A 56,392-nucleotide genomic window follows, 5' to 3' on the forward strand; every position below is an offset into this window, starting at 1 on the left:
ACCCGGCCGGCCGCAGAGTGGACCCAACGGCCGGACATCTGCCCCGGAACACGGACATGCCGGCCAGACTGCGAAACATGGAGATCCTCATGGGTTTGCAACACGACGACATCGACGGACCGGCCCGCGTGACCGGATCAGCCCGGGCGCAAGGCCCCGGGACGGCGCCGGACACGACGGCGCGGCCGCCTGCCCCGGCGCCGCGGGGCTTCACCGGCACCGGGCGCTACCTGTGGCAGGCCAGCGTGATCTCGGTGCGCTATGGCGGCGAGGCCCTCGGGCCGATGGCCCTGCCCGGGCCCGATGTCCCGGCGCCCTTCGGCCATCCCTTCCCCGGGCTGGCGATCTTCGGGCGTGGGCGGCTGGACCCCTGGGCGCCCTGCGGGCTGGGCCCAAGCGGGGCGCAGGTCGGGCCTTTCGGGCTGGTCTTTCGGCGCAAGCCCAGGATGGCGGGCCGGCCGACACCCCGGGCGGTCAAGGTCAGGGCCGCCGGCTAGGTCGGGGCGGGTCGGGCACGCGGGTTGATCCTGTCCCGATCGCTGCGCCCCGTGTGAGCGGCCCGACCCCGGCGGGACGGGCGCCCGATGTCCCCGGGCGCCCGTTCCTCTTTCCGCATGTCAGGCCGCGATCAGCGCTTGGCCTTCGGCGTCCAGGCGAATTTCTGCATCACCGCGTCGACGGGCGTCTGGGCCACGTGGTTGGTGTAGTTGCTCATGACCTTCTGGGCCAGGCCCAGGATGATGTCGAGCACCTGACGCTCGCCGTAGCCGGCGGCATAAAAGGCCTCGAACGCCGCATCCGACGGGTTGCCCCGGGTGTCGAGCATGGCCAGGGTGAAGGTGCGCAGCGCCTCCAGCTTGTCCGACGGCAGCGGGGTTTCGTCGCGCAGGGCGTCCGAGATCTCGTCGCTGACCCCCATCATCTTGGCGATGCCGGTATGGGCGGGCACGCAGTAATGGCATTCGTGGTAGACGTTGATCGTCTGCCAGACGACGGTCTTTTCATCGGCGTCAAAGGCGGTGTCCTCGGCAAAGAGCCGGTGCAGCACCTGGTAGCCTTCCAGCAACGCCGGCGAGCCGGCCATCACCGCATGCAGGCCGGGCAGGCGGCCAAAGGCCTTCTTGGATTTCTCGATCAGCGGAACGGCGGCTTCGGGCGCGGTGGTTTCGTCGAAGGTCTCGAACTTGGACATGGGAGCTTCCTTTCTTGAGTGATCGCTCAAGCCCCATCTAGTCATGTTGAACGATTGCTCAAGTGATATTTGAGTGATCGCTCCATTTTCTCTTCCGGGGCCTTTCGCAGCCCTGTCCGGCGGTCTATGGTCAGGCATGGCACGAACGGCTTCATACGACCGGGACGCGGCGCTGGACGCCGCGATGGCGCTCTTCTGGGTCAAGGGCTATCACGCGACATCGCTGAAGGATCTCGAAGAGGCGCTGAAGATGCGGCCCGGCTCGATCTATGCGGCGTTCCAGAGCAAGGAGGCCCTGTTCCGCGCGACGCTGGATCGGTATGCCGGGCGCATGGCCGAGGACCTCGACACGCTGGTCGCCGAGGCGCCCTCGCCGCTGTCGGCCCTGCAACGGCACCTGGCCAACATTGCCGACCTGACCCCCTGCGACCGGCCGTCGACGGCCTGCATGCTGGTGAAATCATTGCTGGAGGTGCCCCAGGACACCGACCTGCGGGCGCTGGTTCTGGGCCACCTGGACAGCATCCAGGCGCGGCTGGCCGGGGTCATCCGAGCGGCCATCGCGGCGGGCGAATTGCCCGGCGATTGTGATGCCGACCGGCTGGCCCGGCGCATCCAGACCTATATCTTCGGGCTCAAGGTCCAGGCGCAGCGCGAGACCGACCCCGAGCGGATGCGCGCGCTTTGTGCCGACCTGGCCGAAGAGATCGGGCGGCTGCGGCAGGCCGCCTGACCTGCCGCAGGGCCTGTGATCACGGCTTGGTCGCCGGGTCGTCGGCGGGTGTGTCCGACGGAGCCGTCTCGGCGGGTGCGTCGGCGCCGGTGTCGGCCGGGGCATCGCTGACCGCATCGGCGGGGGTGATACGGTTCTTGCCGGCCGGGGCAACGGGGATCTGGTCCGCATCGCGCTTGGGCGCGGACGTGTCGGGGCCATCTTTCGCCGTGTTGGCTGACGTCTTGGGGCCGGTCGCCTTGTCCGGGTCGGCTGGCTTGTCCGGATCAGCGGCCTTGGCCAAGCCGGCCGCTTTCTCCGCTTCGGCCGACTTGGCCACCTTGGTTGTCTTGTCCGGGGCGGGCACTTCGGCCGACTTGTCCGGGGCGATTGCCTTGCCGGGATCAACGACCTTGCCGGGGTCAGCAGCCTTGCATGTGACGCCCGACGTGCCATCACCCTTCTTGCCGTCACGCGCCTCGTCCACCTGGCCGGTCGTCGCCTTCGCCGGGCTATCGCCCTTGTCCGCAGCGCTCTTGTCGGCCCCGGCCTTTGCGGCCGCTTCCTCGGCTTTGCGGGCCGCCGATTTCCGCCCCAGCGACAGCGCCGCGGGCAGGCGGGGCATGTCGACCTGCTGGTCGTCCAGGCTGATCCGCACGGCCTCGCGCAGGGCCTCGCTGCGGTCCAGCAGCTTGCGGAACTGGGCCTCTTTCAGCTCCAGCAGGACCGACGGCGCAATAGCCCGGGCCTGCGCCGGCCGCGCCCCGGCGTTCAGCAGCACCACATGCCCGAACATGTCCCCCCGGCCCAGCCGGTTGACCCGTCCCGCGCGCTTGACCTCCAGCGCGCCGGAGGCAATGAAATGCACGCTGCGCCCGGTGCTTGTCGCCGCCGGGACCAGATCGCCGGCATTGACATAGACCGATTTCAGGCCGCGCTGCAGCCGCCGCCGGCTGCGCTTGTCGAGCGCGTCATAGAACGGCAGCTGGGTGATCAGGTCGGCCCGCTGGATCGCCACGTCCAGCGCCGGGCGGCTTTCCTGGCTGCCCCGCCGGTCGGTCAGTTCCTGCAACAGGGCGGTCAGCACCTCGGCCCCGATCAGCCCGTCCTCGTGCAGCCCGCGATATTCGCGTTCTTCGAGCCGCAGGGCCGCGCGGCGGATGAACAGGCGTTCGAGCTCTTCGGCATAGCCCGGATATTGCAGGCGCATACCTTCCAGCGCGGCTTCCAGCGCCTCGTTCCGCCGGGCCATCATCTCGTGCAGCAGCTGGGCCACGCGCTTGCCGTGAATGCGCCGGATGCGGTTGTCGATGAAGGCGTCGAGCTCTTCCAGGATCACCCGCTGGGCCAGCATGAATTCGAACCGATCCGCCGTCAGCCGGCCCAGCGGGGCCGACAGGCGCAACCGGTTGTGCAGGGTCAGGGCCATGCGGAAGGCCCGGCCATAGGCCAGCATGTCGCGCGCCGCATGCAGGTACCCGGCCCGGCCCTTCAGGCGCACCGCCTCGATCAGCGTGTCGGCGCTGGTGTTCAACCGTTCGGCCACCCGGGCCGAGATCAGACGTTCGCGCATCTGGTCCAGCGCGGCTTCGCGCTCGGCCGCGGCCAGCGAGATCAGGCCCAGCTTGACCCGGTCCTTGTCGAGAATGCCGGTGGTTTCCTCGGCATCGCGCACGGCGTCTTCCAGCCGGGCGCCGAATTGCTTGGCCTCGGACCGGACGGTGTCGCGGTTGAGGCGATAGTTCTGGGTGACCTCGGCAACCTCTTCGCGCACGGTCTGCAGGGCCACGGCCACGGCCTGCTGCAACAACGCGGCATCGAAGGGCGACAGCCGGTCCAGCCCCAGCCGGGTGATGACCCAGCGCAGGGTCGTGCCCTGGACAACCAGGGTGAACAGCGTGAAACCGGTGGCAAGAATGCCGACCAGGCGCTTGATTTCATGGGGGATCATCGGGTTCTCGGTGACCGCCAGGGCCAGCGCGAGGGTCAGCGCCCCGCGCAGCCCGCCCCAGAGGATCGCCGCCCGGTACGACAACTCGACCGCCGGCGACAGGCGCAGGGCGGTGAGCGCGGGCATCAGCACGAAGACGATCAGCGCCCGGGCCACGACAGCCGCCGCCACGACCACCAGGATCAGGCCGAAATCGCTCAGCCGCACTTCCTGCAAGAGGCGCGGGATGAACAGCGCGGCCAGCACGAAGATCATCGCCCCGGCCCAATGGGCCAGCAGGTCCCAGACCTCGCGCAGCTTGGTCCAGGCCTGCGGGGACAGGCGCAGAGGGGCGGTCAGGTGCAGGGTCAGCCCCGACACGACCACGGCGATCACGCCCGAGGCGCCCAGCAGCTGTTCGGCGGTGATGTAGGCCAGGTAGGGCAGCGCGACCGAGACCGACAGCTGGGCCAGCATGAAATCCCCCAGCAGGCTCATGACGCGCACGGCGATCTGGCTGGCCAGCCAGCCGGTCAGCACCCCGCCAAAGATCAGCACGGGGAATTCGGCCATGGCCTCGCCCATCGACGGGTCGGGAATGCCGACCATGACAAAGCCCAGGAACAGGCTGAACAGGGCGATGGCCGCGGCATCGTTCAGCAGGCTTTCACCTTCGATGATGCGGGTCAGGCGCTGGGGCGCGGCGATGGACCGGAAGATGCTGACCACGGCCGAGGGATCGGTCGTCGAGACGATCGAGCCGATCAGCAGGCAGGCCGTGAGGGGCAGCGCGCTGGTCCAGCTGAGCGCCAGGCCGACCAGCCCGGTGGCCGCAACCACGGCGATGACGGCCAGGACGATGATGGGCACGCCATCGCCGATCATCTGGCGCAGGTCCATGCCGATCGTGGCCTGGAACAGCAGGGTCGGCAGGAAGACATAGATGAAGACATCGGCCTCGATGGGCAGGCCGAGAATGGCTTCGGCCACCGGGTTCAGGGCATCGGTCAGGTCGGTGCGCAGGAAAAAGCTGGCACCCAGCCCGACGAGGATGCCGATCAGCGCGATGATGGCGCTGTAGGGCAGGCGCAGCTTGGCGGCCAGGGGCTCGGCCAGGCCGATCAGGAAGAACAGCGCTGCGATGAAGGAGATGAAGAACCAGGTTTCCATAATGCAGTGATAGCAACTTTCGGCTGAAAGAAGGGTTGAACAATGGTGGGACGCGGCGCGCTGCGGGCCGCAGCGCAACATGCCGGTTTCCCGATAGAATATGTGGCGGGGCCTTGTCTAACCAAGGTTGTGCGAAATGCGGCGGCATGTCCCGGCCGAAGGGCCGTTTTCGGCCATGGGATGGGCGGGAAATGGGCGGGACACGGCGGCTTGCCGCCTGTTGGGGCAGCGCCTGGGCGGTGTGATGGGGGCAACACGGGAGCGGCACGGGGGCAGAGCCAGGGGATGCTGGGATCATCCGGGGCGATGGCGGGCCGACAACAGGGCGCCGCGGCGCGCAGATGGGGCGGCCAGGGCGGGAACATGCGGCGGCCCGGGCGGAAGCGACGGGCGGACTTGCCTGCGGGATCGACGGGCAGGGCTGATTGGCAGGATTGACGGACAGGATTGACGGGGCGCCGCGCGCGAATTCTAACACGGCCATGCCCGACCGTCGCGAGGATGTCAGCACCTGGATTGCCGCCGAACTGGCCCGCCTGTCTCCGGGCGACCGGCTGCCGACGATGCGCGAGATGATGCGCCGGTTCGGCACTGCCCAGCGGGTGATCGAGGCCGCCCTGGCCCCGCATGTCAAGGCCGGCCGGCTGGTCTCGCGCCGGGGGCTGGGCATCGTCGTGACCGAACCGCCCGACCCGGCCCGGATCTGGGAGGCCGATGTCCTGGTACTGTATCGCCTGTCGGCCAGCCGCCTGGCGCGCAACCTGCTGATGGAACTGGAACAGCGGATCAAGGCCCGGGGCCACCGCATCCTCATCCTGGGCTTTTCCGACGAGGGCCAGGCCCTGTCGATCCTGTCGCGACTGGGCCGGTTCCGGGTCTGCATGGTGCAGGTCCATTTCGAGCCGATCACCCTGCCCTTCCTCGCCGGCCTGTCCGACCATGCCGACCAGGTCGTGGTTGACGGCATCTCGACCACCGGGGTCGGGGTCGATGCCATCGGCACCAACTGGCGCGAGGCCCTGTCGGTGGCCATGCGCCACCTGCGACAGGCCGGGCACCGGCGGATCGGGTTCCTGACCTCGAACCACCCGGCCCGGCCGATTGCCATGGCCCGCCAGGAATACCTGCGCCAGGCCGAACAGATGCCCGGCGGCGGCTGGCTCATCGCGCTGGATGCCCTGCCCGGCGATTATACCTCGCGCGACATGGCCGGGGCGCTGGACGGGCTGAGCGATGGCACCGGCGCCCTGCCCTTCACCGCGCTGATCACCTGGGGCGTGGTCGATGGCCACCTGGTCGACCGGGCGCTCAGCGCGCTGCGGCTGGCCCCCGGGGCGGACCTGTCGGTGATGATCCTGGGCAGCGTCGATTTCCCCTCGGAACATCTCGACCGGTTCGACGTGGTGGGCAATTCCAACGCCGAAAAGATCGACACGTTCGAACAGGTGCTGCTGTCGCGGCTGGACCCCGAAGGCCCGGCCCCGGCCACCCATTACCTGCCCATCCGCCACCTGGCCCAGGGCAGCGTGCGGCCCTGCGAGGAGTGAGTATAACTCCCATTCTCAGGTTAATTATACTCACATACCGTGCTCCCGAATCGCCTGAGCAGGAGCATTCATGCCCGCAACCACGCCAGCACCGACGCCCGGAGCCACCATCACCCCGGACCAGGACCACGCCCGCGCCCCGACCCACGGGGCCGGCACGGGTACGGGACCCAACACCGGGCTGGATGCTGGGACGACGGCCGGAGCGACTACAGGGCCGAACACCCGGCAGGGAATTGGAACGGCGACTGGGACAGTTGCGGGGGCGGACACTGAACCGGGCGCTGGCACGACAGCCGCGACGACCACCGGGCTGAACACCCAGCCGGGCGCTGGCACGTCGGCCAGGACGACCACAGGGCCAGGCAGCGAGCTGGGCATCGGTGCGACGACCGGGGCGGCCATCGGGACAAATACCGCGTCGAACACTCCCACAACGACCGGGGCAACCACCGGCCCCGACAACGGGCCGCGCACGGGACGGGACACCGGCACGGGCACGACGACCGGGCAGGGCACGGAAACGGACCAGGCTCCGATCGGCGTGGCGATCATCGGGGCGGGCGAACGCGGGGTCTATTACGTCGGCAGCCGCATGGCCGAGCTGGCCGCCGAAACCGGCTTTCGCATCGTGTCGGTCCATGACCGGCTGCCCGAACGGGCCCGGCTGGCCGCGGCCCACCTGGATGCGCTTTATGCCGGGGCCGGGGTCGGCCACACCGTCGGTGTGGCTCCCGACCTGACGGCGGCCGTCACCGATCCGGCGGTGCAGATGGTGCTGGTCACCACACATACCAACGCCCATCTCGAACCGGTCCGCGCCGCGGTGCGGGCCGGCAAGCGGGTCTACCTGGACAAGCCGATCTCGGTCAGCCTGGCGGATGCCCGGGCCATCGTCGCCGCCGAGGCCGAGGGCGGCGCGCCGATCATGATGGGCTTTACCCGGCGCTATGAACGGCCCTGGATCGACGCCATCGCCCTGTCCCGCACAGGGGCCACGGGCACGCCGCGCATGGTGCTCTTGCGCTCGGTCATACCCTATACCCGCTACCTGCAGCTGTGGCACCGGACCAATGCCGCTTCGGGCGGGGCGATCAACGACAAGGGATCACATCATTTCGACGTGCTGAACTGGGTCGCCGGGCCCGGCGCGCGGGCGGTGTCGGTCACGGCCATGGGCGGGCGATCGTCGATCTTCGCGCCCGATCCCGACGCTCCGGCGCGGTGCAGCGAATGCGACCGGGCCTGCCCCTATCGCCGCCACGAGACCCTGATCGACGTGGCCGAAGGGGTCGGCCGGGTGCCCAACGACAGCTGGCTCGACGCCACCGACCCGGCCGACCGCAACGACAATTGCGTCTACCTGCCCGGCTCGGACATCGACGACCATGCCGTGGTCACCGTGCAATATGACAGCGGGTTGGTGGCCTGCCTGTTCTTCACCATCTTCGGCCCCTATGCCGAAGACCAGGAAACGCTTGAAATCATAGGCGAGTCCGGCCGGCTGCGGATGGAACGCCATTCCGGCGAGATCGACCTGGTCAGCGGCCACGGGGCCGAGCGCCGGGTGATCCCGGCCGGGGCCGACAACCGCGACTCGTCGCATTTCGGCGCCGACCTCGAACTGGTACGCACCATGCGCCGGTTCATCGCGGGCGAGGCCCCGCCCGCCGGGGTGCGCGACGGGCTGGCCTCTCTCGAACTGGTCGAGGCCGCGCGCCGATCCATGGCCGCCAACGGCCGCGCGGTCGATCCGCGCAACCAGGAGTTCCTATGACCGCCAGATTGCCTTCCCGGATGACCCCGCTGGCCCGCAGGCTGGGTGTTCAGCCGTTCTACGGCGACATCCACAACCATTGCGACCTGTCCTATGGCCACGGCCGGTTTGCCGATGCGCTGGCCCGGGCCGCGCTGCAGCTGGATTTCGTGTCGATCACCGGCCATGCCCATTGGCCCGACATGCCCGTGGACCTGCCCGAGGTCGCCCATATCGTCGATTTCCACGTCAAGGGCTTTGCCCGGCTGCGCGATGGCTGGGCCGGCCATTACGACGCGCTGGCCGCGGCCGAGGGCCCGGGGTTCACGGTGTTCCCGGGCTATGAAATCCATTCCTGCGAACATGGCGATTACACCATCGTCTACCGCGACATCGACGGCGCGCCGCTGCACCTGGCCGACAGCCCGGCCGAGCTGAAAGCCGTGCTGGACGCGCAGATGCCCGGCCGGGCGCTGGCCTTCCCGCATCACATCGGCTACCGGCAGGGCGCGCGGGGCATCAACTGGGACACGTTCGATGCCGGGCTGTCGCCCTTCATCGAGATGAACTCGATGCATGGCTGCGCCGAGACCTCGGAAAGCGCCCGGGGCTACCTGCATTCGATGGGCCCGGTCGATGGCCATTCGGCGATGGATCACGGGCTGGCCCGGGGCCATGTCTTTGGCATCGTGGGCAATACCGACCACCATTCGGCCTTTCCCGGATCATACGGCCACGGCCGGATGTGCGTCTATACGCCGTCGGCCAGCCGGGCGGCGATCTGGGACGCGATGATGGCCCGCCACACCAACGCGCTGACCGGGGCCAATATCCACCTGCTCTGCGCCCTGGGCGATGTCATCCAGGGCGGCATCGCGGCCCCCGCGCCCGAGGCCCGGCTGGACATCGAGGCCATCGCCGGCGGGGCCATCGAGATGATCGACGTCATCCGCAACGGCCGGCTGGCCGCGCGGATCTCGCCCGAGCTGACCCCCGCGCCGCTGAGCGATGCCGGCGAGACGATCCTGTTCCTGGAAATGGGCTGGGGCGCGCGCGGGTCGTCGCATGACTGGACCGGCGAGATCGCGATCGACGGCGGCGAGATCACGGCCATCGAACCGCGGTTCCGGGGCAGCGAGGTCGTCTCGCCGCTGGAAGGCCATGACACCGGCTTTGCCCTGCCCCGCGCGGCGTTGCAGGACGGCACGGCCCGGTTCGCCGTGACGGCCGAGGCCAATCCCAACAATTCCACCACCGCCACCCAGGGCATCGCCCTGCACCTGCGGCTGGATCCGGGGGCCACGATCCGCGCCCGGCTGGACGGCCGCGACCTGGCCATCCCCGCCGCCCGCCTGCGCGACGGCGCGCTGGCCGGCAACCTCGGGCCGATCGACAGCCCGGCCTACCTGTTCCACCCGCTGCCCGCCCCCGCGCGCTGGCAATGGCAGGGCCAGGTGCCGCTGGGCCCGCTGGCCCATGGCGATTCCGTTTACGTCCGCCTGCGCCAGGCGGACGGGCAGATGGCCTGGGCCTCGCCCATCTACTGCCGCAGTGGCGCAGAATAATGAAACAAGGACAGGGAGTCCCCAGATGACCACCAAGAAAGCCCTGGCTGCGGGTGCCGCAGCCCTCGCGCTCTCGGCAAGTGCCCTTGGCGCCACCGAGCTGAACATCGTGCATGGCGCCGTCGGCAAGGACCAGGAGGTGCTGCGTGCGGCGCTCGACCGGTTCGAGGCCGAGACGGGCCATACCGTCAACATCGTGTCGATGCCCGAACGGACCACCGACCAGTTCGCCCAGTTCAAGCTGTGGCTGAGCGCCGGGTCGACCGATATCGATGTCTACCGGCTGGATGTCATCTGGGCGCCCCAGCTGGCCGACCATTTCATCGACCTGACCGAGGCCACGGCCGACATCATCGACCAATATGTCCCCGCCGCCGTGGAAAGCCAGACCGTCGACGGCAAGCTGGTCGGCCTGCCGATGTTCCTGGGCGCCCCGGCTCTGTATTACCGGGCCGACCTGCTGGAGAAATACGGCAAGGAGGTTCCGACCACCTGGGCCGACCTAACGACCACCGCGCAGGAAATCATGGATGCCGAGCGCGCGGCCGGCAATGACGAGATGTGGGGCTATGTCTTTCAGGGCGCGGCCTATGAAGGGCTGACCTGCAATGCCATGGAATGGATCGCCTCGAACGGCGGCGGCCATGTCGTCGAGCCCGACGGGTCGATCTCGGTGATGAACGACAAGGCCGTCGAGGCCCTGGCCCTGGCCGGCAGCTGGCCCGACACGATCTCGCCCCCGGGCGTGCTGAACTATGCCGAGGAAGACGCCCGGGGCGTGTTCCAGTCGGGCGACGCGGTGTTCATGCGCAACTGGAACTATGCCTATGCGCTGGTCAACGGCGACGACAGCCCGATCAAGGACGTGGTCGAGGTCACCACCCTGCCCGCCGGCGACAGCGGCGCGGGCGCGTCGATCCTGGGCGGCTCGCACCTGGGCGTGGCAAAGTATTCCGAACACCAGGACGAGGCGATCGAGCTGATCCGCTTCCTCAACAATGCCGAAAGCCAGCGCGCCCGGGCCATCGAAAGCTCGCGCCCGCCGACGTTGACGGCGCTCTATGAAGATGCCGAGATCGGTGAGAAACAGCCTTTCATCCCGCTGTGGAAACCGGTGATCGACAATGCCATCGTGCGCCCGGCCGCGCCGACCAAGACCGATTACAACGAGGTCTCGTCGGAAGTCTGGACCGCCGCCCATTCGGTGATGGCCGGCGAGATGGAGCCCGAGGCCGCCGTGGCCCGGCTGAACGCCATGCTGACCCGCCTGAAGGGCGGCGGCTGGTAAGGCCCCGGCCACGCATCGCGCCACGCCCCGGCCCCGGGGCGCGGCAGGCTGCGGGGCGCCCGCGCGCGCGCCCCGTGACACACCCGCCCGAAACCTCGCCGCCCGTGTCATGCCCGGGCGGAGCATAACCTCAAACTGACCCACCCGCCCGTCAACACGCCTGCCACTCAAGGCACCCGCCATTCTACGCCCGCGCTCCTTGACGCACCCGCACGGACCGCCACCACTGGCAAGACGTTCATCCGTACCGCCGCCCGCATACGCCTTGCGCACCGCAACCACCCCGCTCTGCCGCGCCCCCGCCAAGCACCATCCTCAGCCCTGGACCCGGACCCGACCATGACCCACAAGACCGGCCTGACAGCACAACGCACCCGCGCGGCATGGGCCTTTGTCGCGCCCATGCTGCTGGTGCTGGCCGCCGTGGCCCTTTACCCCCTGGCCCGCACGGTCTGGTTCGGCTTTACCGATGCCTCGCTCAACGATCTCGACGGCGCCCGCTGGATCGGCATCCGCAACTACCTGGAATGGCTGGATTACGGCAACGGCCAGGGCGAATGGCTGGGCCTGCTGGCCGATGACCGCTGGTGGCGGGCGGTCTGGAACACGCTGAAATTCGCCTTTGTCTCGGTCTTCTTCGAAACCCTCTTCGGGCTGATCATCGCCCTGGTGCTGAACGCCCAGTTCCCCGGCCGGGCCATCGTGCGCACCGCCGTGCTGGTGCCCTGGGCGATCCCAACGGTCGTTTCGGCCAAGCTGTGGGGCTGGATGCTGCATGACCAGTTCGGCATCATCAACGACATGCTGATGACCATCGGCCTCATCTCGGCGCCGATCGCCTGGACCGCTTCGCCCGATACCGCCATGGCCGCCGTCATGATGGTCGACATCTGGAAGACCACGCCCTTCATGGCCCTGCTGATCCTGGCCGGCCTGCAGATGATCCCCAATGACATCTACGAGGCGGCCAAGCTGGACGGCATCGGCCCGGTCCGCGTCTTCCGCCGGGTGACCCTGCCGCTGGTCATGCCCGCCCTGCTGGTCGGCGTCGTGTTCCGCGCGCTCGATGCGCTGCGCGTCTTCGACATTGTCTACGTGCTGACGCCCAATACCGACACCACCCGCACCATGTCGCTTTATGCCCGGGAAAACCTCTTTGATTACGACAAGTTCGCCTATGGCTCGGCCGCGTCCACGCTGCTGTTCCTGATCGTCGCCCTGATCACCATCACCTTCATCTATGCCACCCGCATGGATCTCGAAGGCAAGGAGGACAGCTGACATGGCCATCCTGAAACGCATCGGCTTCTGGGCGCTGGTCACCGTGATCGTGGCCCAGGCCGTGTTCCCGTTCTACTACGCCATCCTGACCTCCTTCGAGAGCGGCCAGGCGATCTTTGACGTCAATTACCTGCCCAAGGTCATCGACTTCGTGAATTACCGCAAGGCCTTCGACAGTGGCGTCTTTGGCCGCCAGATCCTCAATTCGGTCCTTGTCGCCGCCGTGGTCGTGGCCCTGTCGCTGTTCCTGGCCGTCACGGCGTCCTTTGCGCTGGCCCGCATCCCGTTCCGCGGGCGGGGCAAGATCCTGCTCCTGATCCTGTCGGTGTCGATGTTCCCGCAGATCGCCGTCCTGTCGGGCCTGTTCGCCATGGTCCGGGCCATGGGGCTGTTCAATTCGCTCTGGAGCCTGGTCTTTTCCTACATGATCTTCACCCTGCCCTTCACGGTCTGGGTGCTGACCACTTTCATGCGCAAGCTGCCGACCGAGATCGAGGAAGCCGCCATCATGGACGGCGCGAAACCGATGACGATCATCCGCCGGGTGTTCCTGCCGCTGCTGTGGCCGGCCATGGTGACCACCGGCCTTCTGGCCTTCATCCATGCCTGGAACGAGTTCCTCTTTGCGCTGACCTTCCTGTCGACCGACACCCAGCGCACCGTGCCCGTGGCCATCGCGCTGATCTCGGGGGCGAGCGAGTTCGAAATTCCCTGGGGCAGCATCATGGCCGCATCGGTCATCGTCACTCTGCCCCTCGTGGCGCTGGTCCTCGTCTTCCAGCGCAAGATCATCTCCGGCCTGACCGCCGGGGCGGTGAAAGGATAAATCATGGCAACCGTCGAGCTGCGCAATGTCTGCAAGAAATTCGGCACGCACCAGGTCATTTCGGACGTGTCGCTGGCGCTGGAACAGGGCGAATTCGTCGTGTTTGTCGGGCCTTCGGGCTGTGGCAAATCCACCCTTCTGCGCATGATCGCGGGGCTCGAAGAGATCTCTTCGGGCGAGCTGCGCATCGGCGGGCAGGACGTGACCGACACGCTGCCGGCCGATCGCGGCGTGGCGATGGTGTTCCAGAGCTACGCGCTTTACCCGCATATGTCGGTCTTTGAAAACATGGCCTTCGGGCTGGAACAGGCCAAGCTCAAGAAGGACGCCATCCGCGAAAGGGTGATGGACGCCGCGCGGATGCTACAGATCGACGGGCTGCTTGATCGCAAACCCAAGGCCCTGTCGGGCGGCCAGCGCCAGCGCGTGGCCATCGGGCGGGCGATCACCCGCGATCCGCGGGTGTTTCTCTTCGACGAGCCGTTGTCGAACCTCGATGCCGCGCTGCGCGGGGAAACCCGGGTGGAAATCGCGCGCCTGCACGCCCGGCTGCATGACACGACGATGATCTACGTCACCCATGACCAGGTCGAGGCAATGACCCTGGCCGACCGGATCGTCGTGCTGAACGGCGGGGTGGTCGAACAGGTCGGCGCGCCGCTCGATCTCTATGAACGGCCGGCCTCGCAATTTGTGGCCGGGTTCATCGGCAGCCCGCGGATGAACTTCCTGACCGGCGAGATCGCCGCCCGTCACGGCGCCGCGACCTATGGCATCCGGCCCGAGGACCTGGCCATCGGCGACACCGGTGACTGGCCCGGCCGCGTCCTGCTGACCGAGGCCCTGGGCGCCGATACCTTCGTGCATGTCGAGACCGACCTGGCCCCGGCGCCCCTGGTGGCCCGGGCGCCCGGGCGCAGCACGTTCCGCGCCGGCCAACCCGTGGGGCTGACCCCGGATGCCGGGCGCATCCATCTCTTCGATCCGGCCGGACGGCCGGTCGTGACGACAGAAAGGGCACAGGCATGACCGAGACCGGTCTTCAGATCATCGACGCCGAGATGGCGCGGCAATTCCCCGACGCCGCGCGCACCTTTGCCGACCAGGCCGGGGCGGCGGCCGAGGCCGCGGCGCAGATCCGCCGGGCCGGCCGGCTGCACCTGCTGGGCATCGGCGGGTCGCATTGGGTCAACCGGCTGACCGAGCCGTTCTATCGCCAGGCCGGCATCGATGCCACGGCCCATGTCATATCGGAATACATGCGCGCGCCGCTGCCCGGCCCGGCAGTGCGCCTGCTGACCTCGCAATCGGGCGCCTCGGGCGAGATCCTGCGTTATCTCGACCTGTTCACCCACGGGCCCTTTGTCGGGCTGACCCTGGACGGCGACAGCCCGCTGGCCCGGCGGGTGCCCTGCCTGGCCGGCCATGGCCCGGCCGAACGCAGCTATGCCGCCACCCGGTCGGTGGCCATCACCATCGCCCAGCATGCCGCCATCCTGCAGGCGCTCGGCCTGGCCCTGCCCGGGCTGGCCGACGCCCTGGCCCGGCCCGCGCCCCTGCCCGACACCGCCGCCGCGACCGACCTGCTGGCCGGAGCCGGGCGGGCGGTGTTCTGCGCGCGCGGCGCGTTGCAGGGGCTGGCCGACAGCCTGGCGCTGACCTTCATGGAGCTCGCCCGGGTGCCGGCCATGGGGCTGGAGGCCGGGATGTTCCGCCACGGACCCTTCGAGATGGTCGATGCCCGCACGGCCACGATCTTCCTGCGCGGCCAGGGCCCCGAGGGTGACAACCTGGATGCGCTGGTGCGCGACCTGGTCGATGCCGGGTTCCGGCCCATCGTGCTGGATGTCTCGGGCCAGCCGCCGCTGCCCGGCGCGCTTGGCCTGGCCGTGCCGCCGGCCACCGGGCTGGCCGGGGCGCTGCGCCTCCTGCCGCTGGGCCAGCGCATGGCCGTCGATGCCGCCGCGCGGATCGTGCCCGACATGGGCACCCCCCTGCGCAGCACCAAGATCACCTCGGGCGAAGCGGCATGACCGACCGGCCGATCTGCGTGCTGGGCAACCTGAATGCCGACCTGGTCATGGGCCCGCTGGCCAGCTGGCCCGCGCATGGCACCGAATGTTTCCTCGACCGCTGCGATTTCCGGGCCGGCGGCTCGGCCGGCAATACCGCGCTGGTGCTGCACCGGCTGGGCATCCGGGCCGGGCTGGTGTCGTCGACCGGCGACGACGACCTGGCCGTCATGCTGGCCGAGCCCTTCCACGGCCCGCTCGACCGCATCGCCCGGCTGACCGGGCGCACCGGCATATCGGTCGGCGTGACCCATCCCGACAGCGACCGCAGCTTCCTGTCCTTCGCCGGCCATCTCGACCGCACCGACCTGGCCCTGATGCGCGGCCAGCTGGCCGGCTGGCCGCTCGACGGCGCGCTGGCGCTGGTCTCGGGCGGGTTTGCCATGCCCGGGCTGCGGCCCGGCATGCGCGCGCTGCTCGACCTGCTGAGGACCCAAGGCGCCGAGACCGCGATCGACCCGGGCTGGCCCGGCGAAGGCTGGACCAAGGCCACCCGAGCCGAGGTCCTGACCTGGGCCGGGGCCGCGCGCCACCTGTTGCTGAACGACAAGGAGGTCTGCGGCATCACCGGCCAGGCCGATCCGGCCGCGGCGGCGCAGGCACTGTGCGACCGGCTGGGCGGCGACACGGTGGTCGTGGTCAAATGCGGGCCCGAGGGTGCGCTGGCCGTCACCGCCGCAGGCCGGGCCCGGGCCACCGCCGCGCCCCTGGCCCCTTTCGAAACGGTGGGCGCGGGCGATGCCTTCAACGCCGGATACCTGGCCGCCCTGGCCCGGGGCGCCGGGCTGCAGGCCGCGCTGCAGGAAGGCACCCGCACCGCCGGCACCGTGATTTCCGCCTTTCCCCGCGACACCGGCCCGCTGCCGGGCTGGAGCCAAGATGCCACGCAACATCCTTCTGCTGATCGCCGATGACCTGGGGCTGATGACGGGTTGCTACGGCGACCCGACGGCCCACACCCCCCATGTCGACCGGCTGGCCGAACAGGGCACCCGGTTTGCCCGGGCCTTTGCCTCGACGGCTTCCTGTTCGGGCAGCCGCAGCACGATCTACACCGGGTTGCACACCCATCAATCCGGCCAATACGGGCTGAACCACGACCGCCACCATTTCCAGACCTTCCCCGGCGTGGCCACCGCCCCGGCCCTGCTGAACGCCGCGGGCTATGCCACGGGCATCATCGGCAAGGTCCATGTCGGCCCGGATGCGGCCTATCCCTGGACCTGGCGCGACGAAAGCTGGGGCCGCGACGTGGGCTGGATGGCTCAGCGGGCGGCGGCCTTTCTCGATGACGCCGGGACGCGGCCCTTCTTCCTGACGCTGGGCTTCATCGACCCCCACCGCGACGCCAGCCGGGCCGGGTTCGGCGCGCCGGACGGGCCGGACCCCGTTTTCCGGCCGGAAAACGTGGCGGTGCCGGAGTATCTGAACGACCTGCCCGAGGTGCGGGCCGAGCTGGCCGCCTATCACCATGCCATCGCCCGGATGGACCGGGGCGCGGGCCTGGTGCTGGACCTGCTCGCGGCGCGCGGGCTGGCCGAGGACACGCTGGTGATCTTCCTGTCGGACAACGGTGCGCCCTTCATCCATTCCAAGACCACGCTCTTCGATGCCGGCATCCACCTGCCCCTGATCATCCGCCGGCCCGGCGCCGCCCCGGCCACCAGCCAGGCCATGGCCAGCTTTGTCGACATCCTGCCCACCCTGCTCGACTGGGCCGGCATCGCGGCACCCCCCGACGACACCCGCCCGCGCGATGGGCGCAGCCTGCTGCCCCTGCTGGGCCGCGACGGGCCGGACCCGGGCTGGGATCATGTCTTTGGCTCGCATACCTTCCACGAAGTCACCAATTACTGGCCCACGCGGGTCCTGCGCACCGAGCGGTTCAAGTATCACCGCAACGTGGCCTGGCAATTGCCCTTCCCGATCTCGACCGACATCTATGGCTCGCTGTCCTTCGAAGCCATGCGCCGTGCCGCGCCCGAGACCATCGAGCAGCGCATCCACCGTCCGGCCGAAGAGCTCTACGACCTGCAGGCCGACCCGATGGAAACCCGCGACCTGGCCGGTGATCCGGACATGGCCGGGGTGCTGACCGATCTGCGCGCCCGGCTCGAGGCCTGGCAGCGGCGCACCGAAGATCCCTGGCTGCTGCGCGACGGCATGTCCGAACTGGCCCTGCGCGACCACCTGGCCGAAGGCCTCGCCCTGCCCGCCCGCTGGGATTTCGTCGCCCGCGAGTGACGGGCGCCCGACACGCCCAACCCGCCGAACCGCGTGCTCAGGCCAGCGGCCGGCAGCCGCGATGCACCAGGTCCTGCACCGCGGCGATGTAGCTCTCGATCGGAACGCCCCGGCGGTGGTACTTGGCCCGCTTGACATACCAATCCTGCAACAGCGGCTTGATCAGCGAGGCCAGCAGCGGCGAGGTCTCGCGCGGGAAGGCCCCGGCCGCGATGCCGCCGGCGATGACCCTGGCAAAGATCTCCTCGGTCCGGGTCTCGCTGTCGATCGCCCGGCGGCGTTCCTCGGCCGGAAAGTTCTTTGCCTCCATGAAGGCAAAGGCAAACCAGGGCAGCATCGCCTCGGTCAGGCGCAGATGGGTGTCGATCAGCCAGTCCAGATGCGCCCCCGGATCCGCCGGCAGCCCGTCGGGCGGGTCCGACAGCGCGCGCTGGACCTGTTCGGTCACCTCGATCAGGATCATGCGCAGCAGCGTCGTCTTGCTGTCGAAATAGGCATACAGCCCGCCCATCGACACGCCCGAAGCCGCCGACAGGTCGCGCAGGGACATGGCCTGGAACCCGCCCCGGTTCGACAGGTCGAGCGCGGCCTCGACGATGACCTTCAGCTTGCGCACGGCAAATTCGGGTTTGCGCACGGTGATCGTGTCGCCGTGGCGGGCCAGCATCGAGCGGCACAGCGCCTCGGTCGTGTAATCGTCTGGGTTCAGCATGTCCCGTCCTTATCACCGCCTGTCGCGACGGGCACCCGCCATCCATCCGCCAGGACGCTTGCAAGTCAACTCGGTTGCGTCTATCCACGAAATCGAGCGAACGCTCGAAAAATGGGAGGAGGGACGGAATGGCACAGGATCAGGCCGGGCCGGCGATGCGCTGGCCGGGGATCGCCGGGCGGCAGGCGCTGGTGACCGGGGCGTCATCGGGGCTGGGTGCGCATTTCGCGCGGCTGCTGGCGGCGCAGGGCGCGGCGGTGACGCTGGCCGCACGGCGCACCGACCGGCTGCAGGCGCTGGCCGACGAGATCGCGGCAGCGGGCGGCCAGGTCGATTGCCTGGCGCTGGACGTGGCCGACCCGGCCAGCGTGGCGGCCGGGCTGGAGGGGCGGTGCCATGACATCGTGGTCAACAATGCCGGGGTGACGGCCACGGCCCGGGCGCTGGACCACGACGCGGCGACCTTTGCCCGGGTGATCGACACCAATCTCAACGGGGCCTTCGACGTGGCCCGCCATTGCGCACGGGCCATGGCCGATGCCGGCCGGGGCGGCACCATCGTCAACGTCGCCTCGATCCTGGGCCTGCGCGTGGCCGGCATGCTGGCGGCCTATGCCGCGTCCAAGGCCGGGCTGGTCCAGGCCACGCGGGTCATGGCCCAGGAATGGGCCCGCCACGGCATCCGCGTGAACAGTCTGTGCCCGGGCTATATCGAAACCGACATCAACCGCGATTTCTTTGCCACCGAGGCCGGCCAGGCCCTGATCCGCCGGGTGCCGCAACGCCGGCTGGGCCAGCCGTCGGACCTCGACGGGCCCCTGCTGCTGCTGGTCTCCGACCTGGGCGGCTTCATGACCGGCACCGAAGTGGTGGCCGACGGCGGCCATCTCGTGACCAGCATCTGAGGCAGATCCATGGATTTCACCATTTCCCCCCGCATCGAGGACTTCCGCGCGCGCATCGCCCGTTTCGTCGACGACGAGATCCTGCCGCTGGAAGCCGACATGGCCAATCGCGACGCCCATGACAACATCGCCCCGGCCCCCCTGCAGGCCCTGCGGGCCAAGGCCCGGGCCGAGGGCCTGTGGTGCCTGCAGCTGCGCCCCGAGACCGGCGGCCAGGGCCTGGGGCTGATGGGCATGGCGGCCTGCTACGAAGAGATGAACCGGTCGATCTTTGGCCCCGTGGTGTTCAATTCGGCCGCGCCCGACGACGGCAACATGATGATCCTGGAAAAGGCCGGCACCGAAGCCCAGAAGACACGCTGGCTGGCGCCCATCGTGGCCGGGCAGGTCCGGTCGTCCTTTGCGATGACCGAGCCGCATCCGGGCGGCGGGTCCGATCCGGGCATGATGCTGACCCGGGCCGAGAAACGCGGCGACAGCTATGTCATCACCGGGCGCAAGTGGTTCATCACCGGGGCCGAGGAGGCCGAGCATTTCATCCTGGTCGCCCGCACCTCCGACGATCCGCGCCGCGGGCTGACGGCTTTCCTGCATCACCGCGACACGCCCGGGTTCCGCATCGAACGGCGCATCCCGATCATGGGCCCCGAGGAACACGGCGGCCATTGCGAAGTGGTCTACGACGGCATGGAACTGCCCGCCGACAGCGTGCTGCTGGGCGAGGGGCTGGGCCTGAAGGTCACCCAGATGCGCCTCGGCCCGGCGCGGCTGACCCATTGCATGCGCTGGCTGGGCCTGTCCAAGCGCTGCATGGAGATCGCCGCCGAATATGCCGGGCGTCGCCACGGCTTTGGCGTGCGCCTGGCCGACCGCGAGAGCATCCAGATCAAGATGGGCGACCTGGCCATGGGCATCGAGACCGGCCGCCTGCTGGTCATGAAGGCCGCCTGGGAGATCGAGCGCGGCGGGTTTGCGCGCAAGGAAGTGTCGATGGCCAAGATCCACGTGGCCAACCTGCTGCACAAGGCCGCCGACGTGGCGATCCAGGTCAACGGCGCCCGGGGCTATTCGCGCGATACCGTGCTGGAATGGATCTATCGCTATGCCCGCCAGGCCCGGCTGGTCGATGGCGCCGACGAGGTGCACCAGATGGTGCTGAACCGGCTGTTCGACGGCGAAGGCCGCGATTTCTGGTCCTGGGACGTGGCCGCCTCATGAGCGCGCTGGACACCGCCGCGCTGGCTCGCTGGCTGGATGCCCGGCTGCCCGGGACGGTCGGGCCGGAGGCGCTGCAAACGCAGCGGATCGGTGGCGGCCAGTCGAACCCGACCTGGTTCGTCGACCGGGGCGGCGACCGGCTGGTGCTGCGCCGCAAGCCGGACGGAGAGATCCTCCGGGGCGCCCATGCCGTCGAACGGGAATACCGGGTGCAACAGGCCCTGGCCGGCACCGACGTGCCGGTGCCGCACATGCGCTGGCTGGAGGAAGATGCCACGATCCTGGGCACGCCCTTCTACGTCATGGACCGGCTCGACGGCCGGGTCTTTGGAGATGCCGCCCTGCCCGGGATCGCCCCGGCCGACCGGCGCGAGATCTACCTCGACATGGCCCGCGCCCTGGCCCGGCTGCATGCGGTCCGGCCCGATGACATCGGCCTGGGCGATTTCGGCCGGCCGGGCAATTACTTCGACCGCCAGATCACCCGGTGGAGCCGGCAATACGCGGCCTCGCCCGGGCCGCGCATCGCCGCCCTTGACCGGCTGGTCGACTGGCTGCCCGGCCAGGTGCCCGCCGAGGACGGGGCAGTGGCCATCGCCCATGGCGATTTCCGGCTGGGCAACCTGATGTTCCACCCGACCGAGCCCCGTGTGATCGCCGTGCTCGACTGGGAATTGTCGACGCTGGGCCATCCGCTGGCCGACCTGGGCTATTGCGTCATGCCCTGGCGCACCGCGCCGGAGGAATACGGCGGTTTGCTTGGCACCGGCTGGTCCGAGGGCGGCATCCCGACCGAAGCGGAATTCGTGGCCGAATACATGGCACATGCCCGGCCCACCGCGCCGCTGCAGCCCTTCCACGTGGCCTTTGCCCTGTTTCGCTTCGCGGTGATCTTCGTGGGCATCGCCGACCGGGCGCGGGCCGGCAACGCGGCCTCGGACGAGGCCGAAGGTCTCGGCCCGCTGGCCGGTTGCTTCGCCCGGCGCGCGCTGGAGGCGGCGGGGCTGGACGGCTGACCGTTCAGCCTGTGGCGGGGGTGGACGGCCAATCGGCCGGTGAGTGGTGGAGCGGCATGGCTGCCCCCCGAACAGCTGACATTGCAGGACGGCTGACAGGCTGCCATGTGGCCGGGGTGCATGGTTCTGCCTGAGGCGTAGTGAGATGGCTGACCGGCCGCTTGCTGGTGGGGCTGGATCGCCGCCCCCCGGGCAAGTGGCCCGATATGACGGCAGGTTGATCGACGGATGGACGGCCAAGACGGCTGACCGCTCGACCTGTGGCGGGCCACGACAGCCGACCACCCGGATATCGGCGGGGCTGGCCGGTCAGAGACCGTCTTCGCTGGCCGGCGAATTGCCCCAGACCACGGCCCGTTCATGGCGCTGGATGACATGCTTGAGGTTCTCGAAGGCCGTGGTGATATGGCCCGAGAACCGTTCGACCACCGGCGCCCGGGCCGCCGCGCGGTGCATCAGGATGCCCAGGGAACGGTTCGGCTGGGGAATGTTGTAGGGCAGCACGGTGATGCGGTTCTCGCCCCGCTGGGCAAAGACCACCGAAAAGGGCAGCACGGCCAGGGCATCGGTTTCGACCAGCACGTTGACCACGCTCATCAGCGAGCCGCCGGAATAACGGATGTGCAGGTCGGTCATGCCGATCGACATCAGGATCATCTGCAGGTCCGACATCAGCGGCGAGCCGGGCAGCGGGCCGACCCAGGGGTAGCGCGTCAGGTCCTGGGCTTCGAGCGGGCGCTTGCGCAGCAGCGGATGGCCGGCCCGGCAGGCCACGATGTTGCGCCCGGGCAGGATTTCCAGGAATTCATAGGCCGGGCCCAGGTCCGGCTCGCCGATCGGCACGATGCCCAGGTCGACCTGGCCGGCCTCCAGCGCGGCGGCCATCTCGGGCAGGTTCATGTAGGATTGCTCGACTGTCACATCCGGTTCGAGCCGCTGGAATTCGCCGATCATGCGGCTGATCATGGCATCCATGAAGAACGGCACCCCGGCCACCCGGACCAACCCGCTGGTGCCCCGCGAAAAGCCCTGCACGGCCTCCGAGGCCCGGCGCGAGGCAGCGATGATCGCCCGGCCCTGCACGGCCAGCTGCGCGCCCAGGGGGGTCGGGCGCAGCGGCCGGCGCCCCTTGATGAACAGCGGCTCGCCGACCCGGGCCTCGAGCATCGACAGCGACCGGCTGACCGCCGGCTGGGTCAGGCCCAGCAGGGCCGCTCCCTCGGACACGCCGCCGGCGTCGAGGACGGCGGCCAGCTGCATCAGGTGACGTTCATTCAGCTTCATATCATTGTGTTATACTGCTGGTCGAACATCTCAACCTAAATGCGACGCCCCCGCGTTAACCATTTCTTCGGGATTGGGAGGTCCCCGGAGGAATGCACGACATCACGGACATACCAGGCCGGCCTGTGCCCGGCGCCGACGGGCCCGCGCGCCCGGCCATCCCGCGGGATCTGCCCGACCGGCTGGCCGGCGTGGCGCCCAGCCGGCTGACCGAAACCGTCGGCGCGCTGGTCGGCGTGCTGCAGGAGCTGGCCGCCGATGTCCGGCTGACCGATGCCGAGTTCCGCGCCACCCTGGCCTTTCTGACCGAGGTCGGCCACCATGCCGACCCGCGGCGCCAGGAATGGGTGCTGCTGGCCGATGCCCTGGGCCTGTCGGCACGGATCGAGGCGCTGAACCATCCCCGCCCGGCCGGGGCCACGCCCAACACCGGGGCCGGGCCGTTCTATCGGCCCGACGCGCCCGATCTCGACAATGGCGCAACGATCTCGCGCGATGGCAAGGGTCAGCCCCTGGCCGTGACCGGCCGGCTGCGCGGGCTGGATGGCCGGCCCGTGGCCGATGCGCTGGTCGAGGTCTGGCAGGCCAATGCCTGCGGGGCCTATGAAAACCAGGAACCCGATCACCAACCCGAACACAACCTGCGCGGCCGGTTCCGCAGCGACGGGCGCGGGCGCTTTGCCTTTCGCTCGGTCATGCCGGGGGGCTATGCCCTGCCCTCCGACGGGCCGGTCGGCCGGCTGATGGGCGATCTGGGCCTGTGTCTGGAACGGCCCGCCCATATCCACCTGCGGGTCACGGCGCCGGGCTATGAACGGCTGACCACCCATGTCTTCGACCGCGACGACCCGGCCATCGGCCGCGACGCGATCTTTGGCGTGCGCCCCGAGCTGCTGGCCGAGTTCCGCCAGCTGCCGGCCGCGCCCGATGCCCCGGAGACCCCCGGCGACCCGGCGCCCGGCCGGGCGCTGGACCTCGACTTGGTGCTGTGCCCGCGAACCGCGGAGGCACCGGCCCCCGACACCCCATCATCATCTCAAACGGAGGAGACAGAATGAGCCAGATCAGCGGCTTTCACCACCTGACCATGTCCACGGACGGCGCGCAGGAGGATTTCGATTTCTACACCAAGGACCTCGGCCTGCATTCGGTCAAGCGCACCGTGCTGTTCGACGGGGTGCTCCCGGTCTACCACCTGTATTACGGCTCGCCCAATGGCGATGCCTCGACGATCATCACGACCTTTCCGTTCCGCAAGCCCGGCGTCTATGGCCGGCGGGGCACCAACCAGTCGCGCACGATCATGCAGTCGATCCCCAAGGGCGCGGTGGATTTCTGGGTCGACCGGCTGAACGGCCGGGGCCTGAAGGCCGAAAAATTCACCCGCTTCGGCATCGACCGTGTGGCCTTTGAACATCCCTGCGGCATCCCCCACGAGCTGGTCGAAAGCGACAACGACCCGCGCGAGCCGATCACCAACGAAGCCCAGGGCATCAGCAAGGATCACGGGATCAAGGGCATCTACGGCGCGCTGGTGGCCTGTTTCGACCGCACGGCGATGGATGATTTCATGACCATCGCCCTGCCCCTGACCAAGGAAGCCGACAGCGACGAAGGCACCGTCTACCGCGTGCCCGATGCCAATGGCGTGATCCAGCGGGTCGAGGTCATCGACGACAAGGTCTCGCCCCAGGGCACCTGGACCCTGTCGGGCGGCACCATCCACCACCTGGCGCTGAACACCGGCGACGAGGACAGCCAGCTGGCCCTGCGCGCCCATATCGAGGGCCTGGGCTTTACCGACATCTCGGAACAGAAGGACCGCAACTACTTCAAGTCCTGTTATGTCCGGTCGCCGGGCGGCGCCCTGTTCGAGCTGGCCTGGACCACGCCGGAAGGCTGGGCCAAGGACGAGGCCCCGGGCGAGATCGGCAAGACGCTGGTCTTCCCGCCCTGGTTCAAGGACCGCGAAGGCGAGCTGCGCGAAGGGCTGGAACAGGCCGAGTTCGCCTGATGGCGGCACAGGCCCTGCACCTGCCGGCCGGCGATCCCCGGGCGGTCTGTGTCCTGGTCCATGGCCGGGGCCAGTCGCCAGAGGAGATGCAGGCCCATGTCCTGGCGCGGCTCGACGCGCCGGGCGTGGCCCATGTGCTGCCCCGGGCCGAGGGCGGATCGTGGTACGCGGCCAAGGCCGTCGATCCGCTGACCGCCGACACCCGGGCGGCCCTGGGCGCGGCGCTGGACCAGCTGGGCGGCGACATCGCGGCGGCCCGGGCGGCCCATCCGGGCCTGCCCCTGCTGCTGGCCGGGTTCAGCCAGGGCGCCTGCCTGGCGCTGGAATATGCCTGTTCGGGCCGGCCTGCGCCCGATGCCCTGGTGGCCCTGACCGGCTGCCGGGTGGGCGCGCCGCAGGACAACCGCCCCCGGGCCCTGCCCGAGGGGATGGCCGTACTGCTGACCGGCTCCGATGACGACCCCTGGATACCCGTCGCGGCCTTTGCCGATGCCGCCCACGAGCTGGGCCGCCAGAAGGCGCGGCTGCGGGCCGAGCTGTTTCCCGGCCGCGGCCACGAGGTCTCGGATGCCGAGATCACGCTGATGGGCGACGTGCTGGCCGGGCTGACCGGCGCCCGCAGCCCCCAGGGACAGATGGCCGCCCCGGCATAGGGACGGCCCCCGCGCCCCGGCGGCCGGAGGAGGATCCGGGGCCGTCGGGGCGCATCGCAAAAAGGGAGGAAAGAACCATGTTCAACCGACGCAAGTTCCTGCGGGCCAGCGCCGCCACCGGCCTTGGCGTGGCCGCATCCGGCCTGGCCATGCCGGCCCTGTCACAGGGTCGCCGCATCAAGCTGGGCTATGTCTCGCCCCAGACCGGCCCGCTGGCCGGGTTCGCCGAGAGCGATGCCTACAACATCGCGGCCTTCATCGAACAGACCGGCGACACGTTCGAGGTCATCGTCAAGGACAGCCAGTCGAACCCCAACCGCGCCGCCGAAGTGGCCAAGGACCTGATCCTGGAAGACGAAGTCAACCTGATGCTCGTCGCCTCGACCCCCGAGACGACCAACCCCGTCGCCGGGGTCTGCGAGGGCGAGGGCATTCCCTGCATCTCGACCGTGGCACCCTGGCAGCCCTGGTTCATCGGCCAGCAGGGCAACCCGCGCGATCCGGGGTCCTGGCGGCCGTTCGATTATGCCTTCCACTATTTCTGGGGCATGGAAGACGTGATCGACGTCTTCACCGCCATGTGGAACCAGCTGGACACCAACAAGTCGGTCGGCGGGCTGTTTCCCAATGATGCCGATGGCAATGCCTGGGCCGATGACGACACCGGCCTGCGCCCGGGGCTGAAGGCCGCGGGCTATGATCTGACCAACCCCGGCAGCTTCCAGAACCTGTCCGACGATTTCACCGCCCAGATCAACGCCTTCAAGGGCGCCAGCGCCGATATCGTCACCGGCGTGCTGATCCCGCCCGATTTCACCACCTTCTGGAACCAGATGCGCCAGCAGGGCGTGCATCCCAAGGCCGTGACCGTGGCCAAGGCCCTGCTCTTCCCGCAATCGGTGGAAACCCTGGGCGCCGCCGGGCACAACCTGTCGTCCGAGGTCTGGTGGACCCCGTCGCATCCCTTTGCCTCCAGCCTGACCGGCCAGAGCTCGGCCGCGCTGGCCGAAGGGTTCACCGCCGCGTCGGGCCGGCCCTGGACCCAGCCGATCGGCTTCGTGCATTCGCTGTTCGAAGTGGCCGCCGACGTGATGGGCCGGGTGGACGACCCGGGCGACGGCGACGCCGTGGCCGAGGCGGTGGCGGCCACCGATCTCGACACCGTCGTGGGCAAGGTGGCCTGGAACGGCCAGGGCGTGCCCGACTTTGCCGCCCGCAATGTCTGCAAGACGCAGCTGACCGGCGGCCAGTGGCGCATGCGCGACGATGGCGGCTACGATCTGGTGATCGTGGAAAACGGCGCCGCTCCTGACATCCCGACCGGCGGGACGATGGAAGCGCTGAGCTGAGGCCAGACGGCTGGCCCCTCGCCGGGCCGGCCCGCACCTCACACCGCCCTCCGGTGGCGGGGCACCCTCCCCGCCCCGCCGCCGGTCAACCGCCCCGTGCCTGGGCCTGTACCTGGCCCCGGTGGGTGGCCAAGGTGCCTGGCGACCGTGATTGGCCCCAGTGACTGGCTACGGTGCCTAACCCCCATCCCTGGCCCCCCCGTTTCAATCCCTGCTCTGGTCCTCACAAGGGTCCCATCCTTGGCCCCGCCCCTGGCCCCCGGACTGCCCCCCTTACCGGCCCATCTACTCTCCTTCGTCCTGCACCTGCCCCCGGGCCTTTTCGCGATAGGCCAGCTGGGCCCGGCTGAGCCCGAGCATCCGCGCCGCAGCGGCCATGTTGCCTCCGCATCGCGCCAGCGCCGCCGCCCTTATCCGCGCCTCATGCGCATCCAGTGAAAAGCCCCCCGAGGCCAGCTGAGCCTCGATCCAGACCCCGAAATCGTCCAGCTCCCCGCCCCGCGGCGCCAGCCGCCGGGCTTCGCGCGTGACCAGGTCGGCGGTGATCACCCCACCGCCGGCGGTTTCGATCAGCAGGGCCGTCAGCACGGCATCCAACCCATCCAGCCCGCCCCCCGGCGGATCGCCCGCCAGCCCCGACAGCGCACCGTCTTCCAGCGCCGGCAGGTCCAGCCCAAGCTGCCCGGCCAGGTCGGGCAGGCGGTCGGCGGCCAGCGCCGGCAACTCGGCCCCCCGGCCCCGCAGGGCCGGCATGTCGACCGACAGCGGCGCCAGCCGCAGCCACAGCGCCGGGTCCAGCCCGCCCGAGGCCAGCGCCGACAACGGCCGCGTGGCCGTGGCCACCAGCCGCGCCCGGCCATGGGGCGCCGGCTCGGCGAGCAGGCGGGCCAGCTCGGCCTGGTCGCCCGCGGGCAGCGCATCCACCGCCTCAAGACGCACGACCGGCAGCACGTCGCGCCGCTTGCCCCGCCGCGCCGGGGCCAGCGCCGTCAGCAGGGCGGCGGTTTCGGGACGGTGGCCGGAAAAGACCGTGACACGTGTGGCATCGTCGGGCCGCACCCCCAGCATCGCCAGCAGGTGGCGCGCGGCCAGCGCCTGGCCGCTGCTTCCCGCCCCGGCGATCAGGCAGGGCAGCGGCAGCCGCGCGGCGCGTTCCAGCGCCGGCAGCACCGGGCGCAACAGCTCGGCCTCGGGCTCTGACGGCGGCACCGCCACCACGGCCGGACCCTCGCCGCCCGGCTCCGCCGGCGCCCGGGCCGGCTCGATCCGGCTGCGGAACAGGATCACCTCGGGATCGTCCTCGCCCCAGCCTTCGGCCAGCCGCCCGACCACCCGGCAGCACTCATGCCCCTGGGCCGCGCATTGGGTTTCCTTGTAGACCACCAGGGAGCCGAAAAAATGGCTGGCATAGCCCGAGGCATAGCCCAGCTGCTGCCAGCAGACCGGCGCCTGCGACAGCCGGGTCCGGTCGCGGCCCTGTTCCGCCTCGACCGAATTGTGCCACAGGAAATCGGCCGAGAACCGGCCCCGGGCAAAATCGAAATCGTTGAACACCGTCTCGACCCGCACGATGCCGCTGAGCATGTGCAGCCGGGTGCCGGCGGTAAAGGCATCGCCCCGGTCCAGCGTCGGCCAGGACGCCGCGACAAACCCCGCATCGGACCGGCCCATCAGGAACCCCCGGCGCAACAGGAAGATCCGCGCCTCGGCCTCGCCCAGCCGCTGGATCAGCTCGCGGCGCAGGATGCGGTCGGCCTCGGAATGGTAGAGCACCACGCGGTCGCCGTTCAGCCGGAGCGTGCCCGAGGAGGCGTCGAATTCGAGATCGGAGAGCAATTCGCGCAGCGTCGGCCGGCCGCCCCGATCCATCAGGGCGGCGGACTCGATCGAGCCGCGAATGCGCGAGGCCGGGGTTTTCATGCAAGCCTCCTGGTTGTTTGACGATATCATCATGCTGAATGATCATTTCGGCAAGTCACCCTGGGGCAATTTTGCCGGCCTTTTTCGGGCAGGCCGAAATACCGTTAACTTTCAGAGCATTGCGTTTATACCGGATCGTTATATTAGTTCCGTCATTCTGGATTTGACTAAATTCTGCGCAGGTCGCGTTATGTGTCCCAACGGTTTTCGCCTCTTGGAGGAACGCGAGAACCTTCCGCAAGTGAGAGCACCTGGCCCCGGTTTTCCGGGCCCGCATCCGGCTGCGCCGGATGTGCCGGGATCGGTTTGCGGATCGGAACGTGACGGAGGAGGAGGCCCCATGGCCAAACTTGAGACGATGTTCGACGTGCGCGGAAAATCCGTGATCGTCACCGGCGGCGCCAGCGGGATCGGCCGGGCCTATGCCGAGATCCTGGCCGAACACGGGGCGAAGGTCTGCATCTTCGACATCGACCCCGAGGGGCTGGACCGGACCGTGGCCGAGATCGGCGGCGACACCTGGGGCCAGGCCGTGGACGTGGGCGACCGCCCGGCGATGGCCGCGGCCTTTGATGCCGTGGCCGAGCGGCACGGGGGCATCGACACGGTCTTTGCCAATGCGGGCATCGACCCGGGGCCGGGCTTCATGACGGTCGAGGGCGAACGCTTTGCCGACGGCGAGATCGAGAACATCCCCGACGACCAGTGGGACCGGGGCATCGAGATCAACCTGACCTCGGTCTACACGACGGTGAAGAACGCCGTGCGCCACATGAAACCGGGCAAGGGCGGCGAGATCATCGTGACCTCGTCCATCGCCGGGCTGATCAACGAAAGCATCGTGGGCACGTCCTACATGCCGGCCAAGGCGGCGGTGAACCATTTCGTGCGCCACATGGCGATGGAGCTGGGCGCCTACGGCATCCGGGTCAACGCCATCCTGCCCGGGCCGTTCATCACCAACATCGCCGGCGGCCGGCTGCGCAACAAGGCCGACCGCGCGGCCTTCGAGGCACAATCGCTGATCGGGCGGATCGGGGATGTCGAGGACATCAAGGGCCTGGCCCTGCTGCTGTCCTCGCCGGCCGGCGCCTATTTCACCGGCTCGCTGATCGTCATCGACGGCGGCGCGCTGAACCGGCTGACCTGACTTGGCCTGATCCGGGCGGATCGGGGGCTGATCTGGGCTGATCGGGGCCCATCCGGGCAACCTGGCCTGACCGGCCCGCGATCCGGGCACCCCGACAGGCCCTGTCCCGCACATGCCAACCGGCCGATCCGACCGGCCCAACCATATCGGCCCGACCCCGGCGGAGGAAGACGGGGGACGGCTGTTCACTGCAAGGGAGGAACTGCAAGTGACCCATTACAACAAGCTGCTCAAGGCCGGCATCAGCCGGCGCAATGTCCTGCGGGGCGTGGGGGCCGGCGTGGCCGCCTCGGCGCTCGGCGCGCCGGGCTACCTGCGGGCCCAGACGGCCGGCACGATCAAGATGGCCTACATCACCCCGGCCACCGGCCCGCTCGGCCTGTTCGGCGAGACCGACGGCTACACGGTCCAGAAGATCCGCGAGGCGCTCGGCGGCCAGCTGACCTCGGCCAATGGCGATGTCTACGAGCTGGAGATCCTCGAACGCGACAGCCAGTCCAACCCGAACAAGGCCGCCGAGCTGGCCGGCGACCTGATCCTGAACGACGAGGTGCACCTTGTCGTGCCGGCCTCGACGACCGACACGATCCTGCCGGTGATGGAACAGGCGGAGCTTTACGAGGCGCCCTGCATCTCGTCCGGCGCGCCCTGGCAGGCGGTGATCATGCCGCGCGGGGGTGGCGAATATGACTGGACCTATCATTTCTTCTGGGGTCTGGACGAGGCGCTGAACACCTTTGTCGGCCTCTGGGACGGGCTGGAGACCAACAAGAAGGTCGGCATGCTGTTCCCCCAGAACATCGACGGCGACACCTGGGGCAACGAGGATTACGGCCTGCCGCGCCCGACGCGCGATGCCGGCTACGAGGTGACGATCCCCGGCTATTTCCAGCCGCGCACCAACGATTTCTCGGCCCAGATCGCTGCCTTCAAGGACGCCGGCTGCGACATCATCGGGGGCATCACCTATCCCGACGACCTCAAGACCTTTGTCACCCAGTGCAACCAGAAGGGCTATAAGCCCAAGGCGGTCACGGTGGCGGCGGCCCTGCTGTTCCCCGGCGGGGTCGAGGCGATGGGCCCGCTGGGCAACGGCATGTCCTCCGAGGTCTGGTGGACCCCGGCCTTCCCCTTTGAAAGCTCGATCACAGGGCAGGACAGCCGCGCGCTGGCCGACCAGTGGGAAGCCGACCAGGGCCGGCAATGGACCCAGCCGCTGGGCTATTCCCACGCCCTGCTGGAGGTCGCCATCGACATCCTGCAACGCTCGGCCGATCCGCTGGACCGCGAGGCCAACCGCCAGGCCATGGCCGCAACCGACCGCATGACGGTCTGCGGGCCGGTCAAGTTCGGCGGCGTGCACAAGAACATCTGCACCATGCCGATCTTCGGCGGCCAGTGGGTGACGGGCGAAAAATGGCCCTATGACCTCAAGATCGTGGACAATTCGGTCAACCAGCTGTTCGAACCCGAACAGAAGATCGTGCCGATCGCCTGGTAACCCATGCTGGACGGTAGCGCCGGGACAACCCGGGACATTCTTCTTGCCGCCCGCGACGTGTCGAAGAGCTTTGGCGCGGTGCGGGTGCTGCACGAGGTCAGCTTCGATGTCTATCGGGGCGAGGTGCTGGGCATTCTCGGCCCGAACGGCGCCGGCAAGACCACGCTGTTCAACATGATCAGCGGCGACCTGACGGCCTCGGGCGGAGAAATCCGCCTGGGGGACATCACGCTGAAGGGCGAACCGCCCTTCCGGCGGTGCCACATGGGGATCGGGCGGACCTACCAGATCCCCCTGCCCTATTCGGGCATGACAACCTTTGAAAACCTGCTGGTGGCCGCGGCCTTTGGCGGGGGCAGGTCGGAACAGGAGGCCTATGGCTTCTGCGCCCAGATCCTGCGCGACTGCGAACTGGCCGACAAGGCCAACACCCAGGCCGGGTCGCTGACGCTGCTGGACCGCAAGCGGCTGGAACTGGCACGGGCGCTGGCCTCGGACCCCAAGCTGTTGCTGCTGGACGAGATCGCCGGCGGGCTGACCGACGAGGAATCCAAGGAGCTGGTGGCGCTGGTCCGGCGCATCCGCGACCGGGGCGTGACCATCGTGTGGATCGAACACGTGCTGCACGCGCTGCTGGCCGTGGCCGACCGGCTGATGGTGCTGAACTTCGGTGAAAAGATCGCCGAGGGCGCGCCGCAGCAGGTCATCAACGACCCCGAAGTCAAACGGGTCTACATGGGGATCGAGGCATGAGCGCATTGCTGTCCACCCACGGGCTGGTGGCCCGGTATGGCGATTTCCAGGCGCTCTACGGAATCGACACCGAGGTCGGCGAGGGCGAGGCCGTGGCCCTGATCGGGGCCAATGGCGCGGGCAAGTCGACCTTTCTGCGGGCGATCATGGGGCTGTTGCCCGTCGATCCCGACATGGTTCGCATCGACGGCCAGCCGATGGGCGGCACGCCGACCGACCGGATGGTGCAGAAGGGCGTGGCCATCGTGCCCGAAGGCCGCCGGCTGTTCCGCGGCATGACGGTCGAGGACAACCTGCGCGTGGCCATCGACCGGGCCGAGCATCTCGGCCGTTCCGGCGGCTGGTCGCTGGAACGCCTGCACAAGCTGTTTCCCATCCTCAGGGACAAGGCCCGCACCCCGGTGCAAAGCCTGTCCGGCGGGCAACAGCAGATGGTGTCGATCGGCCGGGCGCTGCTCTGCCAGCCGCGCATCCTGCTGTGCGACGAGATCAGCCTGGGCCTGGCGCCCAAGGTCATCCGCGAGATCTACGCCGCCCTGCCCGAGATCCGGGCCCAGGGCACGGCGGTGATCGTCGTCGAACAGGACGTGGGCCTCGCGCAATCGGCGTCGGACCGCCTCTACTGCATGCTCGAAGGTCGGGTCACGCTGTCGGGCCGGTCGGATGCGGTGACGCGGGACCAGATCGGGGAAGCCTATTTCGGAGCGGGACATGCAGTGGTTTGACGCGCTGGTCCAGGGCGTACTCCTGGGCGGAATGTATGCGCAATATGCGCTTGGAATGGCCCTGATGTTCGGGGTGATGCGGATCGTGAACGTCAGCCACGGGGACCTGGTGATCCTGCTGTCGCTGATCGGGATCTCGCTGGCCACGGCCTTCGGCCTCGGACCCTTCACGGTGATGGTGGCACTTGTGCCGCTGGCGCTGGCGCTGGGGTGGCTGTTGCAGAAGGCGGTGCTGAACCGGGTGGTGGGCGACGACCCGCTGCCCTCGCTCATCGCCACCTTCGGCCTGTCGCTGGCGCTGCAGAACCTGATGCTGCAGATCTGGTCGGCCAACAGCCGGTCCCTGCCCGGCGGCGGCATCGAAAGCCGCTCGGTCGAGATCGGCAGCATCTACATCGGCCTGTTGCCGGTCATCGTGCTGCTGGCGGCCACCGGGCTGACCCTGGGCGTCGACCTGGTGCTGAAACGCTCGCGCTTCGGGCGCGCCCTGCGCGCGGCTTCGGCCGATGTCGAGGCGGCGGCGATGACGGGCATCAATCCGCGGTCGGTCTATGCCGCGGCCACGGCCATTGCCGTCGGCATCCTGGGCTTTGCCGCGGTGTTCCAGTCGCTGCGCTCGACGGTCGCCCCGGCCGACGGGGCCGCCCAGCTGATCTATGCCTTCGAGGCGGTGATCATCGGCGGCATGGGTTCGGTCTGGGGCGCGTTCATCGGCTCGATGGTGCTGGGCATCACGCAGGCCATCGGTTTCCGCATCGATCCGGGCTTCGGCATCCTGGCCGGTCACCTTGTCTTTCTCATCGTGCTGGCCACGCGCCCGCAGGGCCTGTTCGGAAAGGACTGATCCATGACGACACTTTCAGATCCCGCCCTGCCCAATGTCACCGTGCGGCGGCAGACCCTGTCGGGCCAGGTCGCGCTGGTGCTCTTTGCCATCGCCGTCATCGCGCTGGTGGCCATGCCCTGGTGGGCCAAGACCGGAACCATCCGCATGGTGCTGGAGCTGTGCTGCTACATCGCCGTGGCGCAGATGTGGAACATGCTGGCGGGGTATGCCGGGCTGGTCTCGGTCGGTCAGCAGGCCTTCATGGGCGCTGCCGGCTATGCGCTCTTCGTGCTGGCCCAGACCTTCGGCATCAACCCGTTCCTGGCGATCTTCCTGTCGCTGCTGGTGCCCGCCGTTCTGGCCGTGCCCTGCTACCTGCTGCTGCACCGGCTGGATGGCCCCTATTTCGCCATCGGCACCTGGGTCGTGGCCGAAGTCTTCCGGCTGACGGCGTCCAACATGGGGTTTCTCAACGCCGGGTCGGGCATGTCGCTGAGCGTGATGAAGGACTATTCGCTCTTTGAACGCAACGTGGCCATGTCGCTGCTGTGTGCCACGCTGATCCTGACGACGATCGGCGGCAGCTACCTGTTCCTGCGCTCGCGCTACGGGCTGGCCCTGATTGCCATGCGCGACAACCCCGTCGCAGCGGCCAGCCAGGGCATCAACGTGCGCCGCCTGCGGTTCGCGATCTATGTCGCGGCGGCGGTGGGCTGCGGGTTGGCCGGCGCCGTCTATTCCATGGCGCAACTGCGCATCAACCCGCCCTCGGCCTTTGATCCGATGTGGTCCAACGTGGCGATCTTCATCGTCATGGTCGGCGGCATCGCCTCGATCGAAGGCGTGCTGATCGGCGCGCTCATCTACTTCCTCGCCGACCGCTGGTTCGGGGAATACGGGGCCAGCTACTTTGTCGTGCTGGGCCTGATGACCGTGATCGTCGCGCTTTATGCCCGCACCGGCATCTGGGGCGCGATATCGAAACGCTGGGACGCGCCCTGGTTCCCGATCCGGCGCCACCTGATCCAGTCACCGGAGGACAAGTCATGAAGGCCGCCATCTTCGACGCCGTGGGCCGCCCGCTGCGGATCGCCGACCAGCCCGACCCCACGCCCGAGGCCGACGAGGTCGTGCTGAAGACCGCCGCCTGCGGCATCTGCGGCAGCGACCTGCACATCACCGAAGACCCCGCGCCCTTTGGCATCGGCGGCGGCTACGTGCTGGGCCACGAGATCGCCGGCGAAGTCGTGGCCACCGGATCGGCGGTCAGCGATTTCGAACCCGGAGACCGCGTGGCCGTGGTGCCCATGCGCGGCTGCGGGACCTGCCCGTCCTGCCGGGCCGGCGATCCGGCGCGCTGCCCCGACATGGTACTGATCGGCGGCGGTTATGCCGATTACGTCGGCGTCGCCGCGCGCCAGTGCCACCGCCTGCCCGACGACGTGGCCACGGCCGATGGCGCCCTGGCCGAACCGCTGGCCGTCGCCCTGCATTGCGTCCTGCGCTCTGGCATGACAGCGGGCGACCGCGTGGCCATTGTCGGTGCCGGGCCGATCGGCCTGCTGGTGGCCTTCTGGGCGCGCCGGCTGGGCGCGGCACGGGTGGTCATGGCCGATATCCACACCCACCAGCGCGACCGCGCGCTGGCGCTGGGGGCCACCGATTTTGCGCTGTCGGGCGACCGGCTGGCCGAGAACCTGGCCGATCTCTGCGACGGGCCGCCCGACTTCGTCTTTGAATGCGTGGGCAAGCCCGGGCTGTTGCAGGCCGCCAGCGAGGCCGTGCGCCTGCAGGGCAAGGTGATCGGCGTGGGCCTGTGCATCGGTGGCGACACATGGGATCCGTTCATCGCCCTGTCGAAGGAAATCGACCTGGTCTTTTCGGTCTTCTTCCACCAGCGCAACGAATTCGGCGTGGCGCTGGATGCGCTCGCCCCGGGGCCCTTTGCCCCGCAACAGATCATCACCGACCGGATCACCCTGTCGCCGGTGCCGCAGGTCTTTGAAGGCCTGCGCCGGCGCACCGCGCAATGCAAGGTGCTGATCCAGCCCGACATCACCTGAACGCGACACCAGCCGGGCCCGAAGTCACCCGGGCCCGACAGGATCCGAGCCCGGCACAACCGAGCCCGACACACCCGAGGAGGAGACGGCATCATGCCCCTGGACATGGAACTGCACGATTATGACATCGGCGGGGTGAAAACCGCCGTCAAGGCCATCGGCACCGGCAAGCCCCTGCTCTGCCTGCACGGGGCCGCCACGCTGGAAGGCTTTGATTTCGCCGAAGGCTTTGCCGACCGCTTCCGCGTGCTCTGCCCCAGCCATCCGGGCATGGGCCTGTCCGGCGATGCGCCCCATGTCGCGGGGATCAGCGACATGGTCATCCATTACCTCAACCTGCTCGACGCGCTCGACCTGGATGAAAAACCCCACCTGCTGGGCTTTTCCATGGGCGGCTGGATGGCTGCCGAACTGGCCGCCGTGGCGCGCGAAAAATTCGACAAGGTGGTGCTGGTCGCGCCGGCCGGGCTGAACGATCCGGCCCATCCCGCCACGCCGCTGGACACGATCGCCCCGCAGGATTTCCCGGGCTACATGACCCATGACGTGTCGGTCGCCCTGCCCTTCTTCCCCGATGGCAGCGACCCGGCCTTTGCCGAGCAATTCGGGGCCGACCGCGCCCGCGAGGGCGACACCGTCGGCCGCATCTGCGCGCCCTTCGGCATGGGCCATCCCAACATGACCCGCCTGCTCAACCGCATCACCAACCCGACCCTGCTGGTCTGGGGCGACGAGGACCGGCTGCTGCCGGCATCCCAGGCCCCGCTGTGGCTGGATGCCCTGCCCGATGCCCGTTTCCTGAGCCTGCCGGGCACCGGCCACCTGGTCCTGCAGGAACGGCCCGAGGCCATGACCGCCATCGGCGATTTCCTGGCCGGCTGACCCGAACTTTACCCCGAGGAGGAACACCATGAACAAGCCCATGCGTCACGAATACTGGGGCCAGAGCGTCGATTTCACCGACCTGCTGGACAAGATCGCCAAGATCGGCCCCCAGCTTGAGGCCAACGCCGCCGCCGATGAAGAGGCCGGCGAGCTGACCCCCGAAAGCTTCGAACTGCTCAAGCCCCTGCGCTTTTCGCACCTGATGGCCACCGAACAGCTGGGCGGCGCCCAGATGCGCCCGACCGAGGTGCTGCAGCTGATCGAGGCCGTCACCTGGCATTCCGGCTCGGCCGGCTGGGTGTCGATGGTGCATTGCTGCATCGGCGCCATGTCGGCGGCCTTCCTGCCCGACAGCGCCGTCGACCGGCTGTTCGCCCCGGGCACCGACAACCGGTTCTCGGGCCAGGGCGCGCCGCTCGGCATGCTCAAGAAGGTCGACGGGGGTTACACCCTGACCGGCAAGTGGAGCTATGGCTCGGGCTTTTCCCATGCGACCTGGTCGCATTCGGCCTGTTTCGTCGATGACGGCACCGGCAAGCCGGCCAAGGACGAGGCCGGCAACCCGATCATCATGTGCGCCCATGCGCCGATCCCCGAACACACCCAGCTGGGCAACTGGGACGTGCTGGGCCTGAAGGCCACCGGCTCGATCGACTATGCGGCCGAGGATGTCTTTATCGCCGACGACCTGGTCTTCCCGATCCTGACCGCCCCGCCGCAGCGCCTGGAAGAGCTGTTCAGCCTGGGCATCGTCGGGCTGGCCTCGGTCGGCCATACCGGCTGGGCCATGGGCGCCGGCCGGCGCATGCTGGACGAGATCGCAAAGCTGGCCCGGGGCAAGACCGGCCGGGCCGGGATGCTGGGCGAAAGCGAGAAGTTCTGGTACGATTATGGCCGGGCCGAGGCCAGCTATCGCGCCGCCCGGGCCTTTGTGATGGAGGTCTGGTCCGAGATCGAAGCCGCCGCCGAGAACGGCCAGCAGATGACCACCCGCCATGTCAGCCTAGTGCACCTGGCCAAGGCCCAGATCCACGAGGCCGGGGTCGACCTGTGCAACTTTGCCTATCGCGCCGCCGGCGGGGCGGGCCTGCGCGCCGGGGTCATCCAGCGGACCTATCGCGACATGATGGTGGCGGCCAACCACTTCACCATCGCGCCGTCGATCGTGACCTCGGCCGGCCGCGAGCTGGGCGGCATCTGGTCCGACCGGGTCTGGCAGTTCTACGACCTGATCGAAAAGCCCTGACCGGCGCCAATGCCCACCACGACAGGGTCCGGGGGCATCGTCCTCCGGGCCCGGAACGGAGACACCATGCCCCAGACCGACAGGCTGGCCGCGGCCTTCCGCGACGCCTTCCGCCGCCATCCGGCCGGCGTGGCCATCGTCACCGCCGATCCCGGCGGGCGGCCGGTGGCCATGACCGTCTCGTCGCTGATCTCGGTCAGCGCCGCGCCCCCGACGGTGGCCTTTTCGCTGTCGTCGCGCTCGGGCTCGACGGCGGCCGTGCTGGCCGCCGACAGCCTGGTCATCCATTTCCTGCGCTATGCCGACCGGGCCCTGGGCCAGCTGGGCGCGACGCCGGGGGCCGACCGTTTCGGGCCGGGCGTGGCCTGGGAACGGCTGGCCGACGGCACCCCGCGCTATACCCAGGTCACCACCTGGTTCCGCGCGCGGATCACCGGCACCCTGCCGACCGAAGGCGCCACGCTGGTCGCCGCCGAGCTGATCGAAGGCCACGGCGGGCCGTCCGATCCGCATCCGCCGCCCGACCAGGACCCGCTGATCTATCTCGACCGGCGCTGGCACCGGCTGCACGACACCGCCGGCGGCGCGGCCAGCCTGATGCCGCTGGACAACGATCCGACCGACACGTTCCGGTAGCCATCGATCCTGCGCGCCAGGACGGTCGGATTTCATAACACGATGTGATATTGTTGCGGGCCATTGCGATCTTTTTCCGCTTTCTGCCCGCCTAGGATCACCCGAGGAGGAGCCCGGCGCCACATCGCGGGGCCGGGAGACCCGAAAGGGAGGGGAATGACGATACTGTCCTTCGACAGCGTCTCAAAGAGCTTTGGCGCGCTGAAAGTCACCGACGACGTGAGTTTCACCCTGGCCGGCGGCGAGGCGCTTGGCATCATCGGGCCGAACGGGGCCGGCAAGTCGACGCTGTTCAACCTGATCACCGGCGTCCTGATGCCCGATGCCGGCCGGGTTCTGCTGGACGGGCGCGACATCACCGGCGAAAGCGCCATGCAGCGCTGTGCCAGCGGCATCGGCCGGTCGTTCCAGATCCCCCAGCCCTTCGACCACCTGTCGGTCTATGAAAACCTGCTGGTCGCGGCGCGGTTCGGCGGCGGCCTTTCGGCCCAGGAGGCGCCGGATGCCTGCATGGACCTGCTGCGCCGCACCGGCCTGGCCCGCCACGCCGACCGCCCCGCCGGCGCGCTGCCCCTGCTCGACCGCAAGCGGCTGGAACTGGCCCGCGCCATGGCCACCCGCCCGCGGGTGATCCTGCTGGACGAGATCGCCGGCGGGCTGACCGAAGGCGAATGCCAGGACCTGGTGGCCACCATCCGCGAGATCCACGGCGAGGGCACGGCGATCATCTGGATCGAACACGTTCTGCATGCGCTGACCTCGGTGGTCGGCCGGCTGATGGTGCTGAACTTCGGCCGCCTGCTGCGCATCGGCGATCCGCAGGAGGTCATGGCCGCAAGGGACGTGCAGGAAATCTACCTGGGGATCGAGGCATGACGGCCCTGCTCGATATCCGCGGGCTGACGGCCCATTACGGCGATTTCCAGGCGCTTTTCGGCATCGACCTGGCGCTTGAGGCCGGCGAGACCCTGGTCATCATCGGGGCCAACGGTGCGGGCAAGACCACCCTGATGCGGGCGATCACGGGCATTGCCCGGGTCAGCGGCGGCCAGATCGCGCTGGATGCCGCGCGGATCGACCGGCTGGCCGCGCCCGACATCCTGCGCGCGGGCATCGCCATGGTGCCCGAGGGCCGCCGGTTGTTTCCCAGCCTGAGTGTCGAGGAGAACCTGCGCATCGGCGCCCATGCCCGGCGGGGCAACGGGGCCTGGACGCTGGAGCGGATCTTTGCCCTGTTCCCCGTCCTGCGCGAACGCCGGGCCCATCCGGGCACCGCCCTGTCGGGCGGCCAGCAACAGATGGTGGCCATCGGCCGGGCGCTGATGTCGAACCCGCGCGTGCTGCTGTGCGACGAGCTCAGCCTGGGCCTGGCGCCGGTGGTCATCAAGGAGATCTACGCGGCCTTCCCGGCGATCCGCGACAGCGGCACCTCGCTGATCGTCGTCGAACAGGACATCGGCCAGGCCCTGCGCGTGGCCGACCGGGTGCATTGCATGATGGAAGGCCGGATCACCCTGTCGGGCCGGCCGGCCGAGCTGTCACGCGAGGCGATCCATGATGCCTATTTCGGAGTGAAACACGCATGATCTGGGTCGATACGCTGGTGCAGGGCCTTCTGCTGGGCGGGCTCTATGCCCTCTTTGCCGCCGGGCTCAGCCTGGTCTTCGGGATCATGCGGCTGGTCAACCTGGCCCATGGCGACCTGATCGTGCTGGGCGCCTACCTGATCCTGCTGATCGGCGGGGCCACCGGGCTGTCGCCCTTTGCTGCCGCGTTGCTGGCCCTGCCGCTGATGTTCGCCCTGGGCTGGCTGTTGCAGACCGCCCTGCTGAACCGGGTGCTGGGCGATGACATCCTGCCGCCCCTGCTGGTCACCTTCGGCCTGTCGGTCGTCATCCAGAACGCCCTGCTGATGGGCTTTACCGCCGACAGCCGCAAGCTGCCCGTCGGCCCGATCGAAGCCCAATCGGTGGCCATAGGCCCGGTCAACCTGGGCGTCATGCCGCTGATCACCTTCGGGTCGGCCATTGCCGTGATCGTGGCGCTGAACTGGCTGTTCTACCGCACCGCCCTGGGCCGGGCCTTTCGCGCCACGTCCGACGATCCGGTCACCGCCCAGCTGATGGGCATCCGCCCGCAGAACGTCTTTGCCATGGCCACGGGCATCGCCCTGGTCGTGGCCACCATTGCCGCGCTCTACCTCGGCGCCCGGTCGAATTTCGACCCGGCCATCGGCCCGGCCCGGCTGCTCTATGCCTTCGAAGCAGTGATCATCGGCGGGCTGGGCAGCCTGTGGGGCACCCTGGCCGGCGGGCTGGTCATCGGCCTGGCCCAGGCCCTGGGCGCGGCGCTGAACCCCGAATGGCAGATCCTGGCCGGGCACGTGGCCTTTGTCGCCGTGCTGCTGGTGCGCCCGCGCGGGCTGTTCCCGCGCGCCAACGATTGAGGGCCGATCATGCGCAAACCCTTTCTCTCCCTGATCTTTCCGGCCTTGGTCCTGGGCCTGGCCCTGGTGCCCATGATGGGCTCGCGGGCCATGGTCCAGGACCTGTTCATGGTGCTCTGCCTGCTGGTCCTGGCGCTGAACTGGAACCTGCTGGCCGGCTTTGCCGGGCTGGTCTCGGTCGGCCAGCAGGCCTTTGTCGGCATCGGGGCCTATGCCATGTTCGCCGCCGTCATCCTGTGGCAGACCGGCCCGCTGACCGGCATCCTGGCCGGCGGCCTGGCCGCCGCCGCCCTGTCGGTGCCCGTGGCATTCTTTGTCTTTCGCCTGAACGGGGCCTATTTCGCCATCGGCACCTGGGTCGTGGCCGAGATCGCCCGCCTGTCGCTGGGCCAGTGGCGCGCGCTTGGCGGCGGCACCGGCACCTCGCTGCCGCGCGAGGCCACCCAGGACATGGCCATCATCCCCGCCGTGCGCGCCCTGCTCGACACGTCCAAGGCCGGGGCGGTCGATGCCATCACCTATTGGCTGGCCCTGGCCCTGGCCGCGACCATGCTGGTGGCCAGCCGTGCCTTCCTGCGCTCGCGCATGGGGCTGGGCCTGCAGGCCGTGCGCGACAACCCCATGGCCGCCCGGTCCATCGGCGTCGATCCGACCCGGCTCAAGGCCCTGGTCTTTGTGCTGACGGCCTTTGTCACCGGGATCTGCGGCGCGCTGCTCTTCACCCAGATCGGGCGGATTTCGCCCGATGCGGCCTTCTCGCTGCTCGACTGGACGGCCTTTGTCATCTTTATCGTGGTCATCGGCGGCATCGGCACCCTGCCCGGGCCCGTCGTCGGCGTGCTGGTCTTCTACCTGCTGGAACGCTTCCTGGCCGATTACGGCACCGTCTATCTCATCGTGCTGGGCCTGATCGGCATTGCCATCATGCTCTTTGCCCGGCGCGGGCTGTGGGGCCTGTTCATCCAGCGCACGGGCATCGACCCGGTGCCCCTGGGCCATGCCGCGCCCGGGCCACGGCCCGCCGCCTGAGCCAACCGTCATCCGCCATCCGATCCGTCCGAGGAGGAACGATCATGAGCTATTTCACCGAAGCCAATTCCGCCGAAACGGTCAATGCCCGCATGGACCCGGCGACCAACCCCCGCCTGGCCGTGATCATGGCCAGCCTGGTGCGCCACCTGCATGCCTTTGCCAAGGACGTGACCCTGACGCAGGAGGAATGGGAGACCGCCATCGCCTTCCTGACGCGCACCGGCCAGATGTGTTCGGGCGAACGCCAGGAATTCATCCTGCTGTCCGACGTGCTGGGCCTGTCGATGCTGGTCGATGCGATCAACAACCGCCGGCCCGAAGGCGCCACCGAAAACACCGTCTTCGGGCCCTTCCATGTGCCCGACGCCCCGATCCGCGAGATGGGTGCCAACATCAGCCTGGACGGCAAGGGCGAGAGCTGCCTCTTCGAAGGCCGGGTGCTGGACCTCGATGGTCAGCCCGTCGAAGGCGCCTGTGTCGATGTCTGGTCCGACAATGCCGACGGTTATTACGACGTGCAGCAGCCGGGCATCCAGCCCCGGTGGAACAACCGCGGCCGGTTCTTCACCGGGCCGGACGGGGCCTATGCCTTTCGCGGGATCAAGCCGGTCAGCTACCCGATCCCCGATGACGGGCCGGTGGGCCAGATGCTGGGCCAGCTGGGCCGCCATCCCTATCGCCCGGCCCACATGCATTACCTCGTCACCGCCCCGGGCTTTCAGAAACTGGTCACCCATACCTTTGTCGGCGGCGACGATTACCTGGCCTCGGATGCGGTCTTTGGCGTCAAGACCACGCTGGTCGCACCGTTCGAGCCGGTGACCTCGGGCGATACGGCCTGGCGCTCGCCCTTCGATTTCGTGCTCGTGCGGGAATGAGCGGCCATGCCCAACCTCAAGATCTTTGTCGACGATGCCCGGCTGGGTGACATCCGCGCCCCGCTGGTGGCCGCCCTGCCGGGCCTGCGGGACCGGCTGTGCCGGGCGCTGGCGGTCGATCCGGCGATCAGCCAGATGGCCATCCTGCCGGTCATCGGCCTGCCCGACCAGCCGGCCCTGAATGTCGAGCTGCACCTGCTGGCCGCGCCCACCCGCGACCGCGAGGCGCTGCGCGCGCTGGCAACCGAGCTGCGCGAGGCCCTGGCCCAGGCCACCGGCCTGAGCGTGGCCGTGCGCATCGCCAGCTTCGATCCCGCCGGGTATGTCACGCTGAAATGACCCTGCGCCCCGCCGTCCGACTCGCCGTCAGACCCGCCATCAGCCTCGCCGCCGGGTGACCTGCTGCTCATGATCCATCCGCGCCTGCAACCGGCTGAATTCGGTGCCCAGGAATTCGGCGAACTGGCCCACCGCCGGCGGCCCCCGCCGGTCGGCCATGCGCAACACGCCCAGCTGGCGGTCGGGATGGTCGATCTTGAGCGGCAGCGCCTCGAGCGGCACGGTGCGCCGCGACAGGAAGACCACCGAATAGGGCAGGATCGTCAGCGCATCCGAACCGACCAGGACCGACTGGATCGAGGCCAGCGTGCCGCCCGAGAAATTGACCCTGAAATCCTCTTGGCCGATCGACCGCACCGCCCGTTCCAGGTCGCGGTAGAGCGGCGAATTGGCCGGCGGCGCGATCCAGGCATATTCGGCAATGTCCGACAGGGTGATCCCCCGGGTGCGGCTGAGCGGATGGCCGGCCCGGCAGGCAATGACATTGTTGCCGGCCAGCAGCGGTTCAAAGGTCATGTCCTGCGGCACCTGGCCCGGGTGCATCGGCAGGATCGCCAGGTCCAGCCCGCCGTTGCGCAGCCCGGTTTCCAGCGTGTCGCGATAGCCGTAGGACTGGTCGATCTGCACATCGCCATAGCGCGACTGGAACTCGGCCACGAAGGTCGAGACCACCCCGTCCATGAAGATCGGCGTGCCGCCCACGCGCAGCCGCCCGGCCAGGCCCTGGCGATAGAGCCGCACCAGCTGGCTGGCCTCCTGGTTGGCCGCCCGGATGCGGCTGCCCAGCCGGGCCAGGTTCATCCCCAGCTCGGTCGGGCGCAGCGGTCGGCGGCCCGGTTCGAACAGCGGAAAGCCGATGCGTTCCTCCAGCAGCGACATGCTGCGCGAGACCGAGGGCTGCGACTTGCCCAGGGCCTCGGCCCCTTCGGTCAGCCCGCCGCGCTCGACGATGACGGCCAGGATCTCGAGATGTTCGCTGTCAATCTTCATAACACAATGCGATATTATACCGATCTCATCCGATCAATATCCCTCTTTATCCGGTGTAGCGTCGCCCCGACCGCATCGAGGGAGGAGAGCGATGTCATTTTTCCGCCAGGAGTTCACGGCGCGCAGCGCGGCCGTGCGGGTGCGTTTCGGGGCCGGCCTGCGCCGGGCCGTGGCCGAGGAGCTGGACGGGCTGGGCGCCAGCCGGGCGCTGATCCTGACCACGCCGCAACAGGCCGGGCTGGCCGACGAGATCGCCGGTTATTGCGGCGCCCGGGCCGTCGGCCGGTTCACCGGGGCGGCGATGCACACGCCGGTGGCCATTTCCGAAGAGGCGACGGCACTGGCCCGCAAGCTGGAGGCCGACGTGGTGATCGCCGTGGGCGGCGGATCGACCATCGGGCTGGGCAAGGCCATCGCCCTGCGCACCGACCTGCCGCAGATCGTCGTGCCCACGACCTATGCCGGGTCCGAGGCCACGGCCATCCTGGGCCAGACCGAGGACGGCGCCAAGACCACGCTGACCGATCCCGCCGTTCAGCCCGAGGTCATCCTCTACGATGCCGAGCTGGTCGCCACGCTGCCCGTCGACATGACGGTGACCTCGGCGCTGAACGCCATGGCCCACGCGGCCGAAGGGCTCTATGCCCGCGACCGCTCGCCGATCTCGTCGCTGATGGCCGTCGAGGGGCTGCGGGCTTTCCGCGATGCCCTGCCCGGGGTGCTGCAGGCCCCCGGCGACCTGGCCGCCCGTGGCGAAACGCTTTACGGCGCGTGGCTCTGCGGCACCGTCCTGGGCCAGGTGGGCATGGCCCTGCATCACAAGCTCTGCCACACCCTGGGCGGGTCGTTCGACCTGCCCCATGCCCAGACCCATGCCATCATGCTGCCCCATGCCATCGCCTTCAACGCCCGGGCCGTGCCCGAGCTGCTGGCCCCGCTGGGCGCGCTGTTCGACGGGGCCGATCCGGGCACGGGCCTGTGGGACTTTGCCGGGCGGATGGGCGCGCCGCTGGCCCTGCGCGATCTCGGCCTGGCCGAGGCCGACCTGGACCGGGCGGCCGATCTGGCCGTGGCCAACCCCTACTGGAACCCGCGTCCGGTCACCCGCGAGGCCATCCGCGCGCTGTTGCAGAACGCCTGGGACGGCGCGCCGCCCGCCGGCTGATGACCGGCCGGGGCCACCGGCCCCAAAGCCCCACAGACACTTGCCCGGGCCGGCCAAGCGCGCCGTGCCGCGGATCGACGATTTCAAGGGAGGATCACAATGGCTGACATCACGACCGAGGTTCTGATCATCGGGACCGGCCCCGCCGGTTCGGCCACGGCGGCGCTACTGTCGACCTATGGCATCGACAACATGGTGGTGAACCGCTACCGCTGGCTGGCCAACACGCCGCGCGCCCATATCACCAACCAGCGCGCGATGGAGGTGCTGCGCGACCTCGGCCGCGACGTCGAGGACGAGGCCTACATGTTCGCCACCCACCAGGACCTGATGGGCGAGAACATCTTCTGCGAAAGCCTGGCCGGCGAAGAGATCGGGCGGATGAAGGCCTGGGGCAACCATCCGCTGTCGAAGGCCGAGCACCTGATGTCCTCGCCCACGCAGATGAACGACCTGCCCCAGACCTACATGGAACCGCTGCTGTTCAAGACCGCCTGTTCGCGGGGCACCCAGGCGCGCATGTCGACGGAATACCTGCGCCACGAACAGGATGCCGACGGCGTGACGACAACCTGCCTCGACCGGCTGACGGGCCGGGAATTCACCGTGCGCTCGCGCTACCTGGTGGGCGCGGATGGCGGCAAGTCGCTTGTGGCCGAACATGCCGGCCTGCCCTTCGAGGGCAAGATGGGCGTCGGCGGGTCGATGAATATCCTGTTCCGGGCCGACCTGTCGCGCTATGTCGCCCACCGGCCCTCGGTGCTTTACTGGGTGATGCAGCCCGGCGCCGATGTCGGGGGCATCGGCATGGGGCTGGTGCGCATGGTGCGGCCGTGGAACGAATGGCTGATCGTCTGGGGCTATGACATCGACGCGCCCGAGCCCGAGGTCACGCCCGAGATGGCCACCAACGTGGCCCGCCAGCTGATCGGCGATCCCGAGCTGGAGATCGAGCTGCTGTCGGCCAACACCTGGACGGTGAACAACTATTTCGCCACGCGCACGGCCAATGGCCGGGTGTTCTGCATGGGCGACGCGATCCACCGCCACCCGCCGTCGAACGGGCTGGGGTCCAACACCTCGATCCAGGATGCGTTCAACCTGGCCTGGAAACTGGCCATGGTGCTGCAGGGCAAGGCCGGGGCCGGGTTGCTGGACAGCTATGATGCCGAACGCGCGCCGGTCGCCCGCCAGATCGTGACCCGGGCCAACCAGTCGATCGCCGAGACCGGCCCGATCTTTGCCGCCCTGGGCATGGCCGAAGGGGTCAGCCCCGAGGACATGCAGACCAACCTCGAAGCCCGCGCCGGAGGCACGCCCGAGGCCGAGGCGCAGCGCGAGGCGATCCGCAAGGCCATTGCCTTCAAGAAATACGAGTTCGACGCCCATGGCGTCGAGATGAACCAGCGATATCGCTCGGAGGCCATCGTCACCGACGGCCAGATCGAACCGGCCTTCCAGCTGGATGCCGACCTGCATTACCAGCCCACCACCTGGCCCGGCGCGCGGCTGCCCCATGCCTGGCTCTATCGCCAGGACACCGGCGCCGAGGTCTCGACGCTGGATCTGTGCGGCCATGGCCGGTTCACCCTGCTGACCGGGCTGGGCGGCGAGGCCTGGGCCGAGGCCGCGGCCGAAGTGGCCGGGGCGCTGGGGGTCGAGATTGCGGCCCATGTCATCGGCCCGCGCCGTGCCCATGCCGACCACAGCGGCGATTGGGCCCGGGTGTCCGAGATCCCCGACAGCGGCTGCCTGCTGGTCCGGCCCGACCACCATGTCTGCTGGCGGGCCACCGGCATGTCGGCCGACCCGGCGGGAGACCTCGACCGGGTCATGCGCGCCGTTCTGGCGCGCTGAACACGCGCGGGGCCGGGAGACCGGCAGGTCCTCCAGAAGGGCGCCGGTGCTCGGGGCCTGATGTTCGGGACCGGGCCGGCGTTCAGGGCGTGGCCGGCGTTCCGGTCAGCGCCGAGGCCGGCGATGACGCCGGCCTCGGGCACCTCGTCCCGGCCCCGAGGCGCAGCCACCCCCGGGGGCAGTCCAAGGCCGATCAGGCCAGTTCGCTGATGTCGATCGCGCGGCCTTCGGTCATCGACCGCTGCGCGGCGATGCCCATCAGCACGGCCCATTTGCCGTCCTGCAGCGACACATCCGGCGCCGCGCGCTCGCCGCGCACCATTTCGAGAAAGCCCCGGTGCTGGTAGAAGGTCGACCCGTTGTGATCGCCCGCTTCCAGGATCGTCGGATCGACCGGGATCTCGCGGATCTCGGGCCCCTTGGGATCGCGCGGCGACACGATGACCTGCGGCACCGGCGCGGCGCCCAGGTGGGTCGGCCAGAACCGGCCGGGCCCGGGCACCAGCGCCTCGATCTTGCCCTTCGGCCCCACGGCCGAGATCTCTTCCTGGTACCGCGCGCCCTCGGCGAACATGCACAGCTCCAGCATCGCGCGCACGCCGCTGGCAAATTCGACGATCACGTAGCCATGGTCGAAGATGTCGGGCATCTCGCCTTCATAGCGTTCGTCCAGGTGGTTGGCCGCCTGGCCGCCCATGGCCATGACGCGCACCGGGTCCGAGCCCAGCGTCAGGCGCATCAGGTCGAAGAAATGGCAGCATTTCTCGACAAAGGTGCCCCCGGTGTAGCGGTTGAACCGGTTCCAGTCGCCGACCTTTTCCAGGAAGGGGAACCGGTGTTCGCGGATGGTCAGCATCTTGACCCCGCCGGTCGCCGCCTCTGCCTCTTCCAGCAGCTTGGCCACCGGCGGCATGTAGCGATACTCCATCGCCACCCAGACCTGGGCCGGGTAATCGGCGGCAAAGGCATCAATGGCCGCGGCATGGGCCGGGTCGGTGAACAGCGGCTTTTCGACCAGCACCGGCAGCGGGCGTTTCGCGGCCACGGCCTGCAGCTGTTCGACATGGCGGAAGTTGGGGCTGGCGATCAGCAGGCAGTCGATCTCGTCCAGATCCAGCAGGGCTTCGACCGAGTCTACGAATTGCGCGTCGGGGGCGAACTGGCGGGCGTGGGCACGCATCTCGGCATCGGGCTCAAAGATCGCGCCGACCGCCGTGTTGTCCAGCAGGGCGATGTTGCGCAAGTGCTCCTGGCCCATCATGCCGCAGCCGATGATGCCATAGGTGATGGTCCGGGTGTCGCTGTGCGCCAGCGTTTCGGTGGTCATTGGGAAGGCTCCCCCTTCAGATGAGGCGCTGCACGTACAGCGCCTTTTCGGTGTCGTACCAGGTACGGGAAAACTCGACCGCCTCGGCGCCCTGCGCCCAGGACAGCCGTTCGATATAGGCCGTGGTCGTGCCCGGCCGCAGCGCAAAAGCCGCCGGCGCCCAGTCGGGCACCGGGCCGATGCCCACGCGGTCCTCGGCCCGGGTGATCCACAATTGCAGCGCCCGGCGATAGGTCAGGTAAAGCGAATCCTGCACCAGGTCGCGCGGCACCTGGCCGGCCCCGCCGTCCAGCCAGATCTCTTCGACCGCGATGACCGCATCGTCGAGATAGCGCAGCCGGCGGAACCGCGTGCCCTGGGCCGACAGGCCATAGGCGGGCTGGCGCGCATCCTTGTCGAGGTAGTCATGCGACAGGATGTCGGCCGTGGGCAGACCGCCGCCGCCCTGGGCATGTTCCAGCCGGAACATCGAATAGACCGAATCGACGGCGCCTTGCGCGCGGATGTAGTTGCCCGAGCCCTGCCGGCGTTCCAGCAGGCCCTTTTTCTCAAGCTCCAGCAAGGCCTTGCGCAGGGTGCGCACGGTCGTGCCATGGGCCCTGGCAAAGTCGCGTTCGGGCGGCAGTTTCTGGCCGTCGACCAGCCGGCCGGCGGCAATGTCACGGATCACCAATTCGCTGATCTGCATGTAGATCGGCAGCGCGTCGGGCCGGTTGGCGGCCGTCCTCTTGCTGTCCTGCATGTCTCCGCCTCCTCCTGCGGATGCTGCGTCGCGAAAAAATTGATACACCATTGATCTACATCAAGGACAGGGGTAGTGAAAGGGAAAGTTCGGAAGGCTCGTGGGAGGAAGACATGACGATCGTACCCGTTACATCCGCCGATCTCGACGCGGTCGAGGTGGCCTGGTTCGCGGCGCTCTGCTCGGATGACTACCAGTTCCTGGGCGTGCCCGACGGCGATCTGCGCTCGTCCTGGGCGCATTGCTCGGACATCGTGAAAACGGCCGAGGCCCGGGGTTTCGGCAACATCCTGTGCCCGTCGTCCTACCAGGTCGGCCAGGACACCCTGAGCTTCGTCGCCGGCTGCGCGCCGATCACCGACACGATCAACCTGCTGGCCGCCGTGCGCTGCGGCGAGATGCAGCCGATCATGCTGGCCCGCACCATCGCGACGCTGGATCACATGCTGCAGGGCCGGCTGACGGTGAACATCATCTCGTCGGATTTCCCCGGCGAGAAGGCCGAGAGCGAATTCCGCTACCAGCGCTCGCGCGAGGTGGTCGAGATCCTCAAGCAGGCCTGGAACCGCGACGAGATCAATTACGAAGGCGAGGTCTACAACTTTGCCGGCCTGACCACCGATCCGGCCCGGCCCTACCAGACCGGCGGGCCGATGCTGTATTTCGGCGGCTATTCGCCCGCCGCGCTGGACCTGTGCGGCCAGCATTGCGACGTCTACCTGATGTGGCCGGAAAAGACCGAGGACATCGCCGGGCGCATGAAGGCGGCCAATGCCGCGGCCGAACGCTATGGCCGGACGCTGGATTACGGGTTCCGTTCCCATGTCATCGTGCGCGACACCGAGGCCGAAGCCAAGGATTATGCCCGCTACATCGCGTCCAAGCTGGATGACGAGCTGGGCCAGGCGATCCGCGAACGGGCGCTGGACGCTACCAGCCTGGGCGTCAGCCACCAGGCGCGCAACCGCGAGCTGGCCGACCTGGAAGGCTATATCGAGCCCAACCTCTGGACCGGCATCGGCCGGGCCCGGTCGGGCTGTGGCGCGGCGATCGTGGGATCGACCGACCAGGTGCTGACCAAGCTCGAAGAGCTGCGCAACATGGGCATCCGGGCCTTTGTCCTGTCGGGCTATCCGCATATCGACGAGGCCGATCATTTCGGCACCCGCGTGCTGCCCCAGCTGAAGACCTGCCAGCTGAACCAGGCCTGGGGCCGCGTACCCGAAACCCTTCCGCAGACGCCCCTGGGCGCAGGAGACCGCCGCTGATGGACCAGGTGATGGACAAGACGACCGCTTCCCCCCTCGACCGCGTGACCATGGCCGACGGGCTGAGCTTTTCGCGGCTGGTCTACGGCATGTGGCGGGTCGGTGACGATGCCGACACGTCGGCCGCCCATGTGCGGGCCAAGATCGACGCCTGCCTGGACCAGGGCATCACCACGCTGGACCAGGCCGACATCTACGGCGATTACACGGCCGAAGCGATCCTGGGCCAGGCGTTCAAGGCCGATCCGGCCCTGCGCCAGAAGGTCGAGATCGTGACCAAGTGCGACATCGTCGCGCCCTGCGGCAAATATGCCGACGTTGCGGTCAAGCATTACGACACTTCGCGGGCGCATATCGAGGCTTCGGTCGACAATTCCCTGCGCGACCTGGGCACCGATTACATCGACCTGCTGCTGATCCACCGCCCCGATCCGCTGATGGACCATGCCGAGACCGGCGCCGCGCTGGATGACCTGGTCAAGGCCGGCAAGATCCGCGCGGCCGGCGTGTCGAACTTCCGGCCCTGGGACGTCAAGCTGCTGCAAAGCGCCATGTCGACCAGGCTCGCCACCAACCAGATCGAGATCTCGCTGGCCCGGGTCGAGCCCTTCACCGACGGCGACCTGTCCTATCACCAGCGCAAGGACGATCCGGTCATGGCCTGGTCGCCCCTGGGCGGCGGCAGCCTGATGACGGCCGACACCGCGCTGACCGCGCGGATGGATGCCCTGGCCGCCGAGTTCGGCGTCGACCGGTCCGCCGTTGCCGTGGCCTTCCTGCTGCGCCACCCGGCCTGCATCCTGCCGGTGCTGGGCACCAATTCTCTGGACCGCATCGCCCGGATCTCGGACGCGGCCAAGGTCTCGCTCAGCCGGGTGCAATGGTTCCAGCTCTACGAGGCCGCGCTCGGCCGCGAGGTCGCCTGATGCAGATGGCCCAGCCGCACCGCTTTGTGCCCGACCCGGCCGACGGGCGGGCGCTGCGCGATGCGTTCGGCCATTTTGCCACCGGCGTGACCATCGTCACGGCCGCCGGCCCGCAAGGCTGCCTGGCCATCACGGCCAACAGCTTTTCCTCGGTGTCGATGGACCCGCCGCTGGTGCTGTGGTCGCCGGCCCGGGCCTCCAGCCGCTTTGCGGTCTTTGCCGGGGCCGAGCATTTCGCCATCCACGTGCTGGCCGCCGATCAGCGCGACCTGGCCTGGGCCGTGGCCGGCAACGGCGCGGCGCTGGCCGGGATGGACCTGGGCCTGAACGCCGATGGCGTGCCCGTGCTCGATCATTGCCTCGCCCGGTTCGACTGTCACCGCCACGCGGTGCATGATGCCGGCGACCATGCCATCGTCGTGGGGCACGTGCGCCATGCCACCGTCCACCAGGGCGAGCCGCTGGCCTTCTTCCGGGGCAAGGTCGCGCATATCGGCCACCCGGAGGCGACAGCCGACACGGACCACCCGGGCCACCGGGACCACAAGACCTGACGCGGGCCGTCATCCCGGGGGAAGACGCCGGCCCGTGCACGAAAGGGGGGAGAACATGATGCTATTCGACGGGCTGATCCGGCCCCTGTCCTGGGTCAACGATCACCTGCTGGCCATCGGCCGGGCGATCGGCATCCTGGCCATTGCCGTCATGGTCGCCGTGACGCTGGTTCAGGTGTTCTGCCGCTACGTGCTGGGCAACGCCCTGCCCTGGCCCGACGAGGCCGCCCGGTTCTGCATGCTGTGGATGACCGGGCTGATGGCCCCCATGGCCTTTCGCCGCGGCGGTTTCGTGGCCATCGACGTGCTGCCCAAGGCCCTGCCCCGCCGGGCGGCCAGCGCGTTGAACCTGGTGCTGCTGATGGTCAGCCTGGTCGTGCTGGTCATTGCCGTCCAGATCGGCTGGAAGGAAGTCACCGGGCTGGGCGGACGCTTTGCCTCGGCCTCGCTCTACGTGCCCACGTCCTGGGATTTCAGCAGCTGGTACCGCGTGCCGCGCAGCTGGATGATGGCCTCGCTGGTTGTCGGCATGGGCCTGCTGATCCTCGTCAACATCGAGCTGATCCTGCGCAACATCGCCGAGCTGATGTCCGACCGCGCGCTCGACCTGGTGCCCCAGGCCGGGCCGCAGACCAAGATGCAGGGGCCCGAATGACATGCTGATCTGGTTCCTTCCGCTCTTCCTGGTATTCCTGATGATCGGCCTGCCGGTCTTTTTCGGCCTGCTGGCCGCGCCGGGCATCCTGCTGTTCCTCAACGGCCAGGAACGCGACATCACCCTGCTCTACCGCAATCTCTACAACGGCATGGACAGCTTTCCGCTGATGGCCATCCCGTTCTTCATGCTGGCCGGCGAGATCATGAACCGCGGGGGCATCACCCATCGGCTGGTCGAATTCAGCCAGGCCTTCATGGGCCACCTGCGCGGAGGCCTGGCCCATGTGAACGTGATGTCGTCGATGCTGTTTGCCGGCCTGTCGGGTTCGGCCGTGGCCGATACCTCGGCGCTTGGGTCGATGCTGATCCCGGCGATGGAGAAACAGGGCTATACCCGCCGGTTCGCCGCCGCCATCACCGCGGCCAGCTCGGTCATCGGGCCGATCATCCCGCCGTCGGGCATCATGATCATCTATGCCTATGTCATGGGCGAAAGCGTCGCCGCGCTGTTCCTGGCCGGGCTGGTCCCGGGCATCCTGGTCGGTGTCGGGCTGATGCTGCTGATCAAGGTCATGGCCAACCGCTACGATTTCCCCGTGGCCTCGCGCCGCTACAGCTGGGGCGAACGGGGCGAGGCCAGCCTCAAGGCCTTCTTCCCGCTGATGACCCCGGTGATCATCCTGGGCGGTATCCTGGCCGGGGTCTTCACCCCGACCGAAGCCGCGGCCGTGGCCGTGTTCTATGCCCTGTTCATCAGCCTCTTCGTCCTGCGCACCATGCGCCTGTCCGACCTGCCCGACGTGCTGGGCCGGGCCGGGCTGACCTCGGCCGTCGTGCTGCTGCTGGTCGGGGCGGCGATGTCGTTCAAGACCGTCGTGTCGCTGTCGCATGCGCCGCAGACCATGGCCGATTCCATCCTGTCGCTGACCGAGAACCCGCTGCTGCTGCTGTTCCTGATCAACCTGCTGCTGTTTGCCGTGGGCATGTTCCTGGATGCCGGCCCGGCGATCATCATCCTCGGCCCGATCCTGGGCCCGGTGTTCACCGGCATGGGCGTCGACAGCGTGCATTTCGCCATCATCATGTGCGTCAACCTGACCGTCGGCCTGGCCACGCCACCCATGGGGCTGGTGCTGTTCGTCGCCTCGGCCGTGTCGGGCGAACGGGTGACGACCATCGCCCGGGCCATCCTGCCTTTCCTGGCGGTCGAAATCGCGGTGATCTTCCTGATCACCTATTTCCCCGCCATTTCCATGACGATCCCGCGCCTGACCGGGTTCGCGAACTGATGAATTCCAAGCTCAACGGGAGGACCACTATGATGCTCAGGAAGACACTCACGGCCGCCGCGACGCTGGCCACCATCGCCGGCTTTGCCCTGCCGGCCATGGCCCAGGATTACACCATCCGCGCCGTCGCCAATTCCAACGAGAACGACGAGGATTACGACGGCCTGCAGGTCTTCAAGTCCTATGTCGAAAGCGCGTCGAACGGCGCCATCGGCGTCGAGATCTACATGGGCACGCAGCTGTGTTCCAACGGCGCCGAATGCCTGCAGGGCGTGGCCGACGGATCGATCGATGTCTACATCTCGACCTCGGGCGGCGCGGCCGGGCTGTTCCCCTATGTCCAGGTGCTGGACCTGCCCTACCTGATGCAGGACGACCGCATCGCCGAAAAGGTGCTGGCCGGCGATTTCACCCGCACGATGCGGGCCATGGCGCTTGAGGATTCCGGCGGCATGATCCGGCTGATGACCATCGGCAACACCGGCGGCTGGCGCAACTTTGCCAACACCAAGCAGCGGGTCCAGACCCCCGACGACCTCAAGGGCATGAAGATCCGCACCGTCGTGGCCGACCTGCCCCAGGAACTGGTCCGCGCCCTGGGCGCCGCGCCGACGCCGATCCCGTGGCCGGAACTGTTCACCTCGCTGCAGACCGGCGTGGTCGAAGGCACCAAGAACGGCATCACCGACATCATGTCGATGAAATTCCCCGAGGCCGGCCTGCAATATGTCACCCTGGACGGCCATGCCTACATGGGCGCGCTGTGGTGGATGTCGAACGACACCTTCCTGGCCCTGCCCGAGGACATGCGCCGGGTGGTTGTCGACGGGTTCTACCAGCTGCAGCAGGCCACCTTTGCCTCGCCCAAGCGCAAGTCGATCCCGGCCTACCAGGAATTCGTCGAGGGCGGCGGGGATCTCTACGTGCCCACGCCCGAGGAAAAGCAGGCCTTCGCCGAGGCCGCCCAGCCGGTCTATGAATGGTTCACGGCCAATGTCGACGGCGGCCAGCAGATCTTTGACGCCATGCAGAGCGCCGTGGCCGATGCCACCGAAGAGCTGGACGCCGAGCACGCCGCCGACATCCAGTGATCGGCCTGGCGGTCACCCCCGGCCCGGGCGACCGGGCCTGACGCGGGGCCGCAGGCTGACCGGCGGACCAGGACGGGTCCGCCACACACCGCAAGGCCCGGGCGGGCCCGCCCCGCCCCGGCCTCTTCCAAGAACCGGCCCCGATGACGGCGCCAAGGCCCGCCCCGCGCCGGCCCCTGCGGCATCCGCCACCGAACCGACGCATCCCGAGCCGCGCCCCAAGACGTTTGCCAGACGAGGACAGAGCATTGAGCGACCTGACCACAGCCCTTTCCGACCCCCGCCGCCTGATCGACAGGGCCCGGCTGCTGGGCCCGGGAGCGGCACTGGCGGTGATCGTGGCCATGGCCGCCCAGTTCCTGTCCAACCATTACGGCGCGCCGGTCATGCTGATGGCCATCCTGCTGGGCATCCCCTTCCATTTCCTGTCCGAACACGAAACCACCGGTCCCGGCATCGCCTTTGCGGCAAAGGGCCTGCTGCGCATCGGCGTGGCGCTCCTGGGCCTGCGGGTCTCGCTGGACATGGTCCGCCAGATCGGCTGGGGCTTCGTGCTGATCATCGCCGGTTGCATCGCCGTGACCATCCTGGCCTCGATCCTGCTGGCCCGGCTGATGGGCCGCGACAAGGCCTTTGGCTTCCTGACCGGCGGCTCCGTGGCCATCTGCGGCGCCTCGGCGGCCATGGCCATTTCCTCGGTCCTGCCCCAGCGCGAGACCTCCGAGCGCGACCTGTCCTTCACCGTCATCTCGGTCACTGCCTTCTCGACCGTGGCGATGATCGTCTACCCGATCATCGCCCAGTCGCTGGGCCTGGACCAGCACCTGACCGGCCTGTTCCTGGGCGGCACGATCCACGACGTGGCCCAGGTTGTCGGCGCGGGCTATTCGGTGTCGGACGAGACCGGCGACATCGCCACCGTGGTCAAGCTGATCCGGGTCACCCTGCTGGCGCCTGTCGTGCTGATCGGCGCGCTGGTCCTGCGGCGCAATGCCGACGTCGGAGGCAAGCGCCCGCCGCTGCTGCCCGGCTTCGTGGCCATCTTCCTGGTGCTCGCCGCGCTCAATTCCTTCCATGTCGTGCCGGGCTTCGTGCTGGAACCGGCCTCGACCCTGTCGCGCGCCCTGCTGGTCACCGCCGTGGCGGCCGTGGGCATGAAGACCTCGCTGGCCCGGCTGACCGATGTGGGCGGCCCGGCCATCCTGATGATGGCCGTCCAGACCATCGGCCTGGCCATCCTGGTGCTGATCCCGCTGCTGATGGGTCTGGTCTGACGATCTGACGGGAATTGACTTGACGGGCCGGGCGGTCCCTTGCGACCCGAGCGCCCCCCATTGATCCCCACCCATTGACCCCGCAACGCGCGGTCTTCAATGCTGGTCCCGGCCCCGC

General features: G+C 68.8%; 52 protein-coding genes. 44 read left to right on the plus strand and 8 right to left on the minus strand.

Features of this window, described 5'->3' with window-relative positions:
* Positions 1-89: 89 nt before the first annotated feature.
* Positions 90-497 (plus strand): hypothetical protein, encoded by a 408-nt coding sequence (locus tag ACK3BB_RS23105; RefSeq protein ID WP_428929241.1) that lies wholly within the window; start codon positions 90-92, stop codon positions 495-497.
* 131 nt (positions 498-628) lie between these two features.
* Here ACK3BB_RS23105 and ACK3BB_RS23110 read toward each other — a convergent pair whose 3' ends face one another.
* Positions 629-1,192: a carboxymuconolactone decarboxylase family protein gene (locus ACK3BB_RS23110; protein WP_428929242.1), complete on the minus strand. Its 564-nt coding sequence runs from the start codon at positions 1,190-1,192 to the stop codon at positions 629-631.
* Positions 1,193-1,328: 136 nt separating this feature from the next.
* On the opposite strand from ACK3BB_RS23110, the gene ACK3BB_RS23115 reads away from it, so the two are divergent.
* Entirely contained in the window at positions 1,329-1,925 is a 597-nt protein-coding gene (locus tag ACK3BB_RS23115) for a TetR/AcrR family transcriptional regulator (protein WP_428929243.1), read from the plus strand.
* A gap of 19 nt (positions 1,926-1,944) precedes the next feature.
* Here ACK3BB_RS23115 and ACK3BB_RS23120 read toward each other — a convergent pair whose 3' ends face one another.
* Positions 1,945-5,004 (minus strand): cation:proton antiporter, encoded by a 3,060-nt coding sequence (locus ACK3BB_RS23120; RefSeq protein WP_428929244.1) that lies wholly within the window; start codon positions 5,002-5,004, stop codon positions 1,945-1,947.
* Between the two features lie 482 nt (positions 5,005-5,486).
* Here ACK3BB_RS23120 and ACK3BB_RS23125 point away from each other — a divergent pair, with 482 nt between their 5' ends.
* The 10 genes from ACK3BB_RS23125 (at position 5,487) to ACK3BB_RS23170 (ending at position 17,583) form a co-directional block, all read left to right on the plus strand.
* On the plus strand, positions 5,487-6,551 hold the full coding sequence (locus ACK3BB_RS23125) for a hypothetical protein (protein WP_428929245.1): 1,065 nt from the start codon (positions 5,487-5,489) through the stop codon (positions 6,549-6,551).
* 70 nt (positions 6,552-6,621) lie between these two features.
* Positions 6,622-8,328, plus strand: a complete 1,707-nt coding sequence (locus tag ACK3BB_RS23130) for a Gfo/Idh/MocA family protein (protein ID WP_428929246.1) — start codon at positions 6,622-6,624, stop codon at positions 8,326-8,328.
* Positions 8,325-9,872 carry a hypothetical protein gene (locus ACK3BB_RS23135; RefSeq protein WP_428929247.1) on the plus strand — a complete coding sequence of 516 codons (1,548 nt, stop codon included), beginning with the start codon at positions 8,325-8,327 and terminating at the stop codon, positions 9,870-9,872. The genes ACK3BB_RS23130 and ACK3BB_RS23135 overlap by 4 nt, the downstream gene beginning before the upstream one ends.
* A gap of 25 nt (positions 9,873-9,897) precedes the next feature.
* A complete protein-coding gene (locus ACK3BB_RS23140; protein WP_428929248.1) occupies positions 9,898-11,160 on the plus strand; it encodes an ABC transporter substrate-binding protein in 1,263 nt (420 codons plus the stop codon).
* A 339-nt stretch (positions 11,161-11,499) separates the two neighbouring features.
* Complete coding sequence (locus ACK3BB_RS23145) at positions 11,500-12,441, plus strand: carbohydrate ABC transporter permease (RefSeq protein WP_428929249.1); 942 nt, start codon at positions 11,500-11,502, stop codon at positions 12,439-12,441.
* Between the two features lies 1 nt (position 12,442).
* Complete coding sequence (locus ACK3BB_RS23150) at positions 12,443-13,267, plus strand: carbohydrate ABC transporter permease (RefSeq protein ID WP_428929250.1); 825 nt, start codon at positions 12,443-12,445, stop codon at positions 13,265-13,267.
* 3 nt (positions 13,268-13,270) lie between these two features.
* Positions 13,271-14,296: an ABC transporter ATP-binding protein gene (locus ACK3BB_RS23155; protein WP_428929251.1), complete on the plus strand. Its 1,026-nt coding sequence runs from the start codon at positions 13,271-13,273 to the stop codon at positions 14,294-14,296.
* Positions 14,293-15,300, plus strand: a complete 1,008-nt coding sequence (locus ACK3BB_RS23160) for an SIS domain-containing protein (protein ID WP_428929252.1) — start codon at positions 14,293-14,295, stop codon at positions 15,298-15,300. Before ACK3BB_RS23155 ends, ACK3BB_RS23160 begins: the two co-directional genes overlap by 4 nt.
* A complete protein-coding gene (locus ACK3BB_RS23165; RefSeq protein WP_428929253.1) occupies positions 15,297-16,253 on the plus strand; it encodes a carbohydrate kinase family protein in 957 nt (318 codons plus the stop codon). Before ACK3BB_RS23160 ends, ACK3BB_RS23165 begins: the two co-directional genes overlap by 4 nt.
* Positions 16,219-17,583, plus strand: coding sequence for a sulfatase family protein (locus ACK3BB_RS23170; protein ID WP_428929254.1), 1,365 nt, complete (start codon positions 16,219-16,221; stop codon positions 17,581-17,583). The genes ACK3BB_RS23165 and ACK3BB_RS23170 overlap by 35 nt, the downstream gene beginning before the upstream one ends.
* Before the next feature lie 37 nt (positions 17,584-17,620).
* On the opposite strand, the gene ACK3BB_RS23175 is transcribed toward ACK3BB_RS23170, so the two are convergent.
* Complete coding sequence (locus tag ACK3BB_RS23175; RefSeq protein ID WP_428929255.1) at positions 17,621-18,295, minus strand: TetR/AcrR family transcriptional regulator; 675 nt, start codon at positions 18,293-18,295, stop codon at positions 17,621-17,623.
* A 128-nt stretch (positions 18,296-18,423) separates the two neighbouring features.
* Between ACK3BB_RS23175 and ACK3BB_RS23180 the strand changes: the two genes are divergently transcribed.
* The 3 genes from ACK3BB_RS23180 to ACK3BB_RS23190 are packed head-to-tail and all read left to right on the plus strand — an operon-like array spanning position 18,424 to position 21,434.
* Complete coding sequence (locus ACK3BB_RS23180; RefSeq protein ID WP_428929052.1) at positions 18,424-19,200, plus strand: SDR family oxidoreductase; 777 nt, start codon at positions 18,424-18,426, stop codon at positions 19,198-19,200.
* Between the two features lie 9 nt (positions 19,201-19,209).
* Positions 19,210-20,418 (plus strand): acyl-CoA dehydrogenase family protein, encoded by a 1,209-nt coding sequence (locus ACK3BB_RS23185; protein ID WP_428929053.1) that lies wholly within the window; start codon positions 19,210-19,212, stop codon positions 20,416-20,418.
* Positions 20,415-21,434: a phosphotransferase gene (locus ACK3BB_RS23190; protein WP_428929054.1), complete on the plus strand. Its 1,020-nt coding sequence runs from the start codon at positions 20,415-20,417 to the stop codon at positions 21,432-21,434. The genes ACK3BB_RS23185 and ACK3BB_RS23190 overlap by 4 nt, the downstream gene beginning before the upstream one ends.
* Positions 21,435-21,743: 309 nt before the next feature.
* Here the strand turns inward: ACK3BB_RS23190 and ACK3BB_RS23195 are convergent, their stop codons facing one another.
* The gene (locus tag ACK3BB_RS23195) at positions 21,744-22,718 is read right to left on the minus strand and encodes a LysR family transcriptional regulator (RefSeq protein ID WP_428929055.1); all 975 of its coding nucleotides are present in this window, start codon (positions 22,716-22,718) and stop codon (positions 21,744-21,746) included.
* Between the two features lie 92 nt (positions 22,719-22,810).
* Between ACK3BB_RS23195 and ACK3BB_RS23200 the strand changes: the two genes are divergently transcribed.
* The 4 genes from ACK3BB_RS23200 to ACK3BB_RS23215 all read left to right on the plus strand — a co-directional run bounded on the left by ACK3BB_RS23200 (position 22,811) and on the right by ACK3BB_RS23215 (position 26,734).
* Complete coding sequence (locus ACK3BB_RS23200) at positions 22,811-23,776, plus strand: dioxygenase (protein WP_428929056.1); 966 nt, start codon at positions 22,811-22,813, stop codon at positions 23,774-23,776.
* Entirely contained in the window at positions 23,773-24,732 is a 960-nt protein-coding gene (locus ACK3BB_RS23205) for a VOC family protein (protein ID WP_428929057.1), read from the plus strand. Before ACK3BB_RS23200 ends, ACK3BB_RS23205 begins: the two co-directional genes overlap by 4 nt.
* On the plus strand, positions 24,732-25,385 hold the full coding sequence (locus ACK3BB_RS23210) for an alpha/beta hydrolase (RefSeq protein ID WP_428929058.1): 654 nt from the start codon (positions 24,732-24,734) through the stop codon (positions 25,383-25,385). Before ACK3BB_RS23205 ends, ACK3BB_RS23210 begins: the two co-directional genes overlap by 1 nt.
* Positions 25,386-25,462: 77 nt before the next feature.
* Complete coding sequence (locus ACK3BB_RS23215; protein ID WP_428929059.1) at positions 25,463-26,734, plus strand: ABC transporter substrate-binding protein; 1,272 nt, start codon at positions 25,463-25,465, stop codon at positions 26,732-26,734.
* A gap of 285 nt (positions 26,735-27,019) precedes the next feature.
* On the opposite strand, the gene ACK3BB_RS23220 is transcribed toward ACK3BB_RS23215, so the two are convergent.
* Entirely contained in the window at positions 27,020-28,654 is a 1,635-nt protein-coding gene (locus ACK3BB_RS23220) for a XylR N-terminal domain-containing protein (protein WP_428929060.1), read from the minus strand.
* Positions 28,655-28,994: 340 nt separating this feature from the next.
* Between ACK3BB_RS23220 and ACK3BB_RS23225 the strand changes: the two genes are divergently transcribed.
* The 16 genes from ACK3BB_RS23225 (at position 28,995) to ACK3BB_RS23300 (ending at position 43,134) form a co-directional block, all read left to right on the plus strand.
* Positions 28,995-29,804 carry an SDR family NAD(P)-dependent oxidoreductase gene (locus ACK3BB_RS23225; RefSeq protein ID WP_428929061.1) on the plus strand — a complete coding sequence of 270 codons (810 nt, stop codon included), beginning with the start codon at positions 28,995-28,997 and terminating at the stop codon, positions 29,802-29,804.
* Positions 29,805-30,012: 208 nt separating this feature from the next.
* Entirely contained in the window at positions 30,013-31,305 is a 1,293-nt protein-coding gene (locus ACK3BB_RS23230) for an ABC transporter substrate-binding protein (RefSeq protein ID WP_428929062.1), read from the plus strand.
* Between the two features lie 3 nt (positions 31,306-31,308).
* On the plus strand, positions 31,309-32,058 hold the full coding sequence (locus tag ACK3BB_RS23235) for an ABC transporter ATP-binding protein (protein ID WP_428929063.1): 750 nt from the start codon (positions 31,309-31,311) through the stop codon (positions 32,056-32,058).
* Positions 32,055-32,783 (plus strand): ABC transporter ATP-binding protein, encoded by a 729-nt coding sequence (locus tag ACK3BB_RS23240; RefSeq protein ID WP_428929064.1) that lies wholly within the window; start codon positions 32,055-32,057, stop codon positions 32,781-32,783. Before ACK3BB_RS23235 ends, ACK3BB_RS23240 begins: the two co-directional genes overlap by 4 nt.
* Positions 32,770-33,627 carry a branched-chain amino acid ABC transporter permease gene (locus tag ACK3BB_RS23245; RefSeq protein ID WP_428929065.1) on the plus strand — a complete coding sequence of 286 codons (858 nt, stop codon included), beginning with the start codon at positions 32,770-32,772 and terminating at the stop codon, positions 33,625-33,627. Before ACK3BB_RS23240 ends, ACK3BB_RS23245 begins: the two co-directional genes overlap by 14 nt.
* Before the next feature lie 3 nt (positions 33,628-33,630).
* Positions 33,631-34,659 (plus strand): branched-chain amino acid ABC transporter permease, encoded by a 1,029-nt coding sequence (locus ACK3BB_RS23250; protein WP_428929066.1) that lies wholly within the window; start codon positions 33,631-33,633, stop codon positions 34,657-34,659.
* A complete protein-coding gene (locus ACK3BB_RS23255; protein ID WP_428929067.1) occupies positions 34,656-35,672 on the plus strand; it encodes a zinc-dependent alcohol dehydrogenase in 1,017 nt (338 codons plus the stop codon). The genes ACK3BB_RS23250 and ACK3BB_RS23255 overlap by 4 nt, the downstream gene beginning before the upstream one ends.
* 93 nt (positions 35,673-35,765) lie before the next feature.
* A complete protein-coding gene (locus ACK3BB_RS23260; RefSeq protein ID WP_428929068.1) occupies positions 35,766-36,554 on the plus strand; it encodes an alpha/beta fold hydrolase in 789 nt (262 codons plus the stop codon).
* A 28-nt stretch (positions 36,555-36,582) separates the two neighbouring features.
* Positions 36,583-37,803 carry an acyl-CoA dehydrogenase family protein gene (locus ACK3BB_RS23265; protein ID WP_428929069.1) on the plus strand — a complete coding sequence of 407 codons (1,221 nt, stop codon included), beginning with the start codon at positions 36,583-36,585 and terminating at the stop codon, positions 37,801-37,803.
* Between the two features lie 66 nt (positions 37,804-37,869).
* A complete protein-coding gene (locus tag ACK3BB_RS23270; protein WP_428929070.1) occupies positions 37,870-38,439 on the plus strand; it encodes a flavin reductase family protein in 570 nt (189 codons plus the stop codon).
* 156 nt (positions 38,440-38,595) lie between these two features.
* A complete protein-coding gene (locus tag ACK3BB_RS23275; protein WP_428929071.1) occupies positions 38,596-39,315 on the plus strand; it encodes an ABC transporter ATP-binding protein in 720 nt (239 codons plus the stop codon).
* Positions 39,312-40,025: an ABC transporter ATP-binding protein gene (locus ACK3BB_RS23280; RefSeq protein WP_428929072.1), complete on the plus strand. Its 714-nt coding sequence runs from the start codon at positions 39,312-39,314 to the stop codon at positions 40,023-40,025. Before ACK3BB_RS23275 ends, ACK3BB_RS23280 begins: the two co-directional genes overlap by 4 nt.
* Positions 40,022-40,885: a branched-chain amino acid ABC transporter permease gene (locus ACK3BB_RS23285; RefSeq protein WP_428929073.1), complete on the plus strand. Its 864-nt coding sequence runs from the start codon at positions 40,022-40,024 to the stop codon at positions 40,883-40,885. Before ACK3BB_RS23280 ends, ACK3BB_RS23285 begins: the two co-directional genes overlap by 4 nt.
* Before the next feature lie 9 nt (positions 40,886-40,894).
* The gene (locus ACK3BB_RS23290) at positions 40,895-41,914 is read left to right on the plus strand and encodes a branched-chain amino acid ABC transporter permease (RefSeq protein WP_428929074.1); all 1,020 of its coding nucleotides are present in this window, start codon (positions 40,895-40,897) and stop codon (positions 41,912-41,914) included.
* Between the two features lie 41 nt (positions 41,915-41,955).
* Entirely contained in the window at positions 41,956-42,795 is an 840-nt protein-coding gene (locus ACK3BB_RS23295; RefSeq protein WP_428929258.1) for an intradiol ring-cleavage dioxygenase, read from the plus strand.
* A gap of 6 nt (positions 42,796-42,801) precedes the next feature.
* Entirely contained in the window at positions 42,802-43,134 is a 333-nt protein-coding gene (locus ACK3BB_RS23300; protein ID WP_428929075.1) for a hypothetical protein, read from the plus strand.
* 39 nt (positions 43,135-43,173) lie between these two features.
* On the opposite strand, the gene ACK3BB_RS23305 is transcribed toward ACK3BB_RS23300, so the two are convergent.
* Positions 43,174-44,124 (minus strand): LysR family transcriptional regulator, encoded by a 951-nt coding sequence (locus ACK3BB_RS23305; protein WP_428929076.1) that lies wholly within the window; start codon positions 44,122-44,124, stop codon positions 43,174-43,176.
* 91 nt (positions 44,125-44,215) lie between these two features.
* Here ACK3BB_RS23305 and ACK3BB_RS23310 point away from each other — a divergent pair, with 91 nt between their 5' ends.
* Both ACK3BB_RS23310 and ACK3BB_RS23315 read left to right on the plus strand, forming a co-directional pair.
* A complete protein-coding gene (locus tag ACK3BB_RS23310; protein ID WP_428929077.1) occupies positions 44,216-45,289 on the plus strand; it encodes a maleylacetate reductase in 1,074 nt (357 codons plus the stop codon).
* 99 nt (positions 45,290-45,388) lie between these two features.
* Positions 45,389-47,146: an FAD-dependent oxidoreductase gene (locus ACK3BB_RS23315; RefSeq protein WP_428929078.1), complete on the plus strand. Its 1,758-nt coding sequence runs from the start codon at positions 45,389-45,391 to the stop codon at positions 47,144-47,146.
* A 193-nt stretch (positions 47,147-47,339) separates the two neighbouring features.
* Here ACK3BB_RS23315 and ACK3BB_RS23320 read toward each other — a convergent pair whose 3' ends face one another.
* Positions 47,340-48,473, minus strand: coding sequence for a Gfo/Idh/MocA family protein (locus ACK3BB_RS23320; RefSeq protein ID WP_428929079.1), 1,134 nt, complete (start codon positions 48,471-48,473; stop codon positions 47,340-47,342).
* Between the two features lie 16 nt (positions 48,474-48,489).
* Complete coding sequence (locus ACK3BB_RS23325; RefSeq protein WP_428929080.1) at positions 48,490-49,215, minus strand: GntR family transcriptional regulator; 726 nt, start codon at positions 49,213-49,215, stop codon at positions 48,490-48,492.
* 113 nt (positions 49,216-49,328) lie between these two features.
* On the opposite strand from ACK3BB_RS23325, the gene ACK3BB_RS23330 reads away from it, so the two are divergent.
* From ACK3BB_RS23330 to ACK3BB_RS23360, 7 genes are all read left to right on the plus strand, one after another.
* Positions 49,329-50,483: an LLM class flavin-dependent oxidoreductase gene (locus ACK3BB_RS23330; RefSeq protein ID WP_428929081.1), complete on the plus strand. Its 1,155-nt coding sequence runs from the start codon at positions 49,329-49,331 to the stop codon at positions 50,481-50,483.
* On the plus strand, positions 50,483-51,409 hold the full coding sequence (locus tag ACK3BB_RS23335; protein ID WP_428929082.1) for an aldo/keto reductase: 927 nt from the start codon (positions 50,483-50,485) through the stop codon (positions 51,407-51,409). The genes ACK3BB_RS23330 and ACK3BB_RS23335 overlap by 1 nt, the downstream gene beginning before the upstream one ends.
* Entirely contained in the window at positions 51,409-51,963 is a 555-nt protein-coding gene (locus tag ACK3BB_RS23340) for a flavin reductase family protein (protein WP_428929083.1), read from the plus strand. The genes ACK3BB_RS23335 and ACK3BB_RS23340 overlap by 1 nt, the downstream gene beginning before the upstream one ends.
* Before the next feature lie 55 nt (positions 51,964-52,018).
* Entirely contained in the window at positions 52,019-52,618 is a 600-nt protein-coding gene (locus ACK3BB_RS23345) for a TRAP transporter small permease (protein WP_428929084.1), read from the plus strand.
* A 1-nt stretch (position 52,619) separates the two neighbouring features.
* Positions 52,620-53,909: a TRAP transporter large permease gene (locus ACK3BB_RS23350; RefSeq protein WP_428929085.1), complete on the plus strand. Its 1,290-nt coding sequence runs from the start codon at positions 52,620-52,622 to the stop codon at positions 53,907-53,909.
* A 32-nt stretch (positions 53,910-53,941) separates the two neighbouring features.
* Entirely contained in the window at positions 53,942-55,000 is a 1,059-nt protein-coding gene (gene dctP / locus ACK3BB_RS23355; RefSeq protein WP_428929086.1) for a TRAP transporter substrate-binding protein DctP, read from the plus strand.
* 257 nt (positions 55,001-55,257) lie between these two features.
* A complete protein-coding gene (locus ACK3BB_RS23360) occupies positions 55,258-56,274 on the plus strand; it encodes a YeiH family protein (RefSeq protein ID WP_428929259.1) in 1,017 nt (338 codons plus the stop codon).
* The last annotated feature ends 118 nt before the right edge of the window (positions 56,275-56,392 follow it).

This window comes from Marinibacterium sp. SX1 (assembly GCF_050389775.1).
Classification (GTDB): Bacteria; Pseudomonadota; Alphaproteobacteria; order Rhodobacterales; family Rhodobacteraceae; genus Marinibacterium.

Coding starts and splice junctions, on each gene's coding strand:
- ACK3BB_RS23105 (WP_428929241.1), top strand. CDS start 90: ATGGGTTTGCAACACGACGACATCGACGGACCGGCCCGCGTGACCGGA.
- ACK3BB_RS23110 (WP_428929242.1), bottom strand. CDS start 1,192: ATGTCCAAGTTCGAGACCTTCGACGAAACCACCGCGCCCGAAGCCGCC.
- ACK3BB_RS23115 (WP_428929243.1), top strand. CDS start 1,329: ATGGCACGAACGGCTTCATACGACCGGGACGCGGCGCTGGACGCCGCG.
- ACK3BB_RS23120 (WP_428929244.1), bottom strand. CDS start 5,004: ATGGAAACCTGGTTCTTCATCTCCTTCATCGCAGCGCTGTTCTTCCTG.
- ACK3BB_RS23125 (WP_428929245.1), top strand. CDS start 5,487: ATGCCCGACCGTCGCGAGGATGTCAGCACCTGGATTGCCGCCGAACTG.
- ACK3BB_RS23130 (WP_428929246.1), top strand. CDS start 6,622: ATGCCCGCAACCACGCCAGCACCGACGCCCGGAGCCACCATCACCCCG.
- ACK3BB_RS23135 (WP_428929247.1), top strand. CDS start 8,325: ATGACCGCCAGATTGCCTTCCCGGATGACCCCGCTGGCCCGCAGGCTG.
- ACK3BB_RS23140 (WP_428929248.1), top strand. CDS start 9,898: ATGACCACCAAGAAAGCCCTGGCTGCGGGTGCCGCAGCCCTCGCGCTC.
- ACK3BB_RS23145 (WP_428929249.1), top strand. CDS start 11,500: ATGACCCACAAGACCGGCCTGACAGCACAACGCACCCGCGCGGCATGG.
- ACK3BB_RS23150 (WP_428929250.1), top strand. CDS start 12,443: ATGGCCATCCTGAAACGCATCGGCTTCTGGGCGCTGGTCACCGTGATC.
- ACK3BB_RS23155 (WP_428929251.1), top strand. CDS start 13,271: ATGGCAACCGTCGAGCTGCGCAATGTCTGCAAGAAATTCGGCACGCAC.
- ACK3BB_RS23160 (WP_428929252.1), top strand. CDS start 14,293: ATGACCGAGACCGGTCTTCAGATCATCGACGCCGAGATGGCGCGGCAA.
- ACK3BB_RS23165 (WP_428929253.1), top strand. CDS start 15,297: ATGACCGACCGGCCGATCTGCGTGCTGGGCAACCTGAATGCCGACCTG.
- ACK3BB_RS23170 (WP_428929254.1), top strand. CDS start 16,219: ATGCCACGCAACATCCTTCTGCTGATCGCCGATGACCTGGGGCTGATG.
- ACK3BB_RS23175 (WP_428929255.1), bottom strand. CDS start 18,295: ATGCTGAACCCAGACGATTACACGACCGAGGCGCTGTGCCGCTCGATG.
- ACK3BB_RS23180 (WP_428929052.1), top strand. CDS start 18,424: ATGGCACAGGATCAGGCCGGGCCGGCGATGCGCTGGCCGGGGATCGCC.
- ACK3BB_RS23185 (WP_428929053.1), top strand. CDS start 19,210: ATGGATTTCACCATTTCCCCCCGCATCGAGGACTTCCGCGCGCGCATC.
- ACK3BB_RS23190 (WP_428929054.1), top strand. CDS start 20,415: ATGAGCGCGCTGGACACCGCCGCGCTGGCTCGCTGGCTGGATGCCCGG.
- ACK3BB_RS23195 (WP_428929055.1), bottom strand. CDS start 22,718: ATGAAGCTGAATGAACGTCACCTGATGCAGCTGGCCGCCGTCCTCGAC.
- ACK3BB_RS23200 (WP_428929056.1), top strand. CDS start 22,811: ATGCACGACATCACGGACATACCAGGCCGGCCTGTGCCCGGCGCCGAC.
- ACK3BB_RS23205 (WP_428929057.1), top strand. CDS start 23,773: ATGAGCCAGATCAGCGGCTTTCACCACCTGACCATGTCCACGGACGGC.
- ACK3BB_RS23210 (WP_428929058.1), top strand. CDS start 24,732: ATGGCGGCACAGGCCCTGCACCTGCCGGCCGGCGATCCCCGGGCGGTC.
- ACK3BB_RS23215 (WP_428929059.1), top strand. CDS start 25,463: ATGTTCAACCGACGCAAGTTCCTGCGGGCCAGCGCCGCCACCGGCCTT.
- ACK3BB_RS23220 (WP_428929060.1), bottom strand. CDS start 28,654: ATGAAAACCCCGGCCTCGCGCATTCGCGGCTCGATCGAGTCCGCCGCC.
- ACK3BB_RS23225 (WP_428929061.1), top strand. CDS start 28,995: ATGGCCAAACTTGAGACGATGTTCGACGTGCGCGGAAAATCCGTGATC.
- ACK3BB_RS23235 (WP_428929063.1), top strand. CDS start 31,309: ATGCTGGACGGTAGCGCCGGGACAACCCGGGACATTCTTCTTGCCGCC.
- ACK3BB_RS23240 (WP_428929064.1), top strand. CDS start 32,055: ATGAGCGCATTGCTGTCCACCCACGGGCTGGTGGCCCGGTATGGCGAT.
- ACK3BB_RS23245 (WP_428929065.1), top strand. CDS start 32,770: ATGCAGTGGTTTGACGCGCTGGTCCAGGGCGTACTCCTGGGCGGAATG.
- ACK3BB_RS23250 (WP_428929066.1), top strand. CDS start 33,631: ATGACGACACTTTCAGATCCCGCCCTGCCCAATGTCACCGTGCGGCGG.
- ACK3BB_RS23255 (WP_428929067.1), top strand. CDS start 34,656: ATGAAGGCCGCCATCTTCGACGCCGTGGGCCGCCCGCTGCGGATCGCC.
- ACK3BB_RS23260 (WP_428929068.1), top strand. CDS start 35,766: ATGCCCCTGGACATGGAACTGCACGATTATGACATCGGCGGGGTGAAA.
- ACK3BB_RS23265 (WP_428929069.1), top strand. CDS start 36,583: ATGAACAAGCCCATGCGTCACGAATACTGGGGCCAGAGCGTCGATTTC.
- ACK3BB_RS23270 (WP_428929070.1), top strand. CDS start 37,870: ATGCCCCAGACCGACAGGCTGGCCGCGGCCTTCCGCGACGCCTTCCGC.
- ACK3BB_RS23275 (WP_428929071.1), top strand. CDS start 38,596: ATGACGATACTGTCCTTCGACAGCGTCTCAAAGAGCTTTGGCGCGCTG.
- ACK3BB_RS23280 (WP_428929072.1), top strand. CDS start 39,312: ATGACGGCCCTGCTCGATATCCGCGGGCTGACGGCCCATTACGGCGAT.
- ACK3BB_RS23285 (WP_428929073.1), top strand. CDS start 40,022: ATGATCTGGGTCGATACGCTGGTGCAGGGCCTTCTGCTGGGCGGGCTC.
- ACK3BB_RS23290 (WP_428929074.1), top strand. CDS start 40,895: ATGCGCAAACCCTTTCTCTCCCTGATCTTTCCGGCCTTGGTCCTGGGC.
- ACK3BB_RS23300 (WP_428929075.1), top strand. CDS start 42,802: ATGCCCAACCTCAAGATCTTTGTCGACGATGCCCGGCTGGGTGACATC.
- ACK3BB_RS23305 (WP_428929076.1), bottom strand. CDS start 44,124: ATGAAGATTGACAGCGAACATCTCGAGATCCTGGCCGTCATCGTCGAG.
- ACK3BB_RS23310 (WP_428929077.1), top strand. CDS start 44,216: ATGTCATTTTTCCGCCAGGAGTTCACGGCGCGCAGCGCGGCCGTGCGG.
- ACK3BB_RS23315 (WP_428929078.1), top strand. CDS start 45,389: ATGGCTGACATCACGACCGAGGTTCTGATCATCGGGACCGGCCCCGCC.
- ACK3BB_RS23320 (WP_428929079.1), bottom strand. CDS start 48,473: ATGACCACCGAAACGCTGGCGCACAGCGACACCCGGACCATCACCTAT.
- ACK3BB_RS23325 (WP_428929080.1), bottom strand. CDS start 49,215: ATGCAGGACAGCAAGAGGACGGCCGCCAACCGGCCCGACGCGCTGCCG.
- ACK3BB_RS23330 (WP_428929081.1), top strand. CDS start 49,329: ATGACGATCGTACCCGTTACATCCGCCGATCTCGACGCGGTCGAGGTG.
- ACK3BB_RS23335 (WP_428929082.1), top strand. CDS start 50,483: ATGGACCAGGTGATGGACAAGACGACCGCTTCCCCCCTCGACCGCGTG.
- ACK3BB_RS23340 (WP_428929083.1), top strand. CDS start 51,409: ATGCAGATGGCCCAGCCGCACCGCTTTGTGCCCGACCCGGCCGACGGG.
- ACK3BB_RS23345 (WP_428929084.1), top strand. CDS start 52,019: ATGATGCTATTCGACGGGCTGATCCGGCCCCTGTCCTGGGTCAACGAT.
- ACK3BB_RS23350 (WP_428929085.1), top strand. CDS start 52,620: ATGCTGATCTGGTTCCTTCCGCTCTTCCTGGTATTCCTGATGATCGGC.
- dctP (WP_428929086.1), top strand. CDS start 53,942: ATGCTCAGGAAGACACTCACGGCCGCCGCGACGCTGGCCACCATCGCC.